At 71.5% G+C, this 57,483-nt stretch carries 45 protein-coding genes and 2 pseudogenes (1 of these 47 running past the window's edge); 18 read left to right on the forward strand and 29 right to left on the reverse strand.

Features of this window, described 5'->3' with window-relative positions:
- Together WMF46_RS27700 and WMF46_RS27705 are read right to left on the reverse strand one after the other, a co-directional pair.
- Window positions 1–196, reverse strand: partial view of a hypothetical protein gene (locus WMF46_RS27700; RefSeq protein ID WP_437979944.1) — the beginning only. Its footprint begins 923 nt before the window's first position; only the first 196 of its 1,119 coding nucleotides appear in the window; it begins with the start codon at window positions 194–196; its stop codon lies off the left edge, out of view.
- On the reverse strand, window positions 193–1,434 hold the full coding sequence (locus WMF46_RS27705; protein WP_437979945.1) for an enolase C-terminal domain-like protein: 1,242 nt from the start codon (window positions 1,432–1,434) through the stop codon (window positions 193–195). The genes WMF46_RS27700 and WMF46_RS27705 overlap by 4 nt, the downstream gene beginning before the upstream one ends.
- A gap of 712 nt (window positions 1,435–2,146) precedes the next feature.
- Between WMF46_RS27705 and WMF46_RS27710 the strand changes: the two genes are divergently transcribed.
- Window positions 2,147–3,007: a PAS domain-containing protein gene (locus tag WMF46_RS27710; RefSeq protein WP_437979946.1), complete on the forward strand. Its 861-nt coding sequence runs from the start codon at window positions 2,147–2,149 to the stop codon at window positions 3,005–3,007.
- A 69-nt stretch (window positions 3,008–3,076) separates the two neighbouring features.
- Here the strand turns inward: WMF46_RS27710 and WMF46_RS27715 are convergent, their stop codons facing one another.
- Both WMF46_RS27715 and WMF46_RS27720 read right to left on the reverse strand, forming a co-directional pair.
- Entirely contained in the window at window positions 3,077–3,688 is a 612-nt protein-coding gene (locus tag WMF46_RS27715) for an antibiotic biosynthesis monooxygenase family protein (protein ID WP_437979947.1), read from the reverse strand.
- A gap of 55 nt (window positions 3,689–3,743) precedes the next feature.
- On the reverse strand, window positions 3,744–4,184 hold the full coding sequence (locus WMF46_RS27720; protein ID WP_437979948.1) for a hypothetical protein: 441 nt from the start codon (window positions 4,182–4,184) through the stop codon (window positions 3,744–3,746).
- Between the two features lie 243 nt (window positions 4,185–4,427).
- Here WMF46_RS27720 and WMF46_RS27725 point away from each other — a divergent pair, with 243 nt between their 5' ends.
- From WMF46_RS27725 to WMF46_RS27735, 3 genes are all read left to right on the forward strand, one after another.
- On the forward strand, window positions 4,428–4,964 hold the full coding sequence (locus tag WMF46_RS27725; RefSeq protein WP_437979949.1) for a GNAT family N-acetyltransferase: 537 nt from the start codon (window positions 4,428–4,430) through the stop codon (window positions 4,962–4,964).
- A 110-nt stretch (window positions 4,965–5,074) separates the two neighbouring features.
- Window positions 5,075–5,761, forward strand: coding sequence for a GNAT family N-acetyltransferase (locus WMF46_RS27730; protein ID WP_437979950.1), 687 nt, complete (start codon window positions 5,075–5,077; stop codon window positions 5,759–5,761).
- A gap of 131 nt (window positions 5,762–5,892) precedes the next feature.
- Window positions 5,893–8,592, forward strand: a complete 2,700-nt coding sequence (locus WMF46_RS27735; RefSeq protein WP_437979951.1) for a protein kinase domain-containing protein — start codon at window positions 5,893–5,895, stop codon at window positions 8,590–8,592.
- Window positions 8,593–8,616: 24 nt separating this feature from the next.
- Here WMF46_RS27735 and WMF46_RS27740 read toward each other — a convergent pair whose 3' ends face one another.
- The 4 genes from WMF46_RS27740 to WMF46_RS27755 are packed head-to-tail and all read right to left on the reverse strand — an operon-like array spanning window position 8,617 to window position 12,543.
- A complete protein-coding gene (locus WMF46_RS27740; protein WP_437979952.1) occupies window positions 8,617–9,369 on the reverse strand; it encodes a response regulator in 753 nt (250 codons plus the stop codon).
- Window positions 9,370–9,383: 14 nt separating this feature from the next.
- Window positions 9,384–10,919, reverse strand: coding sequence for a sensor histidine kinase (locus tag WMF46_RS27745; protein ID WP_437979953.1), 1,536 nt, complete (start codon window positions 10,917–10,919; stop codon window positions 9,384–9,386).
- Window positions 10,916–11,815: a hypothetical protein gene (locus tag WMF46_RS27750; RefSeq protein WP_437979954.1), complete on the reverse strand. Its 900-nt coding sequence runs from the start codon at window positions 11,813–11,815 to the stop codon at window positions 10,916–10,918. Before WMF46_RS27750 ends, WMF46_RS27745 begins: the two co-directional genes overlap by 4 nt.
- A complete protein-coding gene (locus WMF46_RS27755) occupies window positions 11,812–12,543 on the reverse strand; it encodes a sensor histidine kinase (protein ID WP_437979955.1) in 732 nt (243 codons plus the stop codon). The genes WMF46_RS27750 and WMF46_RS27755 overlap by 4 nt, the downstream gene beginning before the upstream one ends.
- 954 nt (window positions 12,544–13,497) lie before the next feature.
- Here WMF46_RS27755 and WMF46_RS27760 point away from each other — a divergent pair.
- Window positions 13,498–14,577, forward strand: a complete 1,080-nt coding sequence (locus WMF46_RS27760) for a GDSL-type esterase/lipase family protein (RefSeq protein WP_437979956.1) — start codon at window positions 13,498–13,500, stop codon at window positions 14,575–14,577.
- Between the two features lie 112 nt (window positions 14,578–14,689).
- Here WMF46_RS27760 and WMF46_RS27765 read toward each other — a convergent pair.
- Window positions 14,690–14,986 (reverse strand): annotated as a pseudogene (locus WMF46_RS27765) (transposase); the annotation flags it as partial.
- 48 nt (window positions 14,987–15,034) lie between these two features.
- Window positions 15,035–16,573 (reverse strand): group II intron reverse transcriptase/maturase, encoded by a 1,539-nt coding sequence (ltrA, locus tag WMF46_RS27770; RefSeq protein ID WP_437979957.1) that lies wholly within the window; start codon window positions 16,571–16,573, stop codon window positions 15,035–15,037.
- Window positions 16,574–17,037: 464 nt separating this feature from the next.
- On the opposite strand from ltrA, the gene WMF46_RS27775 reads away from it, so the two are divergent.
- Entirely contained in the window at window positions 17,038–17,424 is a 387-nt protein-coding gene (locus WMF46_RS27775) for a GxxExxY protein (RefSeq protein ID WP_437979958.1), read from the forward strand.
- 366 nt (window positions 17,425–17,790) lie between these two features.
- Here WMF46_RS27775 and WMF46_RS27780 read toward each other — a convergent pair whose 3' ends face one another.
- Window positions 17,791–17,994, reverse strand: a complete 204-nt coding sequence (locus tag WMF46_RS27780) for a hypothetical protein (RefSeq protein ID WP_437988034.1) — start codon at window positions 17,992–17,994, stop codon at window positions 17,791–17,793.
- Between the two features lie 18 nt (window positions 17,995–18,012).
- Here WMF46_RS27780 and WMF46_RS27785 point away from each other — a divergent pair.
- Window positions 18,013–18,175 (forward strand): annotated as a pseudogene (locus WMF46_RS27785) (IS66 family transposase); the annotation flags it as partial.
- Window positions 18,176–18,335: 160 nt separating this feature from the next.
- Window positions 18,336–19,223 (forward strand): hypothetical protein, encoded by an 888-nt coding sequence (locus WMF46_RS27790; RefSeq protein WP_437979959.1) that lies wholly within the window; start codon window positions 18,336–18,338, stop codon window positions 19,221–19,223.
- A gap of 230 nt (window positions 19,224–19,453) precedes the next feature.
- On the opposite strand, the gene WMF46_RS27795 is transcribed toward WMF46_RS27790, so the two are convergent.
- A complete protein-coding gene (locus WMF46_RS27795) occupies window positions 19,454–20,122 on the reverse strand; it encodes a helix-turn-helix transcriptional regulator (protein WP_437979960.1) in 669 nt (222 codons plus the stop codon).
- 373 nt (window positions 20,123–20,495) lie between these two features.
- Between WMF46_RS27795 and WMF46_RS27800 the strand changes: the two genes are divergently transcribed.
- Entirely contained in the window at window positions 20,496–22,067 is a 1,572-nt protein-coding gene (locus WMF46_RS27800) for a CHAT domain-containing protein (RefSeq protein WP_437979961.1), read from the forward strand.
- A 2-nt stretch (window positions 22,068–22,069) separates the two neighbouring features.
- Window positions 22,070–24,151, forward strand: coding sequence for a caspase family protein (locus WMF46_RS27805; protein WP_437979962.1), 2,082 nt, complete (start codon window positions 22,070–22,072; stop codon window positions 24,149–24,151).
- 73 nt (window positions 24,152–24,224) lie between these two features.
- Here WMF46_RS27805 and WMF46_RS27810 read toward each other — a convergent pair whose 3' ends face one another.
- The 3 genes from WMF46_RS27810 to WMF46_RS27820 form a co-directional block, all read right to left on the reverse strand.
- Complete coding sequence (locus WMF46_RS27810) at window positions 24,225–24,452, reverse strand: hypothetical protein (RefSeq protein WP_437979963.1); 228 nt, start codon at window positions 24,450–24,452, stop codon at window positions 24,225–24,227.
- Between the two features lie 92 nt (window positions 24,453–24,544).
- Entirely contained in the window at window positions 24,545–24,823 is a 279-nt protein-coding gene (locus tag WMF46_RS27815) for an STAS domain-containing protein (RefSeq protein ID WP_437979964.1), read from the reverse strand.
- A gap of 125 nt (window positions 24,824–24,948) precedes the next feature.
- The gene (locus WMF46_RS27820; protein WP_437979965.1) at window positions 24,949–25,812 is read right to left on the reverse strand and encodes a hypothetical protein; all 864 of its coding nucleotides are present in this window, start codon (window positions 25,810–25,812) and stop codon (window positions 24,949–24,951) included.
- A gap of 572 nt (window positions 25,813–26,384) precedes the next feature.
- On the opposite strand from WMF46_RS27820, the gene WMF46_RS27825 reads away from it, so the two are divergent.
- Window positions 26,385–30,614, forward strand: a complete 4,230-nt coding sequence (locus WMF46_RS27825; RefSeq protein WP_437979966.1) for a TOMM system kinase/cyclase fusion protein — start codon at window positions 26,385–26,387, stop codon at window positions 30,612–30,614.
- A 172-nt stretch (window positions 30,615–30,786) separates the two neighbouring features.
- Window positions 30,787–31,200: a BMA_0021/BMA_0022 family TOMM bacteriocin gene (locus WMF46_RS27830; RefSeq protein ID WP_437979967.1), complete on the forward strand. Its 414-nt coding sequence runs from the start codon at window positions 30,787–30,789 to the stop codon at window positions 31,198–31,200.
- A gap of 1 nt (window position 31,201) precedes the next feature.
- Here WMF46_RS27830 and WMF46_RS27835 read toward each other — a convergent pair whose 3' ends face one another.
- Window positions 31,202–32,374 (reverse strand): amidohydrolase family protein, encoded by a 1,173-nt coding sequence (locus tag WMF46_RS27835; protein ID WP_437979968.1) that lies wholly within the window; start codon window positions 32,372–32,374, stop codon window positions 31,202–31,204.
- 184 nt (window positions 32,375–32,558) lie between these two features.
- Complete coding sequence (locus tag WMF46_RS27840; RefSeq protein WP_437979969.1) at window positions 32,559–33,008, reverse strand: YcaO-like family protein; 450 nt, start codon at window positions 33,006–33,008, stop codon at window positions 32,559–32,561.
- A 251-nt stretch (window positions 33,009–33,259) separates the two neighbouring features.
- Here WMF46_RS27840 and WMF46_RS27845 point away from each other — a divergent pair, with 251 nt between their 5' ends.
- The gene (locus WMF46_RS27845; protein ID WP_437979970.1) at window positions 33,260–35,119 is read left to right on the forward strand and encodes a sigma 54-interacting transcriptional regulator; all 1,860 of its coding nucleotides are present in this window, start codon (window positions 33,260–33,262) and stop codon (window positions 35,117–35,119) included.
- An 18-nt stretch (window positions 35,120–35,137) separates the two neighbouring features.
- Here WMF46_RS27845 and WMF46_RS27850 read toward each other — a convergent pair whose 3' ends face one another.
- The 3 genes from WMF46_RS27850 to WMF46_RS27860 form a co-directional block, all read right to left on the reverse strand.
- The gene (locus WMF46_RS27850) at window positions 35,138–36,631 is read right to left on the reverse strand and encodes a flavin monoamine oxidase family protein (RefSeq protein ID WP_437979971.1); all 1,494 of its coding nucleotides are present in this window, start codon (window positions 36,629–36,631) and stop codon (window positions 35,138–35,140) included.
- Between the two features lie 65 nt (window positions 36,632–36,696).
- A complete protein-coding gene (locus WMF46_RS27855; RefSeq protein WP_437979972.1) occupies window positions 36,697–38,145 on the reverse strand; it encodes a hypothetical protein in 1,449 nt (482 codons plus the stop codon).
- A gap of 506 nt (window positions 38,146–38,651) precedes the next feature.
- Window positions 38,652–39,449, reverse strand: coding sequence for a sensor histidine kinase (locus tag WMF46_RS27860; protein WP_437979973.1), 798 nt, complete (start codon window positions 39,447–39,449; stop codon window positions 38,652–38,654).
- Window positions 39,450–40,251: 802 nt separating this feature from the next.
- Between WMF46_RS27860 and WMF46_RS27865 the strand changes: the two genes are divergently transcribed.
- Window positions 40,252–41,427 (forward strand): lactonase family protein, encoded by a 1,176-nt coding sequence (locus WMF46_RS27865; RefSeq protein ID WP_437979974.1) that lies wholly within the window; start codon window positions 40,252–40,254, stop codon window positions 41,425–41,427.
- A gap of 63 nt (window positions 41,428–41,490) precedes the next feature.
- On the opposite strand, the gene WMF46_RS27870 is transcribed toward WMF46_RS27865, so the two are convergent.
- Window positions 41,491–42,711: an Acg family FMN-binding oxidoreductase gene (locus WMF46_RS27870; RefSeq protein WP_437979975.1), complete on the reverse strand. Its 1,221-nt coding sequence runs from the start codon at window positions 42,709–42,711 to the stop codon at window positions 41,491–41,493.
- 124 nt (window positions 42,712–42,835) lie between these two features.
- Here WMF46_RS27870 and WMF46_RS27875 point away from each other — a divergent pair, with 124 nt between their 5' ends.
- Together WMF46_RS27875 and WMF46_RS27880 are read left to right on the forward strand one after the other, a co-directional pair.
- The gene (locus tag WMF46_RS27875) at window positions 42,836–43,843 is read left to right on the forward strand and encodes a LysR family transcriptional regulator (protein WP_437979976.1); all 1,008 of its coding nucleotides are present in this window, start codon (window positions 42,836–42,838) and stop codon (window positions 43,841–43,843) included.
- Between the two features lie 112 nt (window positions 43,844–43,955).
- Window positions 43,956–44,876, forward strand: coding sequence for a transposase (locus WMF46_RS27880; RefSeq protein WP_437541832.1), 921 nt, complete (start codon window positions 43,956–43,958; stop codon window positions 44,874–44,876).
- 60 nt (window positions 44,877–44,936) lie between these two features.
- Here the strand turns inward: WMF46_RS27880 and WMF46_RS27885 are convergent, their stop codons facing one another.
- From WMF46_RS27885 to WMF46_RS27895, 3 genes are read right to left on the reverse strand one after another with little or no spacing between them, the layout of a single operon-like run.
- Window positions 44,937–46,724: a hypothetical protein gene (locus WMF46_RS27885; RefSeq protein WP_437979977.1), complete on the reverse strand. Its 1,788-nt coding sequence runs from the start codon at window positions 46,722–46,724 to the stop codon at window positions 44,937–44,939.
- Window positions 46,711–47,550, reverse strand: a complete 840-nt coding sequence (locus WMF46_RS27890) for a S8 family peptidase (protein ID WP_437979978.1) — start codon at window positions 47,548–47,550, stop codon at window positions 46,711–46,713. The genes WMF46_RS27885 and WMF46_RS27890 overlap by 14 nt, the downstream gene beginning before the upstream one ends.
- Window positions 47,547–48,497 (reverse strand): hypothetical protein, encoded by a 951-nt coding sequence (locus tag WMF46_RS27895; protein WP_437979979.1) that lies wholly within the window; start codon window positions 48,495–48,497, stop codon window positions 47,547–47,549. The genes WMF46_RS27890 and WMF46_RS27895 overlap by 4 nt, the downstream gene beginning before the upstream one ends.
- Window positions 48,498–48,703: 206 nt before the next feature.
- On the opposite strand from WMF46_RS27895, the gene WMF46_RS27900 reads away from it, so the two are divergent.
- Complete coding sequence (locus tag WMF46_RS27900) at window positions 48,704–49,309, forward strand: hypothetical protein (protein ID WP_437979980.1); 606 nt, start codon at window positions 48,704–48,706, stop codon at window positions 49,307–49,309.
- Between the two features lie 37 nt (window positions 49,310–49,346).
- Here WMF46_RS27900 and WMF46_RS27905 read toward each other — a convergent pair whose 3' ends face one another.
- The gene (locus WMF46_RS27905) at window positions 49,347–51,320 is read right to left on the reverse strand and encodes an ATP-binding cassette domain-containing protein (RefSeq protein ID WP_437979981.1); all 1,974 of its coding nucleotides are present in this window, start codon (window positions 51,318–51,320) and stop codon (window positions 49,347–49,349) included.
- 69 nt (window positions 51,321–51,389) lie between these two features.
- On the opposite strand from WMF46_RS27905, the gene WMF46_RS27910 reads away from it, so the two are divergent.
- A complete protein-coding gene (locus WMF46_RS27910; protein ID WP_437979982.1) occupies window positions 51,390–52,064 on the forward strand; it encodes a hypothetical protein in 675 nt (224 codons plus the stop codon).
- Between the two features lie 317 nt (window positions 52,065–52,381).
- On the opposite strand, the gene WMF46_RS27915 is transcribed toward WMF46_RS27910, so the two are convergent.
- From WMF46_RS27915 to WMF46_RS27930, 4 genes are all read right to left on the reverse strand, one after another.
- The gene (locus WMF46_RS27915) at window positions 52,382–53,884 is read right to left on the reverse strand and encodes a pyruvate kinase (RefSeq protein WP_437979983.1); all 1,503 of its coding nucleotides are present in this window, start codon (window positions 53,882–53,884) and stop codon (window positions 52,382–52,384) included.
- Window positions 53,885–54,104: 220 nt separating this feature from the next.
- Complete coding sequence (locus tag WMF46_RS27920) at window positions 54,105–56,573, reverse strand: SpoIIE family protein phosphatase (RefSeq protein ID WP_437979984.1); 2,469 nt, start codon at window positions 56,571–56,573, stop codon at window positions 54,105–54,107.
- 20 nt (window positions 56,574–56,593) lie between these two features.
- The gene (locus WMF46_RS27925) at window positions 56,594–56,971 is read right to left on the reverse strand and encodes a hypothetical protein (protein WP_437541851.1); all 378 of its coding nucleotides are present in this window, start codon (window positions 56,969–56,971) and stop codon (window positions 56,594–56,596) included.
- A complete protein-coding gene (locus WMF46_RS27930; RefSeq protein WP_437979985.1) occupies window positions 56,952–57,365 on the reverse strand; it encodes a hypothetical protein in 414 nt (137 codons plus the stop codon). Before WMF46_RS27930 ends, WMF46_RS27925 begins: the two co-directional genes overlap by 20 nt.
- Window positions 57,366–57,483 lie beyond the last annotated feature (118 nt).

The raw sequence follows: 57,483 nt of genomic DNA on the forward strand, positions 1-57,483 counted from the left end.
TGTCGAGCGCGAAGAACGCCTCGGGGGTGACCTTCGGCTCGGCGCGCAGGGCCTCGGCGACGAGGTAATGGTACGTGAGGAGCTCGTCGACGCCCCAGAGGTTCAGCGCGGGGAACTGGGGCGCGAAGAGGTGGGTGTGAAGATCGATGATGGGCGCGGCGTCGACGGCCGCGGCCACGCGCTCGGCGAGGGTCATCTCGGCACCTCGGGGATTCGGTCGTCCTTCGGATCGGCCCAGCGGTCGTTCGGCACGGTCGCGCACCAGGCCGGCCGCAGCGGGTCCTTGTCGTACGGATAAGAGCCCAGCCGGCGGTACTCCTCGGCGTAGTGAGCGAGCTTCTCGCGATCGAGGCGGACGCCCAGGCCGGGACCGGCGGGGACGCGGATACGGCCGTTCCGGTACGGGAGCGGGCCTCCCTGGATCACGTCGTCGCGCAGGTGGTGATAGTGCGCGTCGGCGGCGAACGAGAGGTTCGGGATGACGGCGCCGAGGTGCAGCATCGTCGCGAGCTGCACGCCGAGCTCGCCCGAGGAGTGGACGGCGACGCCGAGGCCGAACGTCTCGCAGATCCCCGCCGCCTTCACGCACGGCCGGATGCCGCCCCAGAACGTCGTGTCGAGAAGGATGACGTCCACAGCCGTGTCGAGGACGTTCGCGGCGAGCTGCTCGAAGCCCACGACCACGGTGTTCGTCGCGAGCGGCATCCGCACCTTCTCGCGGGTGCGTCGCATCGCGTGGAGGCCGAAGACGGGGTCCTCGAGGTAGTCGTTGTTCAGGTCCTCGATCGCCTGCCCGAAGCGGATCCCCTGCTCCGTCGACCAGACGGCGTTCGGATCGAAGCGGACGCGATCCTTGCCCACGGCGGCGGCGACCGCGCGGTAACACTCGAGCTCGTAGTCCGGGTGGAACACGCCGCCCTTGAGCTTGTGCGAGGTGAACCCGTGCGTCTTCTTCAGCGCCTTCGCCAGCTCGACGAGCTGCGCTGGCGTCCGCACCTCACCTGACCCGTCGGCGTTCGGGTAGCGGAAGAAGAGATAGGACGCGAACGGCACCTCGTCCTGCAGCTTGCCGCCGAGGAGATCGTGGACCGGCACGCCGAAGGCCTGTCCGAGCAGGTCGAGGCACGCGAACTCCAGCGCGGCGAGGACCTGGGTGCGGTTGTTATAAAGAGAGGCCGTCGGGTTCGCGATCTTGAACCGCATCTCCTCGAGGCGGGCGGGGTCGTGGCCGACGAGGTAGCCCTTCATCGCCCGGAACACGGCCTCGGCCGACTCGCCGCCGCCGCCCATCTCACCGAGGCCGATCAGCCCGTTATCCGCCTCGATCTCGACGATCGTGCGCACGAAGCGGCCCCAGTGACAGCCGTTGGCGTGACGCAGGGGCGCTTCTAGCGGCACGGTGACGGTGGTGGCGCGGATATCGACGATTTTCATGCGGGACGGGACTCCAGGGGCCCCCAGCGGTCCAATGTGCCTCGACAAAGGCATCCCAGCGGGCAGGGACACCTGCCTCGGGGCGCCTCGCTCGATCTTCCTCGTGCAGGATGCGGGGAATGAATCGGCGAGGTGGTGAGTTCTATATGTGGAGGCCTCGCTTGCGCGGAGGCCTGCCGTACGGCCCCGATGAATTCCCGGACGGTGCCCGAGTGATCACGCCTCGCGGTCGAATCTGGACGGAGAGCTCGATCTCGTCGACGACGCCGCGGGGGACCTCCGGGAGGGCGCGCCGAGGTCGCTGCCGCGCCGCGCTGTCACGCCGGAGCCACGCCGGGGTTCTTCTCTCGGTTCTCGCCGGTGAAGCGCGGGAGGTGGGCGCGGAGGTCGCCGCCCCCTCCGGCTTGCTGCCGGCGAGGAGACCGCGCGAGAGGACGCCGGCAGAGTCGCCCCTCGGCCGCGCGACGAGCGCAGAAGCAGACGAGGCAGACGACGCAGACGAAGTAAAATCGAGTTCGCGCGCCTCCCGTCGAACCCTCGCGTCATCATGTAGCGGTAGTTAGCAAGGCGAGGCACACTCAGGCGCTCCCTGAAGCGGGGCACACGTCTCCGGGTCTCCGCGGTGATCCGCCGCATTTCTGCCCTTGCATGGCCATCCACGATGGCTGATAAAGGGAGACTGGTCGGGGTCGGGGGAGATGGGCTTGGCTGAATGGCGTTCACACTCCGCTGCATCGACGTCTCGGACTGGAAGACCTTCGGGCTGCTCCAGCTCGTGATCGACACCATCCCGGATCCCATCTTCGTCAAGGATCGGCAACATCGCTGGATCGCCTGCAACCCGGGCTTCTGCAGGTTGATCGGGCAGCGCTACGACGATCTGATCGGCCGCAGCGATCCGGACTACTGGCCGAAGGAGCAGGCCGAGGTCTTCTGGAGCTACGACGACGTCGTCTTCAACTCGGGTGAGCCGAGCGAGAACGAGGAGAGCGCCACGGGCTCGGACGGGGTGGCGCGCACGATCTGGACCCGCAAGTTCCCCATGAAGAACGCGCAGGGGGAGGTGATCGGCCTGTGCGGGCTCATCACGGACATCACCGACCTGAAGCAGCGGCACATGGAGGCCGAGCGGATGGCGGCCGAGAACCGGGAGCAGCGCGCCATCATCCAGATGCAGGCCGAGCTGCTCGATCGGGTGGCCATGCCGGTCATCCAGGTCTGGGAGGGGATCCTGCTCATCCCGCTGGTCGGCGAGATGAGCGATCGGCGCGCGGCCCAGGCGCTGGAGAGCCTGCTCGCGGCCATCGGGCAGCGGCGCGCGGAGTTCGTGATCCTCGACATCACCGGCGTGCCGGTGATCGACTCCGCCGTGGCGCGCCACCTGGTGCGCGCCGTGCAGGCGGCAGAGCTGCTCGGCTGCCGGAGCGTGATGGTGGGCATCGGCCCGGAGATCGCCAGGACGCTGGTCGGGCTGGGCATCGACTTCGGCCGGATCACCACGCAAGGCACGCTCCAGAGCGGGCTCGCCTACGCCATGAGCCGCCTCAGCACGCAGCGCGCGGCCGCCCGCTGAGTCCGGGGGCACGCCCCGCCGGCGCAGGCGTCGCCGGCGCACCCAGGGCGCGGCCGCCGCCGCGCCGGCTCATGGCGCCGGAGCCTCGATCTCCCGGATGCGACGGACCGAGTCGGCCAGCGTGATGCCATCTGCCTCGGCCGTCTCCCAGTGGGTGACGACATAGGTGGGCTCGAGCAGCTCGTTCGCGGCGTCGATCCCCGCGAGGTGGGCCGGGCTCATGACGAACTCGTACATCGCGTCGGTCGAGGCCCACACGGCCAGCGTGCGCCCGGAGCCGCAGGACGGCGACGTGCCCAGCTGGAGGGCCAGGAGGCCGGGCTGCGACGCGAGCTGCGCCTGGATCGCCCCGAAGATCGGCACGTATCGCTCCATCACGGCGTCGCCCGGCCGTGGGACCCCGTACGTCGCGCTGACCGTGTACGACGACCCCTCCGGAGGCGGCCGGAGCTTCCCGGTCTCCGGATCGACGCCGGGCCCGCTCAGCGGCTCTGCCTCCAGATCGGCTTCGAGCACGCCCCCCGTGCACTCGGGGAGGGGGGTGTCGGTCGTCTTCCCGCCGGAATCGGAGCTGCACCCCGACAGGATCGCGCCGAGCGCCGCGATGACGGCGGCAGCGAGCGCGCCCGAGGATCGCGCGATCGTCGCGCTCGGCATCTGGTCGAATCCACGTGTCGTCATGGTCATGGTCCTCTCTGCTCTGTCCGTTGCCGGAGGCTCTGTCCGTTGCCGGGGCTCAGTCAGCGCGCGAGACGATCCCGAAGACGAGGTCCGGGAACGTCCGCGCGAGGCGGCGTGAGTGGAAATTCGCCTTGCGACCCATGCTCCGCACCTGCACCGGGGTGCCGGGCGGCGGCGCATCGCCGACGGTGACAGCCCATGTGAGGCTCTCGCCGGTGCGCACGGCGACATAGGTGTACGAGCCGGCCGGGAGTCGCTCCTCGACAAGGCCGGCGATGGGCGCGCGGTCGGCGGCGTCGCGGGAGAGCTGGCCGAGCGGGTTCCCGGCCGCCGCGTCGAGCGGCCCGGCGGCCACAGAGGGCCTGTCGAGCCGCCACGCGAGCACGACGAAGAGCGCTGCGAAGACCGTGAGGCCGAGGAGCGGCTTCACGAGCCGGCGCCGGGCGGATCGCGGCGCGGAGCCCCGCGCCGCGCGGGCCGAGGAGACGAGCGTCATCTGTGGCTCCTTGTGAGCACGCCTCGGGCCTCCCTCCGCGGGGGCGCCGCTGCGTGACTGGATGGACCTCAGTTCCCGGACGCTCGCGGAACGTTCAATCGACGCCGCTCTTTCGTCCGCGGCGGCCCGAGCCGCCGCGGCGTGCGGCCCCGACGGCCCCCCCCCGGGGTCGCCTTCCCCCGGAGCCCCGTCGCGCCCCGAGGTTGCGGGGGCGCCCGTGGCTGCCTAGCCTGCGCAACCCCGATGACATCAACGTTCATTCGACCTGCCGTCGAGCCCGACCTGCCTCACCTGCCCGAGATCGAGCGCTCGGCGGGCCTCGCGTTCCGGAGGACGGACCTCGACCTCGAGGCCCTGGCGAACGTGACGCCGGCGGAGGGCTGGCGCGGCGCGCTCCAGGCCGGGACGCTCTGGGTGATCGACGACGGCGCCGGCGAGCCGATCGCGTTCCTGGGCGCCGAGACGGCCGGCGAGGAGCTCCACATCCGCGAGATCGCGGTCGTCCTCGACCGCCAGGGGCAAGGGCTGGGGCGACGCCTGCTCGCCCACGTCATCGCGTGGGCGCGGGCCGCGAGGCTGAAGGCGCTGACCCTGACCACCTTCCGGAACGTCCCGTGGAACGGGCCGTTCTACGCCTCCATGGGCTTCCGCGAGCTGTCGCCGGCCGAGGCGTCCCCGCGGCTCGCGGAGATCCTCGAGAACGAGGCGCGCCAGGGCCTCGACCCGGCGCAGCGCTGCGCCATGCGGCTCGAGCTCGATCGCGGCGACAGCGCTTCGTAACGGCTCCTGTCCAGCGCGGCCCACGCCGCGATCGGGCCTTTGAACGGACTGTGCGCCTCCGCGAACAGCCCTCTTGGGGTGGAGCGAGCCGCCATGATAGGGCTCGATCCATGAGCACCGCGTGGGACTGGGTCGTTCCGATTCGACAGAAGCACTTCGGCGAGCCGCTCGGAGGCCTCTACCCGCTCGAGCGCCTCGCCGACGGCGAGGCCTACTGGGCGCTGCACAGAGCCGAGCTGCTCCGCCATTTCCCGCCCGAGGTCTTCTTCAACCTCGGCGCGCTGTCCGGCGAGGAGGGGGAGCGCGCCCGCGCCCGCCTCACGGCGTCGGAGGGAGCCCACCGCCTCGCAGACTTCTGGGCGGTGCGCGACGGCGAGGCGGTCGTGGCCATGTTCTCGGGCCACCAGCGGGACGCGGAGACCTACCGCATGTGGCACTCGGTCATTCACCCCGACTACCGCCGGCGCGGCCTGTACCGGGAGTTCCTCCGCCGGGTCCTCGCCTACACGCGAGAGCTCGGCTTCGACTACGTGGTCAGCGAGCACGCCCCTGGCAACAACGCGGTGATCATCGCCAAGCTGAAAGCAGGGTTCCGCATCGTCGCCATGGATATCGACGCCGCCACGGGCGCCAGCCTGAACCTCAGGTACTTCCACAACGAGGCGCACCTCAGGGTCTATGAGTACCGCTGCGGCCTGGCCACGCTCGACGAGCGCCTCCTCGCGGCCGGCACCGGCGCGATGCCGCTCCTGCTGGAGCAGCTCCGGCGCGGATCGGGCGCCGACCCGACGACATAACGCATCGAGACAACGCAGCCTCCCGACAGGCCGGCCGAGCCCGCCATCGCGCCCCGCGCAGGTGCCACGGCACATTCGCACCGTTCGTCCGCCTTGCCTCACGCTCCAATGAGAGTGCATCCTTCACGCGCATGCTGCCTGGCAGGCTGCTGGACGGCCGCTTCGAGCTGGCGGAGATCGCCGGATCCGGAGGCATGGGCACGGTTTACCGGGCCTTCGATCGCTCGAGCGGGACGGTGGTCGCCGTCAAGCTGCTGCGCAAGGCGGCGGACGCGCGCGCGCAGGCGCGCTTTCTCCGCGAGGCAGAGACGCTCTCCCGGCTGGAGCACCCCCACATCGTGCGCTACGCGACGCACGGCATGGCGCCGACGGGGGAGCTGTACCTCGCGATGGAGTGGCTCTCCGGCGAGAGCCTCTCGGATCGGCTGGCGCGGCAGGAGCTGCGCATCGACGAGTCGATCGCCCTCGTGAGGACGGTGGCAGACGCGCTCGGCGCGGCGCACGCGCGCGGGATCGTGCACCGCGACATCAAGCCCAGCAACCTCTTCCTGGTCGAAGGCGCGCTCGATCGGGTCAAGCTCCTCGACTTCGGCATCGCGCAGCTGGCGGACGCCTCGAAGCGGCTGACGCGGACGGAGGCGGTGCTGGGCACGCTGGGCTACATGGCGCCGGAGCAGGCGCGGGGCGAGCGGGACAACCTGGACGCGCGCGCGGACATCTTCTCGCTCGGATGCGTGCTCTACGAGTGCCTCACCGGGAAGCCGGCGTTCCGCAAGCAACACCCGATGGCGCTCGTGTGGAAGCTGCTCCTGGAGGAGCCGCCGAGGGCGAGGGAGCTGCGGCCCGACGTGCCCCACGCGCTCGACGAGCTCGTCGCGCAGATGCTGGCCAAGGATCCCTCGGCGCGGCCCGAGGACGGCGCGGCCGTGGCGCGCACCCTGGACACGCTCGGCGCGTGGAACAGGAGCAAGGTGTCCTCGGCCCCCCTTCCCGGCGCGGTCATCACCACGGGCGAGAAGCGCCTGGTCTCGATGGTGGCGGTCCGGCCGGCGCAGGCCTCGTTCTTCGAGTCGACAGAGTCGCTCGATCTGCACGCGTCACCGCCGAACACGCTCGCCGTGGTGCGCCGCGCGGCCATGCCGCTGGGCGCGCAGGTGGAGGAGCTCGGCGACGGGATGGTGGTGACGCTCGTGGCGAGCGCGGGCAGCGCGACCGACCAGGCGGCGCTCGTGGCGCGCTGCGCGATCGAGATCTGCGCGCAGCTCCCCGGCGCGGCGGTCGTGCTGGTGACGGGGTGGGGCGAGCCGGCGGGTCGATCGCCGCTCAGCGAGGTGCTGGACAGGGCGGCCGCCCTGCTGGACGAGGCCGCCGCGCCCGGCCGCGCGGAGGGCCGGCGCGAGGGGGTCCACATCGACGCGGTGACGCGCGCCCTGCTCGACGTGCGCTTCGAGGTCGTGGAGCGGGGCGGGCTCTCCTGGCTCAAGGCCGAGCGCGAGATCGGCGAGGGGCCGCGCAAGCTCCTGGGCAAGCCGAGCCCCCACGTCGGGCGCGAGCGGGAGCTGCGCCACCTGCTCGACCTCGTCGACGAGAGCTTCGCCGAGCGGCGCGCCGCGGTGGCGCTGGTGACGGCCGCGGCGGGGATGGGCAAATCGCGCCTGCGCCACGAGGCCGTCGAGGTGCTGCGCCAGCGCCACCCCGACGTGAGCCTGAGCGTCGCCCGCGGCGACTCCATCGGCACGGGCGCCGCGTTCGCGATGCTCGCCGGATCGCTGCGGGCCGCGCTCGGGATCGCCGCGGGCGAGGGCGTCGACGCGCGGCGACGGAAGCTCGCGCAGGCCCTCGCGCCGCTCTTCTCGGGCGAGGAAGGGCTACGGGTGGGCGGGTTCCTGGGCGAGCTGCTCGGCGTCACCCCCCTCCCCGACGAGGACCTGCCGGCGCTGCGGGCCGCGCGGGACAATCCGGCGCTGATGGCCGAGGGGATCCAGCGCGCGTACCTCGACTACGCGCGCGCCGTGACGGCCGCGCGCCCCGTGCTCGTCGTGCTCGAGGATCTCCACTGGGGGGACGCGCCCTCGATGGGGATCTTCGACCGGGCGCTGCGGGAGCTCGGCGACCGGCCGTACGCGCTGCTCGCCTTCGCCCGGCCCGAGGTTCACGCGGTCTTCCCGAGGCTCTGGGCCGACCGGGGCCTCTCGGAGCTCCGGTTGCGCGAGCTGCCTGCCCGCGCGGCCGAGCAGCTCGTGCGGAGCGCGCTCGGCGGCGCGGGCAGGCAGCTCGCGCCCGAGGAGATCTCCGCGCTCATCCAGCGGGCCGGGGGCAATGCCTTCTATCTCGAAGAGCTCATCCGCGCCCTTTCGGAGGGGCGCGGCGGCGCGCTGCCGGAGACGGTGCTGGGCATGGCGGAGGCGCGCCTCGCGGCGCTCGGGCCCGAGGCGCGGCGGCAGCTGCGGGCGGCGAGCGTCTTCGGGGAGGTCGCCTGGGTGGGCGGCGTGCGCGCGTTGCTCGGCGCCGGGACGTCGGGGACGAGCGAGCGCGACGCGTGGGCCGAGCTGGTCGAGCGCGAGATCATCGAGCGCCGGCCGAGCTCCCGGTTCGCGGGCGAGGAGGAGATCGCCTTCTGCCACCCGCTCTTGCGGGAGGGGGCCTACGCGATGCTGACGGATCGCGACCGGGCGCTCGGCCACCGGCTCGCCGGCGAGTGGCTGCTCGAGGCCGGCGAGCAGGATCCGAGGGTGCTGGCCGACCACTTCGCGCGGGGCGACGACCCCGCGCGCGCCGCGGAGCAGCACCTGCGCGCGGCAGAGCTGGCCAGCTGGCCGAGCGCTACCTGAGCCGACGCCAGCGCGACGTCGCCGTCATCCATGCGCCGCGTCCCCGCGCGCGCGGGCGATCGTGTGGATGAGCTCGCGCGCGTCGAACGGCTTGTGCAGGCACGCGTACCCGCCCTTGGTCATGATCGCGCTGACCATCTCCGGGACCGCGTGGCCGGTCATGGCGATCACCGTGACGCGCTTCTTCAGCCCCCGCATCTGCGCGCACGTCGTCACGCCGTCCTGATCGGGCATGACGAGATCGAGCACGCAGACGTCGATGCCCCGCTCGACGACGTACTGGACGGCGGCCCGCCCATCGTGGACGGCGTGGGCCGACAGCCCCGCGGCCCGGAGCACCGCCACGATCGAGTCGGCGACCTTCGGGATGTCGTCCACCACGAGGACGGCCGGCGAGTCCACCGCGCGAGCGACGATGCGCGCGAGGTGGTCCATCGAGAACGGCTTGTGGATCACCGTGTACACGCCCTCGGCGATCGCCTCCTCGATGAGCCGCTCGAGCGCGAACGCGGTCATCAGCACGACGGTGAGCTCCGGCTGGATCCTCTTGAGCTCCCGGAACGTCTCGACGCCGTTGAGCCCGGGCATGCGGATGTCGCTGATGACCAGCGTGAACGCCTGCTGCCGGACGAGCTCGAGCGCGTGGACGCCGTCCCTCGCCTCCACCACCTCGTAGCCCTCGAGCTCGAGGCTGGCGGCGAGCGTGATGCGCATGCCCTCCTCGTCGTCGATCACGAGCACCCGCTTGCCCCGCTGCGCGGCCTCCTGCACCTGCATGGCTTGCCCCCCCGTCATACGCCCTGAGTCCCGGTCGGCGTCAGCGCTGGCTCGGCGGCCTCGAGCTCCTCGCGCACCGGCAGCCGCACGACGAAGGTCGTGCCGTTGCCGAGCGCGCTCGTCGCCTCGATCGTGCCGCCGTGCCGCTCCACGATCCCGGCGCTGATCGCCAGGCCGAGGCCCGTCCCCTTCAGCTTGGTGCTGAACAGCGGCTCGAAGATCCGCGCGAGCGTCTCCTCGGAGATGCCCGTCCCGTCGTCGACGACCGAGAGCGTCACCCCGTCGCCCGTCCGCTCCGCGGCGATGCGCACGCGCCCCTCGCGCTCGGCCGGGATCGCCTCGGCCGCGTTCTGGATCAGGTTCACGAGCACCTGCCGGAGCTGGTCCTTGTCGATCTCCACGACAGGGAGCGTGTCCGGTACGTCGTTGTCGACGCGCACGCGCGGCGGGATCTCGACGACCGAGATGGCGTCGTCCACGAGGGGCCTCAGCGCGCACGCCGCGAAGCGCGGCCGCCGCTCGCGCGCGAAGTCGAGCAGGTTGCCGATGATCTTGGCGCACGCCGCGAGCTCTTTCTCGATGATCGAGAGGAACTGCGCCACGCGGGGCTCCGCGCCGAGCTCGGTCCCGGCGAGGCGCTTCTTGAGGTAGTGGTTCGCGTTCCGGACGGCGCCCAGCGGGTTCCTCAGGTCGTGCCCGACGCTCGCCGCGAGCTGCCCCACCGCGGCGAGCTTCTCCATGCGCATCCTGGCCTCCTGGGCGTCGCGGAGGCTGGAGGCCATCTCGTTGAACGCCGCGCTCATGCGACCGAACTCGTGCTCATCGAGCACCGAGAGGCGCAGCCCGAGATCCCCCTGGGCGATCCGCCGGGAGCCGTCGAGCAGCGAGTTGAAGCCGCGGTCCACCGAGCGGAGGAGCCGCCCGAGCAGCACGACGAGGACGAGCAGCGCGCCGCCGGTCGCCACCGCGCCGAGCAACGCCACCCGCGCCCGGAGGCGGCGCTCGTCGTCGAGGATCCTGGCCACGTCGCGCTCCGCGTCGTGCACGGCCGCGCTGATGTGCGGGAGGAACTCCGACTTGTACTCGCGGTCGGAGAGCTGCACGAGCATCTCGTGCCGCTCGTTCGTGCGCTCGCGCTCGACATGGGTCGCGGCCGCCACGCCTTCGACGATCCGCGCAAAGCTCGCTCGCATGAAGCCGATGTGCTCGATCTCCTCCGTCGACTCCTCGTCGCTCTCCCTGATCTCCTCGTCGGCGATCATCGCCCTCTTGCGCGCCTCGATGGCGTCCAGATCGCGCGCCGTGGCCTCGGCCGCGCTCGAGAGCTCCGCGTTGAGGCTGCCGTGGAGCACCGACTTGACCGCCTCGTTCATGTAGCGGCTGGCGTCGCTGGCGAGGGTGACGTGCAGCTTCAGGTCGTCGTAGGACGCCTCGGCGCGCCGCTGAAAGACGAGCATCTCCGCGATGGCGAAGTAGAAGGCGCCGCCGGCGACGAGGACCGCCGCCAGCGCGACGCCGAAGATGGCGGCCAGTGTGGCTCGAATGCTCATGGGGAGCGGCTCCTGCTTGCGTGCTTCACGTGGTCGTCGCCGTCGCCCGCGAGCTCGATCTCCCTCGTGACGAGGAGCATGAGCCCGGCGTCGGGCGCCTCCCCCGCGAGGCCGAGCTCGAGCGCGGCGCCGAGCTCCAGGCCGGGCGCCGGGTGCCAGAGCACGCCGGGCGCGAGGAGCAGCGACGTCGTGTCTTCGACCTCGGCGGCGAGCTCGAGGGTCGGCACCACGTCGCCGAGCGGCAGGATCACAGCCAGCGAGGCGCCGGGGCTGAGCTCCGCGGCGTCGCTCCCGGCGGCCGGGAGCCGGATCTCGGCCGACGCGGAGATGCCCACGTGCACGCGCCCGATCGCCTTGTCGAGGCTCACGAACGGCTCCAGCGCGTAACCCGGCGCGCCGAGCTGGCGCGCGCCGGCGGGGAACACGGCCCCGAGCCCCGCGGACAGCGCGAGCCCGAGCCCTCGCTCGTTGACGAGGTTGTACAGGGCCTCCAGCTCGACAGAGCCGAGCCCGGCCACGACGCCGCTGTCCTGGCGCGCGAGCTCCAGGGGGAGCTCTCCCCCGAGCTGCAGGCGATCGGTGATCCCGAGCTCCAGCAGCAGCGGGATGCGGAAGCCGACCTGGCGCCCGTCGCGTTCCCACCTCGGCGCGCTCGTGATCTGCAGCTCGAGCGCCTCCTGCGGAAAGGCCGTCTCGCCGAGGAACAGCTCCTCGATCGGCGGCCGCGCCGCCTCGTCCTCTGCCTCCGTCCGCTCCAGCTCCGCGGGCGCGGCCGCCGTCGACGCGACAAGGAGCGAGACCAGCGAGGCCCGGGGGCGCGCCCGCCGCGCGGAGGGCCCGGCCGCTGGCTCCCGGGCCGCCGGCGCGCGCCCTGCGGGCGGACCGCCCACGCTCACGGCGCCGGCTCCGATCCGCCGTCGCGGAGCACCGGCGCGGCGGCGAGCGGCAGCGCGATGACGACCGACGAGCCGTGCGCCCGAGGCTCGACGGCGAGCGACCCGCTGTAGCGACGGGCGACCCGCCTCGCGATGTTCAGCCCCAGGCCGGAGTGACCCGGCTTGGTCGTGTAGAACGGCCGCAGGATCGCCTCGCTGTCCGCCTCGCAGGGGACAATCGCCGCGTCCGTGACCTCGATGCAGTACCGCGCGGCGCTCGAGGTGCCCCGAACCGTGACCACGCCGTCCCCGGGCGTCGACTCCACGGCGCTCTCGATCAGGCACCGCACCGCGACGGCGAGCTCGATCGGGTCCGCCTCGACGTCGCCGTCCTGAGCCGAGAGGACGATGCGCGCCCCGGACGCGCCGATGCGCGCGCACGCCGCCGCGCGGCGCACGCAGCCCGCCGCGCTCACGCACACGCTCCTGCGGTTGAAGAGCCTCGCGGCGTCGACCGACTCCTCGAGCCGCGCGCTCGCCGCGACCACCTCCTCGTCGATGATCCCGAAGAACTCCTCGATCCTCGGATCCGCCGTGTAGGCCGCGTCGCGCGCGACCTTCCGCTTGATGTAGAACGACGCATTCCGGACGATCGCAAAGCGGTTGCGCAGGTCGTGACGCAGCACGGACAGGATCTCGTCCGCGACCGCGGCCTGCTCCGCCGCACCCAGGGGATCCCAGCTGTTCATGCTGTTCCTCGCTCCTCGGCCCTCGCGCGCAGCGCGGCTCTCCCGTCGCCGCGAGCGAGGAGCACTCGAACCCTTCTCTGCGCCATCGCGCCGACGCCGCCGCCGCCTCGACCGTGGGAGAGCTTGAAATGAGTTCTTAAAGACACTGACACAAGCGCCGTCTCCCTGGGGCCATCGCGCGCCCGAGCCTCGCGCCGCTGCCTCGCGGGCGCACAGGAGCGCGCCTGGCTGATCCGTGCCATCGGTCACGTCTACACGTCTACACGTCTGGTGCGACGCCACCCCTCAATCAGCGTCACCCTTGATAAACATACGTGACAAAGTTTGTGTCAGTCAACGGCATAGTAATGCCCTCCACAGCACATCTCCGTTCAACGGATTTCCGTCCACCTTCCGCCCTCATGCTCCTTGCGCTCCGCTGCGCTGCCCTGCCCTGCCCTGCCCTGCCCTGCATCACCGTGATTGCCTCGGTCGCCAAGCCAGCTGGCCAATCCGTCGCCGGACATCGCCGTGTGTCGTGAACGAACCGCCGCGCGTCTCCTCTCCACGAGCGTGGCGTCGGTGCGCTGGGTGGACAGGCGAGCGCGCTCGCGCCGGTGCTCGCGTCGACCTCGATTCTGCCACCGCTTCAGATTTGCGATGAGTGTGCACCGGAGCGCACCCCGGCACGCAGATCCGAAAAAAAACTCCTGTCCGTGATTGGTTGGGAGCCGTTCCCGACACAGTGACGCGAGCCGTGCTCGCCCCCCGTCGTTCCCGCCGCTCGCCTCGCCGGCGTTGCCTTGCCGCTCGCGGCGCGCCCTGCGCCCGCAGCGGCGCGCGCCCGTCGTGCCGCCGGCCTGGCACCTCGACCGAGCGTGCCCTGGCGGCCTGCGGGACCGGGAGGCGAAGGGCCAGCGCCATCCGGCGTGGATGGGCTGATGCTCGTGTCGTGACTGGAGGAAAGGCATGTTCATGGACTCGAACGTTCGATCGGCCGTGCGCGCGCGCGGCCGGATGCTTGCCCGGGTGTGCTGTCTCGCGCTGCTCACCGCCGCCTGCTCCCCTGATCCGGAGGCGGCCGCGGGCGGCGCCGGCGGAAGCGGGGGGACGGGCGGCGCGGGCGGGAGCTCGCAACCGGAAGGGAGCAGCTCGAGCGCGAGCGCGAGCGCAAGCAGCACCGCGATCTCGGCCGGCTCCACGGGCGGCGCGGGGGCCGGGGGCGAGGCGCCCGCCGGCTCGGGAGGCTCGGCGGGATCTTCAGGTGGGCCGAGCGGCAGCGGCGGCGCGGGCGACGGCGGCGCGGGCGGCGCGGGGCCGCTGCAGGACATCACGATCTGGATCGCGGGGGACTCGACGGTCGCCAACGGGCAGACCCCCTGCCCGGCGGGCTGGGGCGGCCAGCTCGCGGCGCTCTTCGACGACCGGGTCACCGTGGTGAACAGCGCCGTCGGCGGCCGCAGCGTGCGGACGTGGCTCTACAACGTGCAGACCACCATGGATAGCGCCGGGGAGTGTGAGCTCGCGCGCGACTCGAGCGGCGAGCCCGTGCTGCAGGCCAGGTGGGTCCAGATGCTCGACGGCATGAAGCGGGGCGATTATCTGTTCATCCAGTTCGGCATCAACGACGGCTCGCGCACGTGCGATCGGCACGTGGGGCTCGACGCCTTCAAGTCGAGCTACGGGATGATGGCCCGCGCCGCGGAGGAGCGAGGCGCCCAGCCCGTGTTCGTGACCCCCGTGAGCGCGATCTCCTGCAACGGGAGCACGGCCCGGGGGACGCGCGGCGGCTACGTGACCGCGACCCACGAGGCGGGCAAGGAGTACGGCGTGCCGGTCATCGACCTGCACGAGCTCAGCATTGCGCTTTACAACACCCTGGGCTTCTGCCCTGTCCCCGGGGGCGACGTGAGCGCGACGACCAGCGGCCCCGTAGGCGAGTTCTTCTGCGATGACCACACGCACTTCTCGCGCTCCGGCGCGGAGCAGATCGCGAAGGTCATGGCCGGCGCCGTCCGCGATCAGAAGCTCGGCCTGGCCGCGTACCTCGAGTGATCCGCGCCGGCGCACGCCGGCCAGAGCCGCGCCGCCCTCGCGGCGCGGGCCCCTCGGAACCTGACAGATCCCCTCATCTTGTTCGCACTTCAGCGAAAAAGGAATTGTCTCCTCAGAAAAATTTGTGGGTGAGCCATTCGGGCTCCGGCAGGTTCCCGAGCGCGTGGTAGAGGGCGATCTCCGCGTGTTCGTAGGTCCGAAACCCATACGCTTTTCTGGTCGTAATCCTCGCTTTATTGTTGAATCCCTCGGTGGCGCCATGGGCGAAGGCGCTCCGTGCGCGGAGCCAGTTGAGCAGGAGCTCTCGATGGCCACGGAGGGTCCGTGCGAACTTCTGGAACGGCGGAATCCTGGAACCCATGGCCAGACGTGTCCAATCGTCCAGGAACCATCCAGCCCACGCGGGTGCCTCATCGTGCCTGCCGCTGACGTCGTCGAGGATCTCGGATTTTAACGGTCACGGTAGGGACGGCCCTTTCGGGCCGCCCCCCGTACAGAACCCGGCGTGCGGTTTTCCCGCACCGGGCTCCCACCTCCGGTCTACGGATGAGAAGCGCACGGTGGGATAGGGGTGTGTGATGCGCGGCGGAGGAAGCGGGAAACGCTCGTCGAAACGGGTCCGTTGGTCGTTCGTCCAACGAGCCCGCTGGCTGCGACGTTGCATGCCCCTGTGCCACGCCTCGCGCACTTGGTGGCGAAACGAGCCCAGGGCTCGCGCGTTTCCAGGTACCCCGTAGTAGTTGTAGTGCCCTCGGAGCACGGCGCTCAGCCATCGGTGTTGCTCCCTGGCTGGGTCGTGCGCCTTGCGCCTCATTTTCCTACGGAGATCCCGCAGCTTTGCTGCCCTCTTCTTCCGGGAGGTCCGGCGCACGAGCGCGAAACGTCCATCCACGCGCTTCGCGCTGATGTGCGTAAAGCCGAGGAAATCAAACGTCTCTGGCCGCTCGTGTCCTTCCTTGCCGCAGTGCTCCGATGCGTACCGCCCAAACCGGAGCACCCGCGTCTTCTCAGAATGCAACTCCAGTCCGAACTGAGCGAGGCGCTCCGCAAGCGCTTCCTGCATCGCCCGTGCGTCCCGCTCGTACTGGAAGGTCATCACGACATCGTCGGCGTAGCGCACGATGTACATCTCCCCGCGCGCGTGCCGCTTCCGCCATCGATGCGCCCACAGATCGAGCACGAAGTGGAGGTAGATGTTTGCCAGCAGGGGGCTGATGATCCCCCCCTGCGGCGTTCCCTCCTCCACGTCGTGGAGCTGGCCGTCCTCCATGACGCCCGCGTGCAGCCACTTCATCAGCAGCCGCACCATGCGTCGATCCACGATCCGGTGCTCGACGAACTTCTGCATCCACCCGTGATCGATGGTGTCGAAGAACGCCCGGATGTCTGCGTCGAGCACCCAGTTCGTCTTTCTGCTGACGATCGCTACGCTCAGCGCGTCCAGAGCCCCGTGCGCCGACCGGCCTGGCCGATAGCCGTACGAGAACCCCAGGAACTCGCTTCGCTCGTAGATCGGTTCCAGGAGCATCCGCGCCGCCAGCTGGACGATCTTGTCTTCCAGCGCGGGGATCCCGAGCGGCCTCGTGCGGCCATCGCCTTTCGGGATGTGCACGCGCCGTACCGGTTGCGGATGGTAGCTTCCGCGTTGTACGCGGTCCTGAAGGTCGAGCAGCCGTGCGTCCAGCCTCTCGCCGTAGCTGCTCCACGTCTCACCGTCGACGCCAGGTGCCGCGTCTTTCCGCAGGCGCTCGTACGCCTCCTTCAGCAGCGGCGCCTTGATGTAGCTCAGCAGGTTATCGAACCGCGTCCCTTTCTCCTTCGTCGCTCGCTTTCCGACTCGATCCAGGTGCGTGAGCGCGTCTTGCCGATCCTGAGCCCGGGACGCGTTTCGCTGGTCGAGATTCCCGTTGGCCTCGCCCCTTCCCTCCATCGACTCCTCGGGCGTTACCCGCGAGTTCGCCGACTTCTTCGGTACTATGGGCTCGTCCGACTCCATCGGGGCATGCGGCTCCGGGGCTTTCGCCCTTGCGGCTTGCGGCTTGTCGCCTTCCCGCGCCTGCCTCCCGCCCACCACTGGCGAAGAGGCGCCTCCGAGGCCTCCCGGTTCCCGTTCATCAGGCAAGTGCTGACGTGCCGAACTCTCCGACCCCGAGGGGAGTGCAGTGCCATCGCCCACCGCTGTCTTTGCGGCCGCTGCACCGTGGCCTTCCGCGGTCTTGGAACGCGTCGGCTCCCACTGACTGACTTGTTTTCGAGGCTCCATCGCCCGGCCCGTCCGCTCGTCTTCCTACGCTTCGCCGTCGTGGTCGCCCACGCCGCCGCAAGGTTGACTTCCCGGGGGTGGGCACCTCCCGGGGTAGGACTTGCTTCTGTACTGCTGCATGCTCACCTACTTCCTGATGCCGGTTTTACCGGCGCACCCAAGGCGCCAAGGCGCCAAGGCGCAAAAAGGCGGAGTGAATGACCGAGAACGAGATAGCCAAGGTCATCGTCGACGCAGCGATCGAGGTGCATCGTACCCTTGGAGGCCCAGGGCTGCTCGAGACGGTCTACGAAGAGGCGCTTGCCTTCGAGCTCGAGTCGGGAGGGCTCACCGTGGTGCGCCAGAAGGCCGTACCGCTCGTGTACAAGGGCAAGCGTCTTGCGTCGGACCTTCGTCTCGACTTGCTCGTGGGCGATCGAGTCATCGTCGAGCGCGAGGCGGCGGCCGCGTACAACAGAGTGTTCGAGGCGCAGGCCCTCACCTACCTGCAGCTGTCCGATCTCAAGCTCGCGATTGTTATCAACTTCGGCGAAGTGAAGGTGAGGCAGGGCATCCATCGCGTCGTCCATGGATTGCAAGAATGACCTTCCTCTCTCTTGCTTTTTTGCGCCTTTGCGCCTTTGCGCCTTTGCGCCTTTGCGTTTAATTCTCCGGTCTCCCGCTACGAGTGGACACGCCCATGCACCGCCTCTGCGACCACGGTCTGCGAGCAGGCGACGCATCCCACAGATCCCGCAGCGCGTCGCCCAGCCATGCGATGCGGCAGGGCGCCCCGCGGATGCCCACAAGTCGTTCTGCCCTTGCTCGGCTCGTGCGCCCACAGATCCTGCGGAGGAGCCAAGAAATTGAACAGGGAGGTGAACAGGGAGGCGGGGAGATGGGGAGATTCATGGGATTTTTCTCCCCGCCTCCCTGTGAATTTTCCCGAAAATCCGAGGGATGGTTCAGCCTCAGAACCCGATGTCCTCGCGGACGGCGACCACCATCTTGCAGTGGTTCACGAGATCGTCCGTCGTCTTGACCTCGGTCGTGTGGTTGAGGCCATACGGCCAGGAGTGCTGCGTGTCCGCGTGCACGACGTCGCTCTCGTTGCCCGTGATGGCCCTGAGCTTCCGCATCGCCGCTTCGCCCGTGAAGACGCCGTCTCGTTCCACGCCACGCCCCGACCATCCAGCGGGGTAAAGAGAGGTCAACGCTGGGCCTTCGTCGGGGCTGAGCTCGGGGCGTTCCTGTACGCACCGGACTGGAAGGGCGAAGCATCCGGCGGCGCTGCTGCAGGGCTTCACCGGCTACCTGCAGGGAGATGGCGACGCCGGCTGGCCGCCGTTGGCAAGGGAACCACTCAGCCGGCGAACGGACGCGTCGCTGCGTAGCGGCCCACGACGCCCGGCCATGACGGCGCCGCGCGGCGGCCGCCTCCGGCTACGCGCCCGCTGAAACGACGAGCGCGCGGCATTCGGGCGACCAGCTACCGGTCCGGCCGCGGATCGAGTACTTGATCTCGGTGACGCGCCATCTGCTCGGCCTCTCCGCGCTGATCTCCGGTCTTGTCCTCGCCGGATGCAATGCGATCTCGGGTATCGGCAGCCTGACCTTCGACGGCGTGGGCGCGAGCGGAGGAGGCGGCGCCCCGCCTGGCGACGGGGGTGGCGGGTCGGGCGGGGACGGCGGTGAGGCGGGCGGCGGCGGTGAGGCGGGTGGCGCGGGCGGCGGCGGTGAGGCGGGCGGCGGCGGTGAGGCGGGCGGCGGCGGTGAGGCGGGCGGCGGCGGTGAGGCGGGCGCGGGCGGCGGCGAGTGCGACGGGGAGCCGTGCCCGGCGCCGACAGGCGTCGACGTCGTGGAGCAGACCTACACCGAGCTGCGCGGCAGCCCCGGTACGGCCACCCCTGCCATGGACCGGTGCCCGGAGAGCCAGGTACTCCTCGGGTTTCGAGGGTCCCTGGGACCGCTGGGGGAGTCGCTCATCCATGCCAAGATCCAGGCGCAGTGCGGCCACCTGGAGCTCACGGGAGACGGGCCGTACACCATCACCACGATGCCCGGCGACGTGACCCCTTTCCAGGGCAGCGAGGGCACCGAGCCCTGGGAGATGGTGTGCCCGGAGAACGAGGTGGTGGTGGGCTTCAGCGGTTGGTCTGGCAGGTACCTCGATCTGCTCTTCATCGCTTGTGCACCGCTCCTCGTGACGGGACCTCCCGGCGATCTCCGCGTCGAGCTCGGCCCCGTCACGTGGCCGGACGGCGTGGGCGGCGACGGCGGCAGCGAGTTCCCGGACACCTTCTGCGGTGCAGACCAGGTCGCGAACCTCGTTCAGACCGTCGTCGAGGGCGGAGCCATCGGCGCCTTCGGCCTGGGCTGCACGACGCCCTCGCTCACGTACTGAACCGCCCGCGCTTGCGCCGGGGGCGCGCTCGCCAAGGCCACCGGTGCTCCGGCGGGCTCTCGGCGGTTGGTTTCGAGGACTCGAGGCGGGGAGCCAGCGCCCGGGCACGGTGAACGCGCCCGAGCATTGCGGGCTCCTCGCCGGCGGTCGCACCCGAGAGCCGGCGCCACCCTTCCTGACAATCCGTGGGAGCAGCGCGCGCGGCGCGATCGCGCCACGCCTTCACGGCCTCACGCCGGCGCGTTGCCGCCGCACTCCCAGTCGTCTCGCCACTCCTTCGTCAGCGTCCGGCGCGGCTTGCCGTAGAGCTGCGCGGTGAGCGCGAGGAGCTCGATGCGATAGGCGCGGAAGTGCCGGAACGACGCGCGCTGGCAGCACCACGCCGCGATCAGCTGCTTGCCCTCGTAGTGCGCGATCTGCACGGGCCAGACGTCGCGCTCGGTGCTGCTCCCCGACTCGCTCTGGTAGCGCATCGCGAGCGCGCGCTCCGTTCGCATCGCCTGCCGCACGAGGCCGAGCACGGGCTGCAGCGCGGCGCCGGACCCGCCGAGCACGACGGGCCCGAGCCCCGTGTCGTCGATACGACCGCGGAGATCGCCGGGCGAGGCGGCCGCGCTCTTGGCGACCACGTTCTTCGCGGCGCCCGCGAGGCCCTCGTCGGCCTGCGCGCCAACCCAGCGCGCGCCGAGGACGAGCGCCTCGAGCTCGTCCGCGGTGAACATCAGCGGGGGCAGGAAGAACCCGGGCCGCAGCGCGTAGCCGACCCCGCACCGCCGTCGATCGGCGCGCCGAGCCCCGGCGCGAAGGCGGCACGCCGCGGCGCGCGCTGCTCGGCGCTCGGCCCGCACCGCCGCCAGCTCCTCGGCGGCCTGCTGGCCGCCCGGCAAGCGCGGCGGCACCGTCGATCTGCGAAACGGCAGCTCGAGCTCCTCCGGACGGAGTCGAGCCCGCGTCCCTGCGAAGTCCCTGGGCGCGAGCTACGCGAGCTCGGGGACGCGCGAGGTGGGAGAGTGCGGCCTGGTACCGCGCAAACCCGGCGACCTGAAGAGGGCTCCAGGCAAGGAGGCGCTCGCTGCTTGAGAGGAGCCGAGATCTGCTGGAATTTCGTTCGGCAATTGGCCTGCTAGGCACGCCATGTGCATTGTTGCCCCGTGTAGGCCAGTGGGACCGGAGGTGCCAACGAACATCTGGGCTGCCATCCAAGCTTCGGCCCGGCGGGCAGGCCGTCACGCGCGGGAGCGCGACGGGCAGGGAGCGTGGCGCGCCCAGGGCATGTCACTTCTCGGCTCTCTTCTCCAGCATGACCGAGTATCTCATGACGATAGCGCCTTTATGCCTGCCACCGTCCACTTCATCAGCGCGAACCCCGCGGACACCGCTCGTCTCGACACCGACGAGGAGGCGCGTGCAATCCAGCAGGTCCTCCGCGCGGCCAGGCTGCGCGACGAGTTCCGCTTCGTGTACTCGCCGGCCGCGCGCGCGCGCGATTTCCAGAGCGGGCTCCTCGCGCACGCGCCCGCGATCGTGCACTTCGGCGGACACGGGCAGCGCGGCAGCGAGACGGGCGCGCGGGGCTCGCTGGCCAAGTTCGAGAGGGCGAGCTCGCCGGCGCCGGATGCGCTCCTGGTCCGCGGCGAGGACGGCCTCGCGGTGTCGGTCTCGACGGCGACCCTGACGCGGCTCTTCGAGCTGCTCCGCGGGACCCGCTGTGTGGTGCTGAACGCCTGCTTCAGCGAAGCACAGGCGCGCGCGCTCGCCGAGCACGTGCCCTATGTGATAGGCACCACGAGGGCGATCACGGATTCGGACGCGATAGAGTTCGCGAGAGCGTTCTACGAGGCGCTCGGGGCTGGCGAGGCCCCCAAGAAGGCCTTCGAGCTCGGCAAAAACGCCGTCCATGACGCCGGTGCGATGATTGACTTCTGGCGCGAGGGGATGGCGCCAGAAGAGATCCGCATCGTAGAGCTCCCGGTATCCTGGGAGCCGGGCCAAGTGATCCGCAGAGCATGGGAGATACTCAAGGTTCAGCGGCTGCTCTTGATCATGGCGTGTATCGTTTACATTCTACCATTCCCTCTGGTGTATTTCGTGCTCCCGAAAGGGACGTCAGGAGAGCTGGGCCCGCTGAGCGCGAATTTGTTCAGAGGAATTTGGCAGATCGGTGGTGCTTACTTCCTGTCCGGCTTGACGCGTCTGTACATCGCTGCAGCGCGCCAGGAGGCTCCTCGCTTCGGCGATCTGCTCCGATGTAGAACGTGGCTATTCCCCGTGCTCAGCGCCGACATCCTATTGAATCTCGTCGCGCTGTGGCCTCTATTTCGAGTTCTCGAACTGGCAACTGAAGGGGGAGATAATTTCTTCGGAAAGCTCGCGGAGCTCACCGGGCTAGTGCAGCTTGCCCGCGACCCGTTCTCGCCTTCCGGCTGGGGCCACCTCATGATCCCGATCCTTTTCCTGTTCGTGAGACTACGATTATTTTACGCCCCGCACTGCATTGTCGACAGCGGCCGCGGTCTGGTCGATTCGCTCGTCGCGAGCTGGAGGATGACACGTCACCAGGTAGGCAAACTGATCGTGCTCACGCTATTCCAAATACTCCTCCTGACGTGCTTTTCAGTGTTCTACATCGTAGCGTTCTACATCATCTTGATATCAGTGATATTATTACAAATCCCCTTCCCGGCGTGGCTTCCAATTCTCTTTATCGGCATCGGCTTGATACTATGGCTATCCATCTCTTGGCTCGCCGATGCGATCGTCTACACGCGCCTCTCCGGGCGCACAGGCGCGTGTCGCACGAGCGCCGCGCCGAGATCGGCAAAGACGGTCGGGCGGGAGGCGTGACCATGACGCTCACGTTCGCAACCTCTCGCGCCCTCGTCATCGGTGTCGATCACTACCCCGGCGTCCACGCCGACCTCTCCGGCTGCGTCAACGACGCTCTCGCCGTCCGGAGCTTCCTCGTCGACAGGGTCCACGTCTCCGAGACGAACCTGCTCCTCCTCCTCTCCGCCGTCGCGCCCCATCCGACGGCGTGCGCTCCCCCCGCCGACGCCGCTCACATACGAGCCGCGTTCGCCGAGCTCGTCACGTCTGCCCGCCCCGGTGACCACGTCGTGGTCTACCTCGCCGGCCACGGCGTTCGCATCCGCAACCAGGCCACCGGCGAACGCGCCTACGGCTTCGTCCCCACCGACACCGCATTTGACGTCACCGGCTTCGCCAACCTCGTCCTTGACCGCGAGATCAACGCCTGCCTCCGCCGCATCGGCGCTGCCGGCGCCACGATCACCGTCCTTGCCGACACGTGCCACTCGGGCGGAGCCACGCGCGAGCTGGCGCGTGTCCGCCATCTCCCTTCGGTCTCGCTCTCGCCGGCCGACTGGTGCACCTTCGTGGCCGCCCATCCGATCCTTGAGCCCCCCTTGCCGGCGCGTACCGCAAACCGCGGCCCGAGCGAGGAGCGCGGCTGGCTCGGCGTGGGGGACGACAGCGACGACTGGGTCACCCTCTCGGCGTGCCGGGACACAGAGGCAGCGAAGGAGGTGAGGGTGCCCGCGCCGCACGGGGCGTTTACGTTCTCCCTCCTCGAAGCGCTGCGGCGCGTGCCGCCCGACGCCGTCCTCGGGCTACGCTGGATGGACCTCATGCCGGCCGTGCGCAGCGCGATGAGGCGGCTCGTGAGCGACCAGACAGCCCTGCTCGAAGGACGTCCAGAAAAGGCGGTGTTCGGCGGCGGGTGGGCGCCGTTCGAGCCCGGCTTCACGGCGTGCCCCGGACCATCGGTGGGCGAGCTCTCGCTCGACGGAGGCTCTCTCCACGGCCTCGACGTGGGCGCCATCGTAGCGCTTTACCCTCCGGGCACAGCCAGCTTCGAGCAGGCCGAGGGGGCCGGCGCGGTCGTGCACGCGACGATCGTCGCCGCGGCGCCCGCAACGAGCACGGCGCGCCTGCTCGACCCGACCGCCGCGGTCGCGGAGGGAGCGCGCGCACGCCTCTCGCATCCCAGCCCGGAGATCATGCCGCTCGGCGTCCTCCTCACGGAGGTGCCGGCGGACGTTGTCCGGGCGATCGCGCGCGTTCGCGGCGCCACAGAGCGCCTGGAGCTGACCTCGGATAACGACCGCGCGGGCGTCGAGGTGCGGCCTTGGACCGGCGCGACCCCGGCGTGGTCCGACGTCGATCCGCCCGCGTGGGTCGGCGCGCGCGGCGGGTGGGTGATCGTGCCGTATGCGCCGGACCGCGTCACGTCCGCGCCGGACGAGGTCATCGCTTATCTGCCGCCGCTCGGCGCGCCAGGCGCCGGAGACGCCGGCCGGCTCGGCGAAGCGCTGGGCCGCGGCCTCCTGCACTGGGCGCGCTACCTCGACGTTCTCCATCGAACGCACGCCGACCCGATGCTCGCGGGCATGATTGAGGTGGCGCTGCGCGTGGGCGAGGACAAGGAAACCGCCGCTCGGCGGTCGCCGGGCGCGTCCGGCGTCTACGAGGTCACCGACAGCGAGCCGCTGTGGATTGAGATCCGCGCGCGCACGACGCAGCGCCGGCGACTCTTCGCCGGCGTGCTCGCGTGCTCGAACGACGGCAACGTGATCGTGACGTGGCCCGAGGACGGCGCAGACCCGGCGCTTGCGGCACAATCCGTGCTCGTCGGGCGTAGCCGCTTCGAGCCCGCGTACCCTCAGGTGCGGCGCGACCAAACCAGCAGCCTTTACACGTTCAAGGTCGTCGCGACTACGAGGTCCCACGGCAGCGAACCACCGAGGCTGGGGAGCCTGGGCCAGGCTGCCACGGTGCAAGAGGTGATCGAGGAGACGTTCACGCGCGGTGCGCTCAGCGCGGGCGGTGGGCCTGGTGAGATGGCCCCCGCACGGCATCTGTGGTGCACTTGGGACCTTCCTGTGCGGGCCCGGCGAGCAGTCACATGAGCCGATATTTTCGGCGCAGTCTCGCGGGAATTCGTCGCCGCCTCATGGGCACGTGAAGAAGGGGGAGGGAGGATCACTGGGTCATTTGAAGGCAATGGAACCGGTGCTCCGGGTCCTTCATGACCAACTTCCGGACCCATGGCTCGAAGCCTCCCGGGAGCGTGGCGTGCGGCGTGAACGCGGGAGGCGGATCGAACTGGTGCGCCGTCATCATCTGGTGGATCGATCTCGACCTCCCGAACGGCGGCTCGCCGCAGACGAGCTCCACGGCGAGGGTTTCGCTGCCAAAACCAAGAACCACGCCTCATCGGTGAGCTGTCCGCGTTCGCTCGCGCTCGTGCGCTGGTCGCAGCTCGCGGGAGCGCGCTCTCGCCGATGTTGGCTTCGGCGGGCCTACACGGGGCGCATCTGCTGCAATGCGTAGCGGATGCCGCTCTGGAGCGTACCAGACGTCATGATCGATCCCAGGTCGACGCCGAGAGCCACGAGGGTCTGCGCCACCGACGGCTTGATCCCCGCCAGCACGACCTGCGCGCCGACGAGCCCGAACGCCCAAGCGGCGCGGACGAGGGAGTCTGCCACGCCCGAGTCGACGTCGCGGACGCCGCGCCACATCGTCAAGGTCGACTGGTGCACGCTGCTCGCCGCGCTTACGGAGGTCGACCTGTCCATCTGTCCTCGCTGCGTATTCGTTTTGGGTCCATACCTTCCGAGCGAATGCGATCCGTCGTCACGCTCGCCTCAAATCCCGGAGAATCCGACGGATCGCAACCTTTCGCCCCCGCGGAATCGTTCCGTCAGAACCCGATGTCCTCGCGGATGGCGACCACGATCTTGCAGTGGTTCACGAGATCGTCCGTCGTCTTGACCTCGGTCGTGTAGTTGAGACCGTACGGCCAGAAGTGCTGCGTGTCCGCGTGCACGACGTCGCTCTCGTTGCCCGTGATGGCCCTGATCTGGCGCGTCGCCGCCTCGCCCGTGAAGACGCCGTCCACCACCAGCGCGCCGAACTCGCGGCTGCCGACCCCCAGGGTGTGACCGATCTCGTGCATCGCGGTGATGTAGTTCATGGAGCTCGTCGCGCCGAACCGGATGGACCCATTGACGTTGCCGTCGGCCGTCGCGACCGACGGCACGTAGGACACCGACAGGCGCTTCTCGATGCTCGTTTGACAGTTGTAGTGCGACAGCGCCTCATCCATCGCGCTCGTGATCTTGTCGTACGCAGACTGCTGCTCCGCCGTCGGCGAGGCGACCTTCGCGAGCGTGTAGGTGATCCCCCCCGTCCCCGGGCAGCCCGTGCCCGCGCCGCCCGCGCCGCCCGTATCTGCGCCACCCGCGCCGCCGTCTCCCGCGCCGCCCGTGCCCGCTTCGCCCGCGCCCGCGCCGCCGTCACCCGCGCCGCCCGCGCCCGCGCCGCCGGTGCCCGCTTCGCCCGCGCCCGCGCCGCCGCTCCCCGAGGCGCTGCCGCCCGTTCCACCGTCTCCGCCTCCGCCGGTCGCGCCGCTCCCCGAGGTCTGTCCGCCGGAAGCCGCCGCGCCGCCGCTCCCGCTGGCGACGCTGCCGGCGTCCGCGGGGCTGTCACCCGAGCCCGCGCACGCGACCGGACCAGCCGCCGCGAGCGCGAGCAGAACGATGTGGGTCGCCAGTTGCCTCAGCATGTTTCGTGCTCCTTCCACAAAGGATTGAAAAGCATTGAATCGTCGCTCACCGCCCAAGGAACGCTCCCGGCTCGCCGCGCGCGTCGAGCGCCGGCGAAGTCCGCGTCACCGCCCTCTCACCGGCCGTGCCAGAGGTCAACTCGCTGCGGTTCACCGCGACTTGCTCGGTCGCCGCGACAGCAGCCACGATAAAAGATTGTAGCTCGATCGAACACTCAGGCGGAGCTCGGCCGCCGCCCCGCGAGAGTCGAGCCCGCGCACGCCTGCCCGGCTCCCTGAAGCCGATCCCCACGGAGCCGGCACGGAGCCGGCCGGGCGCGAGCGTCTTCCGGGGTTTCTTCGCCGAATGCGCCGGAACCCGGTCGGCATCGACGGACGTCGAACGAGGTCCACCCTATATGAACCAACGTGAGCAGCGAGGTCGGCCGTGGACAAGGTGTGCTGACGAGATCGACAGCCGCTCTGTCCAGACGCTTCATCGATGAGGCGGGACGACTGGCGCAGCGCGCCGCCCTTTCCGGATCACGCCCGCTCCCCCGGTCGCGCCGGGCCGCCCGGCGGAGGGAGATGGGATGAGCCACAGCGCCATCGCCACGGGCGCCGTGTTCCAGCAGCGCTACGAGATCGTCTCCGCGCTGCGCGAGAGCGGCTTCGCCGACGTCTACAAGGGGCGTCAGCTCGCCACCGGACAGCCGGTGGCCATCAAGGTCATGCACCCGATCCGGGGCAGCAAGTCCGCCGACGCCGCGCGGCGCTGCGCCCGCTTCCACCAGGAGGCGCGGTTCTGCGCGCAGCTCCACCACCCCAACATCGTCCGGCTCATCGACGCCGGACAGACGGACGACGGCACCCTCTACACGATCTTCGAGTTCGTGCCCGGGCAGAACCTGGCGGAGGTGCTGGCCAAGGAGATCGCCCTCGATCCGCGCGAGGCGCGGTACCTGATGCTCCAGGTCCTCGACGCCCTCGGCTGCGCCCACGGGCAGAACGTCGTCCACCGCGACCTCAAGCCCAGCAACATCATGATCGTCTCGACCGGCGCGCGGCGAAACGCGCTGGTGCTCGACTTCGGAATCGGCGCGGTCATCGCCGGGGCCATGGAGGGCGTCGACCCCAGGCTCACCCCGAGCAACGAGATCCTCTGCACGCCCGCCTACGCAGCGCCGGAGCAGCTCCTCGGACAGCCGGTGAGCGTGCGTTCGGACCTGTACGCCTGGGGGCTCGTCTTCCTCGAGTGCCTCACCGGCAGGCCGTCGATCACCGGCAGGTCGCTGCAAGAGGTGCTCTTCCGGCAGGCCAGCCCCGAGCCGATCCCGATCCCCCCGGCGCTGCTCGGGCACCCGCTCGGCGCCCTCCTCCGGCGCGCGACCCTCAAGGACATGGCCGCGCGCGTCGTCACGGCCTCGAGCCTGCTGCGCGAGCTCGAGGCCTGCGACGTGGACGCGCTGAGCCGCGAGGACCTCGTCGAGGCCGCGCGAGCGCCGCGCTCGCCGCCGGCCCCGACCCGAGACGCGGAGGACGCGAGCCCGTGGCGCCGCGTCGCGAGCGAGACGGCGCCGCTCGACGCGCCCTCGCGGGAGCCCCGGGCGCTGCCGAGCGACCACGCGGCGGCCGAGACGATGCCGTCTCCTGCCACGCCCCGGCGCGTGGACACGCCGGCCCCGCCGGAGCCAGAGGGACAGGCGCTGGAGCGACCCGACGGCGAGCGGCGGCCCCTCACCGTCGTCTGCTGCACCTTCACGGCTTCGGGCCCGGGGCTGAAGACCACCGACGTCGAGGAGATCGACGATCTGCTCGACGAGCAACAGGACGCCTGCGCCGAGATCGCCCGCCGCCACCGGGGGCGCTTCGCCGGCGCGCTGGGGGATCAGGTCCTGCTGCACTTCGGCTATCCCTCCGCGCAGGAGGACGACGCCCGGCGCGCCGCCCGCGCGGCGCTGGAGGTCGTGGACGACGTGAAGGCGCGCAGCGCGCAGCTCACGGCGGCGCGGGGCGTGGCGCTCGAGGTCCGGATCGGGCTCCACACCGGCCTCGTGGTCGCCGGCCAGCTCGATCGGTACACGCAGCACCTCGGGACGACACCGCAGATCGCGGCCCGGCTGAGCGCGGTCGCGGCGCCGGGCACTGTCGTGGTCAGCGGCGAGACCTTCAGGCTCCTCCGGAGCCGGTTCGCGCTCGAGCCGATGGCGCCGCCCGAGCTCTCGCCCGCCACGCGCCCGCTCGCGATCTACCGCATGGGGCAGGAGATCCCTCCCCCGGCCCAGGACCAGGACATCGCCGGCCGCGACACCGAGCCGCTGATCGGGAGGAGCCAGGAGCTCGATCTCTTGCTCCAGCGCTGGGGCCAGGTCCGGCAGGGCATCGGGCAGAGCATCCTCGTCACCGGCGGCCCCGGGATCGGCAAGTCGCGCCTCACCGGGGAGCTCGCCCGGCGGCTCCGCGGCGAGCGGCACAGCTGCCTGGAGTGCCGCTGCGTGCCCGATCAGCGGAGCAGCGCGCTCTACCCGTTGATCGAGCTCCTGGAGCGGTTGATCGAGACGGGCCGGGACGACGCGCCGGGGCGCCGGCTCGCCCGGCTCGAGGCGCTCCTCTCGCGCCGCGGCTTCGACCTTCCGGAGATGGTGCCGTTGCTGGCGGCGCTGCTGTCGATCCCCCTGGACGGGCGCTACGCCGCCCCGCTGGACCCGCCGCCGCGGCAGAAGGAGCGGACGCTCAACGTGCTCGTGACGATGCTCTTCGACATGGCCGAGGAGCAGCCCGTCCTGTTCATGGTCGAGGACCTGCAGTGGGCCGATCCGACGACCCTCGAGTGGCTGGCCGTGATGATCGCCGACGTGCCCTCGGCGCGGCTGATGGCGGTCTTCACCGCGCGGCCCGAGTTCTCGCCGCCCTGGTCGATGTCGAGCATGCTCCAGATCCAGCTGAGCCGCCTGGATCGGTCGGACGTCGAGCACCTGGTGGCGCGCCTCGCCGGCGGCCGCGACCTGCCTGGGCCCGTGCTCGCGCAGGTGGTCGACCGGACCGACGGCGTCCCGCTGTACGTCGAGGAGCTGACGCGGATGGTGCTCGAGTCCGGGGCGCTCGTGGAGGAGGGGGACCACTACCGCCTCGCCGAGCCGCTCTCGGCGCTCGCGATCCCCACGACGCTGCGAGGCCTTTTGGTGGCGCGCCTCGACAGGCTCGGCAGGGCCAAGGAGACGGCCCGCATCGCCGCGGCGCTCGGCCGGGAGTTCTGCCAGGACGTGCTCTGCGCCGTGTCCGCGCTCGACGGGGAGCAGGTCCAGGAGGACCTCGAGCGGCTGATGGCCGCGGATCTCATCCACAGGAAGCGGCGGCTGAACAACCCGACTTACCAGTTCAAGCACGTGCTCATCCGGGACGCGGCCTACGAGTCGCTCTCGAAGCGGAGCCGGCGGAAGGTGCACGCGATCATCGCCCGGACGCTCGAGGCGCGCTTCCCCGACATCGTCGCGGCGCGGCCCAACCTGCTCGCGCACCACCACGCGGCGGCCGAGCAGCTGGAGCGGGCGATCGCGTACGCGGAGATCGCGGCTGAGCGCGCGCTGAAGCGGCCCGCGAACGCCGACGACACCGAGGCGATCGTCCACGTGACGCAGGCGCTCGGCTGGCTGTCGGCCATCGCGGACGCGCGGGAGCGCGCGCTGGCGGAGCTGCGCCTGAACAGCTTGCTGATCCTGGCGCTCATCGGCCGGCGCGGGTACATGCCAAAGGAGCTCGAGGCGGCGGTCCATCGCTGCGAGGAGCTGAGCGACGAGCTCGGGGAGAGCTCGATGAGCCCGCCGACGCTGTGGGCGATGTTCTGGTATCACCACATGCGGAGCCATCGCCCCGAGGCGCGGGCAATAGCAGAGCGGTGGCTCGATCTGGCCAGGCGGTCGCAGGACGCCGCGCAGCTGGTCTCGTCGATGGTGCTGCTGGGACAGTGCTCGTTCTTTGAAGGAAAGCTCGCAGAGGCCCGCGAGGAACTCGATGGCGGCATCGCGCTCTACGACCCTCAGGCACATCGGGAGCAGGCTTTCTTCTATGGCGTCGATGTCAAGGTCTGGGGCCAGTACACGCTCGCGGTGGTGCTCTATCTGATGGGCTATCCAGCCCAGGCGCTCGCCCACGGGCAGGCCGCGGTGGCGTGGGCGCGCGAGCTCGATCACCTGAGCAGCCTCGGGATGGCGCTGCTCCACCTGGCCGGCGTCTATCACTATGGCCGCGACAGGGCGCAGGTCGCGGCGCTGACCGACTCCGTCCTCCAGCTGACGGAGCATCATCCGCTGTGGTTCAAGGTGCACTGCTGGGCCCTGCGCTGCTGGACGCGGCGCGATCTCGAGCAGCTGAGGCAGCACGTCGAGGTGATCCGGGACGCCGGCCAGAAGACAGGCCTGCCGTACTGGCTCTCCCTCGTGGCGGAGCTCGAGGCCGAGCGCGGACAGCACGAGGCCGCAATCGAGCAGCTCGCGAGCTGCGTTCTGCTCGCCGAGGAGTCGGGGGACGTGTACTACCTCCCGGAGCTCTACCGCCTGAAGGCGCTGTCTCTCCGCGCCTCCGGCGCCGACCCGGAGCAGGAGAGCGAGCGGTGCTTGCGGCGATCGATCGCCATCGCGCGCGAGCAGGGCGCGCGAATGTTCGAGCTGCGCTCGACGCTGGCGCTCTGCCGGATGCTCGCGCAGCAGGGCCGGCGCGACGAGGCGCGCCGGCTGCTCAGGGAGATCACCGACTGGCCTGTGGAGTGTACAGATCTGCCCGATTTTACAGAGGCGCGAGCGCTGCTCCAGGAGATGACCGATTGACCTTCCTCGGCGCCACCCCGGGCGCCTTCATCGCGTTTGCGTCGCGTTGCATTGGATGCGGGAAGGGCTCGACGGCGCGCGGCGCTGGTTCAATGAGCTCCATATCCCATGCCAGGGGCTGCGGCACCGGCGATTGGAGGTGGCCATGTTTTCCCATCAATCATCCAAGTACATGTCCAGAATGCCGAACATCGACAGCCATCCCGCGCATCTCGACGAGGAGGCGCGCCCCCCGCGCGAGCGAGGCGTGACGGAGGAAGGGCTCTTGGAGCTGGAAGGAGCGTGGCTCTGCGCCGTCGCGATCTGCTGGGAAGACCCGACGCAGCTCGATCGGTTGAAGAGCGATCCGCGGGGCTTCTTGATGGCTCGTTGCGGCTATGGGCTGCCGCCGGGGATCCACCTCACCATCCGCGAGCCAGGCTCGCCGGGCAGCGACGCGCTGCGCTTCTGCGAGCAGCAGAGAGGCTGGGACCCGTCGGCGGGCGCCATCACGCTCTATGTCCCACCGCCGCCAGAGCTGGAGGATCAGCCCGTCGCGCTGGCCGAGCTCGCGAGCGACCCCGGGTCGTCCGGCGTCATCTGCTGAGTCATTCATCAACGTCGTAGAAGCTGGCGGCGTTGTCCCAAAGGATCTTGCGGAGGCTCTCTCCGGGGAGCTTGCGGCGGAGCGCGAGCGCCCGCTCCACCATGCCTGCGTCGTGATCGATGTGGGGGAAGTCCGTCCCGAAGATCGCCCTGTCCTCGCCGAGCCATGGGATCGCCTGCTCCAGGCACGGCTCGTCCGGCTCGATCTCGATGAAGCACTGGCGGCGGAAGTACGCGGACGGCTCGCGGCGGACGTGCGGCGCGACCTCCTCGGCCAGGCCCCGATACTCGATCTCGTCGAGGCGCCAGAGCCAGTAAGGCAGCCACCCGCAGCCGGCCTCGAGGAAGGCCACCCGCAGGCCGGGGTGGCGCTCGAGCACGCCGCCCTCGATCAGCGCGAGCAAGGCCATCATCTGCTCCATCGGGTGCGAGCAGGCGTGCAGGGCGAAGCGGCTGCGGAAGCGATCGGCGCCGGCCGCCGGCAAGGAGGCGTGTGTGCCCTCGTGGATCGCGACAGCGATCGAGCGCCGCTCGCACTCGGCCCAGAACGCCTCATAAGCAGGGTCGCCCAGCGTCCGCCCCGCGACGGGGTTCGGTCGCAGTACGACGGCGCGGAAGCCGAGCGCGGCCGCGCGCGCGAGCTCGGGCACCATCTGCGCCGGATCGTGCGGGCTCATCAGGGCCACGCCCCGGAGGCGCGAGGGGTCGTGATCGCAGAAGCCCCGTAGCCAGGTATTGTACGCCCTGGCGAGCGCGCTCGCCAGCGCCGGATCCAGCGGGGTCATGCCGAGGAGCGCCAGCGCGAGCGTCGGGTAGAGAAACGCCACGTCGATGCCCTCGCGATCCATGTCGTCGAGCTGCGCTCGCGGTTGTTCGAGCGGCCCGAGTGACGCGAGCGCCCCGAGCCGCCGGCGGCCGGCAGCGGCAATCGCGCGCCAGGTCCGCGCGCTCATCCGGTGATGGACCGGCCGGCCATCCACCATCGGCTGCGGGGGGAGCCGGAGCAACCCCTCCGGCCCGAGGTGCGCCACGCGGTCGGCCAGCGGCTCGCCGTCGCCGGCGTACGCGAGGTACGGGGCGTGAGCGCGGAGCTCCGGCTCGAGGTGGGCCTTCCACAGATCGAGCGGTTCGATCACGTGACGATCCGCGTCGAGGATGCGATAGCCGTCGCGCACGGGACATCTCCTCTTCTGCCGGTGCCGGATCCCCCGGACCTGGCCTGGTGCCGCGGGTCAGAAATCCTGCCAGGGAGCCGGAGGGAGAGTTCAACGCAAAGGCGCAAAGACGCAAAGGCGCAAAAATACAAAACATTAATTCTTCTCTTGCGCCTTTGCGCCTTTGCGCCTTTGCGCCTTTGCGTTAAATTCTCTCTCTCCGGATCTCTGGCCAATGAAACGGAATTAGATGACCAGCGGCACGGGGCGCCGGCCGCCCTCGCGCCGAGCTGAAGTGGTGCTGGGCGTCCGGAGGGATGCCGTCGCCGCCGAGCTCGGCCAGGCGCGCGCGGCGCAGGGGCTCGTCGCCCTGGTAGGTCGCGCTGTAGCGCTCGATCGCCTCACACAGCGCGCTCGCCCTGGCCTGGGCGGGGGAGCGGCCCTTGCCGCCGCTCGCCCGGTGGAAGTCGCCGAACGCAGGGGCGTCCCCCGCCGGGCAGACGCGGTGGACGGCCCCGTAGACGGGGCGGAGCGGGTGATCGCGCCCCTCCACGGGGCCCAGGCTCGCGACGAGCCCGGTCGACGGGCTCACGTGGCGGAGGACGGTCTCCTTGTCACCAGCGAGCTCGACACCCAGGTGGTGCTTGAATTGCAAGGTGCGCCGGGTGCATTGGACCCGTTGGAGGCGCGGGGTGCGTGGGATGCGCTTCATGAACACCGAACCCTGATGGACAAGCTGGTGCGTCGCCGCCCGCCGGAGACGCCCGTGCTGGTGCGCAATTCAGCGTCAGCGAGCGCCTGCCTGGAGCGCGGGCGAGCGGGCTCGCCGGCGCACGCCGCGGGAGCGCGCGCGACGCGCCGCCCGCGAGCCCGGGGGCGAGGTCGTGTGAGAAGGGGGTGAGCAGCGTGGCAGGCATTCGCGAGACGGACATCGGCCCGGAGACAACGCCGCTGTCGAGCAGCTTCATCGATGCGATCCAGGGTGTCAGGCAGGACGATCGACGCGTCGCCCTGCTCGTCTACCACCGCGACGGCGCCGAGCGCGCCGTGCTGAGCCCGGGCGTGCCGGTCGTGATCGGCCGGGCGCCGCCGTCGCAGGTCCAGATCGGCGACGTCAGCCTCTCGCGCGAGCACGCCCGCTTCACCCAGTCCGGCGACAAGGTCGTCATCGAGGATCTGCGCTCGACCAACGGCACCTGGCTCGGCGGTGAGCGCATCACGCGAGGCGAGGTGAAGCCGGGCGAGGAGGTGATCCTCGGCAAGGTCGTGGTCGCCGTCCGCTCGATCACGGCGGCCGAGGACGAGCTGCCAGGGCTGATGAGCCACGAGCAGCTCCGCGTCGCCCTCGAGGAGGAGGTGAAGCGCGCGCGGTACTTCGGGCGGAGCTTCGCCGTCGTGATGGCCCGGGTCGCCCGCCAGCCCAGCGCCCACGTGAGCCACCTGTTCCCGCGCGTGCGGGCGCTGCTGCGCCCCGTGGACCGGATCGCGCTCTACAGCTCGGACGTGGTGGCGGCGCTGCTGCTCGAGGCCGGGGCCGAGGTGGCGCTCGACGTGGCGCGCGCGCTCGCCGCGCCGCCCGGGGGCGGGTCGCCCGTCGTGCTCGCGGGGTTCGCGACGTTCCCCGACGCGGGGACCGTGGTAGAGGAGCTGCTCGATCGGTGCTGGAGCGCCGTGCGCAGCGCGACGGTGGAGCAGCCGGTGCGCTCGGCGCCGGGCGGGACCTGGAAGAGCAGCCCGGGCGCCTGCAATTTCGAGCCGGTCGTCGTGAGCTCCGCGATGCGCCGCGTCTTCGAGATCGTCAAGCGGGTCTCGCGCTCGTCGATCCCGGTCCTCTTGCTGGGCGAGACGGGGACGGGCAAGGAGGTCGTGGCGCGGGCGATCCACGACAGCGGCCCACGGAGCGGCAAGCCGATGGTGTGCGTCAACTGCGGGGCGATCCCGCAGCAGCTCGTCGAGAGCACGCTCTTCGGCCACGAGCGCGGCTCGTTCACCGGGGCGTGGCAGCAGCAGCGAGGGGTGTTCGAGGCGGCGGACGGCGGGACGGTCTTCCTCGATGAGATCGGCGAGCTGCCGGCCGCGGTGCAGGCCGCGCTCCTGCGCGTCCTCGAGACGCGGCAGGTGACCCGCGTCGGCTCGAACAAGCCGATCGACGTCGACGCGCGCGTCGTCGCGGCGACCCACCGCGACGTCGAGGCGATGTGCGCGTCCGGCGCGTTCCGCAGCGATCTGTTCTACCGCCTGAACACGATGACGATGACGATCCCGCCGCTCCGGGCGCGGCCGGAGGACATCGAGCCGCTCGCGCTGCGCTTCCTCGACCAGGCGAACCAGGCGAACGGCCGGTCGATCCGCGGCTTCGACGCCGAGTCGCTCGCGCGGCTCCGGGCGTACTCCTGGCCGGGGAACGCGCGGGAGCTGCGGAACGCGATCGAGCGGGCCGTGGTCATCGCCGAGGGCGAGTGGATCGCCGAGGAGGATCTGCCGGAGCGCGCCCGGGCGGCGCCCTCCTCCGAGCCGGCGGCGGAGGCGGAGAAGGAGCTGCCGTACCAGGTCGGAGAGCTCACCGCCGCGCCCCCGGGCGGGGACTACCTGAAGACGCGGCTGCAGCGCTGCGAGGCCGAGCTGATCGTCGAGGCGCTCCGCAAGGCGAGCGGGAACCAGACGGAGGCGGCGCGCGCGCTGGGCATGCCGCTGCGCACGCTCGTGTACAAGCTCAAGGCGCACGGCATCAAGCGGCTCGGGTACGCGCCCCCCCGGGAGCCGTAGCGCGCGCCGCATCGACGATCAGGGCACGGTCTGGAGCGCGCTCTCGGCCGAGCGGAGCGCGCCCTCGATCCCTTGATAATCGCAGTAGGCCTCGCCACAGACATGGACGCCGCCGACAGGCGCGTTGCTGCCGGGGAGGTCGAACGCCCTCAGCCTCTCGAGGACCTCCCACGACCTGACGCCTGGCCGCCAGGTATGGGCCCCCGCCCCGTAGGGCTCCCGGCTCCAGTCCCGGATGGCCCAGGTCGTCACGGCGCCGGCGGCGCGCTGCCGCCCGGCCGGGTCCTGGAGATCCACGCCGAGGTATTTCAGGAGCTGCCGCTTCAGCGCCTCGCTGCCGTCGATCTCCGCGCGATCGTGGGCCTCGCCCTGGACATAGACCTTCCAGAACTCCGTGGCCGGTCGATCGGTGTAGAGCATGATCATGCCCTTCCCGTCGCTCTCGCGGTAGGTGGTGTGGACCTCCCTGGCGGGCATCAGCGACGCGTTCCTGTGGGGCGGCGTGCGCGCCGTCCACCACGGCGCGTCCGTGACCAGGAAGCACTTGAGGAGCGGAAACCCGAAGACCGCGTCGAGATCCCGCTGGATCTCCCGGGAGAAGCAGCCGGCGAGCCGCATCAGGGGGCTGCGGGGCAAGGCGAGGATCACGTGCTTCGCGACGGCCTCCACGGTCTCCGCGCCGCGGGCGAACTGCAGGCGGATCTTCCCTCCTTCCGCTGCCGCGAGCGACGTGAGCGCGTGGCGAAGGTGGATGGCGACCTGTTCGGGGCGCCGCTCGAGCTCCCGCACCAGGGCGAGGGGCAGCGCCCGGGAGCCGCCTTCGATGCTGACGAGCGAGGCGTCCCCCTCCCCCTCGCTGGACAGCGCGCGAAGCCAGAAGACGATCCAGTCCATGGCGTTGGGGTTCTCCGGGATCAGGTGGAAGAACGTGCCCTGATCCCGGATCGCGAGCACGGCCCCGTGGCTGAGGACGTCGCTCAGCGCGTTCCAGAACCCCTGTTCGTAGAGGAAGTCGCCTCCCAGCCTGGCGCCGCGGCGCATGCTGGCATAGTCGTCCTCCGCCAGGCCCCTCAGCCATTCCCGGTGCTTCTCGTCCCTGGGGTCGTCCGGGTTACCGGGGCTCGCCCACGGGGTGTCCTTCAAGATCCTCAGGATACCGAGCTTCATCAGCTCGAGCGTCGTGTGGGGGCGATGAGCGGGTCCGGCCTCGTCGGGGGCGAGGGAGAACCGCGGCCCCTGGACAGGCTCGGCCGCATACGGGGTGAACGGCCTGGTCTTCAGGCCGAGCTCGTCGAGCAGCCCCATCAGCAGGCGCTGCCGGCGCTTCTCGAAGCGCATGGGGCCGCACTCGGCGAGGAAACCATCGAGGTCGACCGTCTCGATCCGGCCCCCGAAGCGCTCCGACGCTTCGAAGAGCCCGACGGTGCGGCCAGGGTCCCGCCGGGCGAGGCGAAGGCTGCAGTAGAGGCCGGTGATGCCGGCGCCGACCACGATCGTATCGAACTCTTGCACGAGCGTCCTCCTCGGTTCCTGGACAGGGGGTGAGGCCGGCGCCCCCGCCGGCCTCCGCGGCGCTGTCACGCGGCTGCCCGCTCGGCACAGGCGCCGCCCATCTCCACGCCTTCCTGCGTCGTTTCATAGAACAGGAAGCGCCCGGTGGTCGCCTCGCAGACGGCCTGCCAGCCGCGCATCCGCCCGACGACATCGAACGAGAGCCCCCAGCGAGGCGTCTCGTCGATCACGCGCACGCCGAGGGCGTGCATCGGCAAGAGGGCGACCGGCGCCAGGGCATGGAAGACACTGAGGGCGGGCCGCGGACAGCCGGGCTTGGCGTGGACGCTCGCGCGGAGATAGCTGGCGCTCGAGAAGCCGAGCCCGTCGACCACCCGCTCGATCAGGCCGAGGCCCCGGATGCCATGATGGTTGATGGCCATGTAGAGGGGCGTCACCTCGTCCGTCGCCGCCTGGAAGGCCCTGGCCTGGGCGGCGAGCCCGGTGGGGATCCCGTCCGGGTGGCCGGCCACGGCGGCATAGAACAGCACCGCTTCGTCCTCGTCGGAGAGGCCGCAGTCCTTGATGAACATCAGCGATCTCGACTGGGCGGCGGCCGCCTCCCTCACCGCTTCATCCTCCGCGATCGAGGCGACAACCTCCGCGGCGCTGCGCTCGACGACGCTGCCCCAGTCCGCGGGCAGGTACGCGAGGGTATCGGCGACGATCACCTCGTCACGGACGCCGAGGCGGGGTAGATCGCGCCAGAGCTGCTCGAGGTGGCTCCGGACCTCGTCCGCGCAGAAGCCCATGTCGCGGGTGTGAAGGCACGTGTCCGGCACGACGACCACGTGGGCGCCGCCAGGGTGGAACTCGCGCAGGACGCGCGCCAGCGCCGCTCGCATCTTGATGCCGAGGAACTCGGCGAAATCGGGCCCCCGGCCGAACCTGCCTGTCTTGAGCGGCACTGGCACCTTGCCGCCGCCCTCCGGCATGGCCAGCACGATGGGCTCACCCGCCCGCACGATCCGCTCGAGCCTGGCGTCGAACTCGGCCATGTCCCGGGGGCACTCGAACCGGGTCTTGCTGGTCTGGATCGAGGCCTTCTTGATGATGGCCTTGAGCTGGGCGGCCCTGTCGCTGTGTCGGGCCCCTGCCTTTCGCAAGCAGTCCTCGAAAGGACGGATCGCCAGATCGAGCTCGCCGAGGAAGACGTCGATCTCGGCAGGCCCGGCGAAGCGGACCGAGGCCGCAGGTAGCCTGCTGCCGGACAGCACGCGCTGCTTCGCGGCGAGGAGCTCCGGCGCCTTCGCGAGGCCGGCGGCCGGCTGGGTCACGGCGCTCTGGTAGCGAGGGGCGGCGGTGCGGCCGGAAGGCGCCCTCTCCCCGTCGAGCTCCGCGAGGTGGGCGGGTCGCGCGCTCGTGGGATGACGGGCGCCGTGAGCCTCGGTGTTCTTCGTAGCCTCCGAGACGATGGTGGGGTGACCTTTGCCGAGCACAATGCTGATGAGGTCGCTGGTCGCTTCGATCTTCATGGTTCTCCCTGCGACGCGGGCGCCACGAGGACGCCCCATCGATCGATCGGCTCCGCTTCGCTCGAGCATTCGTCGAACGCGGATTGCCTATCTGGCCCTAGCTCTCACGTGAGCCAGAGCACACCTCGTGCCGGCGGAGCTCACGCAGATTCACGGGGATATCGGCGCGCTGGCCGCGCGATCGGGGAGGAGCGCACGGACCGCTACACGATCGAGCAATGGATTGCGCGCCAGGGAGGGCGCGCCCCGTTGTCGACGGGTGATGGCGTCCTCTGCGAGGCGGGAGATCACGAGATCTCGCGGCGAGCGGACAGGTCGCGCGGGCGCGTGCCTGCGCTGCCTCGCGCGGCGGACCTCGCGTGGCGCGGGCTTCGGGCGCGCCGCGCGCGACCGGTGGGCTCACGTGGATGGCGGGGGTGCGCGGCGTCTCGCTGTGTGGGCGGGCGCTCGACGAGGGGATGGGGAGGATGACGGCGAGTGGGCGGGCGTCGCAGGGAGCGACGGTGTCAGGGAGCGAGCGAGATGGCGGCCCGACTGGCGGGCTCGGGCTCGAGGGGGAGCTCGACAAGGAACGTCGAGCCGCAGCCCGGCGAGCTCTCCACGCCGATGGTTCCGCCGTGAGCGCGCACGATCTCGCGCGCGATGTAGAGCCCGAGCCCGAGGCCGCCGAAGTGCACAACGCCGCCCGCGCGCTCGAAGCACCTGAAGATGCGGGCCTGGTCCTCCTCCGCGATGCCCGCGCCTCGATCGCGGACGAGGAGCTCCGCTCCGCCGGGACAGGCCTTCACCTCGATGGATATCGGCCGGCCCGCGCCGAACTGGATGGCGTTCTTGACGAGATGGAACACGAGGCGTCCCATCTGCCCGCGGTCCCAGCGGCCGACGATGCCCTCCGGCGCGTCGATGGAGATCGTGGAGGACGGGGAGCGGAGCTCCACCGGGAGCCCGGCGATCACCTCCTGGACGAGCGCCCCGAGATCGACGGTCTCGCGCTCGGGATCGAGCGGGCCCGATCGGAGCCGGATCGCCTGGAGCATGTCATCGCAGAGGCGGGTGAGCCGGTTGACCTGCCGGCCGACGACCTCGAGCGAGGCGACCCACGTTGACCCGTCCTCCGCCCGCTGCTCGCTCAGCCGCTTCATCCGCTGCACCTGCAAGTTGAGCGAGGTCAGCGGCGTCAGGAGCTCGTGCGACGCGAGCGTGAGGAACTCGTCCCGAACACTGGCGCCTGCATCGGGCTCGCAGCCGCGGGCGGGCCGGCGAGCTTCGGGGGTTCCAGTGAGAGGGGCGTTCGAGACGGACATGGTTCAACTCCCGTTGGAGAGTGGATGGACTTTCGCGATCGCGTCCGAAGCATCGGCGATGCCACGCGTCATCGCCCTGGGAGAAGCGCGGTTTCCGCGGCACCTCGCGCTGGATCCGGGCCGCCGAGGGCGGGGGTGCCGTGGCGCCCGGCGAACGGTTGCTCAGGTACGCAAGAAGCAGGGCCGGTGCCTGCGAGCGGCAATGCGAGGCTCGGCGACCCGACCCAGGTTGGAGCGACCCGACCCAGGTTCGGCGATCCGATCCGACCCCGACCCAGGTTCGGCGATCATCCGACCCGGACGACCGTGACCCGACCCAGATTGGGGATCCGGCAGGCAACCCGACCCAGGTTGGGCGATCCGACTCAGGTTGGGCGATCCGACCCAGGTTGGGCGATCCGACCCAGGTTGGCACGGCAAGCGGCAGGCGACCCCGGGGTCGACCCCGACCCAGGTTGGGGTGGCTTGGGGACCCGACCCAGGTTGGGCGATCCGACCCAGGTTGGGCGATCCGTCACGCGAGGCAGGGCCACGCACGCGCGCCGACCAGACTGCCGCAGGCGGATCGACGCCCGGGTGAAGGGCTGAGGCGCGCCGGAGCGGACCGGTCGACGGCAGCGAAACCGCGGAGGGGCTTCCGCGTAGCAGCGGATGAACCCGCCCGACGGAGCGCGCAGAGCCGCGCGCCCGCGAGCTCGGGGCGCGCCGTGCCCGTCGTCACGACGGAGATGCGCCTCGACGATCGACGCACCGACAAGCCCGCGCCGCTGGGTTCGTGGCGCCATTCCCCAGGAGCTTCCTCATGTTTCGCAGCACGATGAGCATCACGGCCCTGAGCTTCGCTCTCGTCGCGTCGGGCGCGCCCGGCGACGCCATGGCGCACGGCAGCGGCGTCCACCGGCACGGCCAGATCTTCGTCATGACCAACGTCGGAGACGGCAACTCCGTGATGGCGTATGACCGGGCGGCGGACGGCTCGCTCTCGTACGCCGGCACGTACGCGACCGGAGGGCTCGGCGCGCCGACCCGGCCGATCAACGCGCTCGGCTCCCAGGGTTCGCTCGTCCTCAGCGAGGACGGGAAGCTCCTGTTCGCCGTGAACGCGGGCAGCAGCGAGGTGTCGATGTTCCGCGTCGGCCCGCACGGCCTGACGCTGCTCGACGTTGTCGACTCGGGCGGCGACTTCCCGGTGAGCGTCGCCTCGCACGGCGACCTTCTCTATGTCCTCAACGTGGGTGGCGAAGGCAACATCGCCGGCTTTGAAGTGAACCCGTGCGGCGAGCTCGTCCCGCTCGACGGATCGAACCGCGGCCTCGGCCTCGGCGGCACGACGCCGCCGTCGCTCGGCGCGACGCCGGGTCAGATCGGCTTCTCTCCGGACGGCGAGGCGCTGGTCGTGGCGGGCAAGGGGTCCAATCAGCTCCACGTGTTCCCCATGAGCGGCCGCGGGCTGCCCAGCGACGCGCCGGCCACGACCATCTCCAGGGGCCTTGTCCCGTTCGATTTCGCCTTCGATCGTCGCGGCCACCTCATCGTTGCGGAGGTCGGCGGCGACGGCGTGCCCGCGACCGGCGACACCAGCGTGGTGTCCTCGTACAAAATCGGGCCCGACGGGAGCCTCGCTGTCATCAGCGACACGGTCGACACCTTCCAGCGGGCGACCTGCTGGATCGCCGGTGCCCCTGGGAGCCGCTATGTCTTCACGGCCAACACGGGCAGCAACACGCTCTCCGGGCTCCAGGTCGACGCCCGGGGCGCGCTGACGCTGCTCGACGACGGCGTGTCCGCCTCGTTCCCCCCCGGAACGGCGCCAATCGACCTCACGATGACGCGCGACGGGCGGTTTCTGTACACCCTCAACGCCGGCACCGGGTCGATCGCCGCATTCCAGGTGAGCCGCGACGGCGGCCTGATCCCACGCGGGGAGGCGGGTGGATTGACGCCCGGCGGCGGCGCCCAGGGCATCGCCGTGCGGTGACGGTCGTTCCTCGGCGTCCAGGGTTCGCCGGCCTCGGTCAGCACGCCAGCCGGGGCGCGGCGCTCACGCGGCGCGGATCACCTCCTCCGCGGCGCGGCGCGGGCCGCACACGCCCTCTCGCTCCGGAAAGCCCAGCCGGAACGCGAAGGTGGGCTGCCGGTCGCCTAGACCCAGCGCCTCGGTGAACGAGCGCTCCATCGCCGGCGCTCGTCCGAGCATGCGCTCCCGGTCGATGACCTCTGGCACCTGGTTCAGCGGGTGCATCGCGATGCCGCGCGCGGTCGCCCAGAGATGCATCCGTTGCCACAGGCGCCCGGCGCGGAGCGTCGCGCCCAGGTCGTGGCGGTCGCGGACCGCGATGACGCCGACGGCGGGATCGCCGGCGAGGTGGACCTCGCGGGTGACGCGGAGCCAGTCGTCGTGCATCTGTTCCGCAGACGGACGCGGCAGCAGCTTGACCGCCGCGGTGAGCAGCGGACCGAGCCCCATCACATCGAAGGTCAGCCCGTCCCGATGGCTCGGTACCGCCTCCGGCGCCAGCCGGAACCACGCGTCGCTGTCCCGCACCATCGCCGCGTCGCGGACGATGGTCTCGGTGGCGCGCAGCGTGTGAGCGGCGAAGCCCTCGCGCTGATCGGGGTGCTCCAGCCAGACGACCTCACCATCGGAGCCCGCTTCGCTCAGGCGCGAGAGCTCCTGGAGCGCCGAACCAGGCACGCGCTGCGCCTGGTACGGGCCGCGGTTCGTGTGTCGCCGTGCGATGACCTCCGCGAGCGGGGACGCCGCTGCGCCTGGCTCGATCCAGACGCGCGCCACCCGGATCGCCCGCGGCGCCGCGCGCTCGAGAGCGCGAGATCCCTCCGGGTCGGAGCCCGGCAGAGGGCCGGCTTCGAGCTCGACGCGGGGCGCCCATCCCATCGAACCCGCCGCGAGCGCCAGGTTCTCTATCGCGCAACCGAGCCCGATGTGCATCTCGCGCAGGAACGGATCCATGGTGCCGAGCGATCGAGACCTGTCCGAGAACACGTCGATGTGATCCGGGTGGACCTCGAACAGCCAGGGTTGCGTGTTGTGCGGGCTCGCGGCGAGCACCGCCGCGCGCACGAGCTCGGCGAGCTCGCCGCCGCGCTGCCCGCGGAACGCGGTCCAAGGGGCGAACGGCTCGCCCGTCCGATCGTCGAACACACCCCGGCCCGCAGCGTACCAGCCCGCTCCCGCGGCCACGGCGAGCGTCGCGACGCCTTCCAGCAGGCGCCGCCGCGAGACCTTGAGTTTCCTCTCCATGATGCGCTCCATCCTCCAGAGGACGTCTGACCGGGCTCCGCGAGCGACGGCCATGCGCAGAGATTGAGGCGGTTCTGACGATTAGTACAGGACATTGCTCTAATACTATATATTAGTACGGCTAATGATCGAGGCTCTCCCCGACGACTTGAATCTCCTGCTCGCGCTTGACGTGCTGCTGCGCGAGCGGCACGTGACGCGCGCGGCGAAGCGGCTCGGCATCACGCAGTCGGCTGCGAGCCAGCGGCTCGGGCGGCTGCGCGAGTTCTTCGGCGATGCGCTGCTCGCTCCGGGGCGGCCGCTGCTCGCCCTCACGCCGCGCGCCGAGGCGCTCGCCGATCCGCTGGCTCAGGCGCTCGCGAGCTTGCGAGCGGCGGTCCAGGCCGGCGCGCCGTTCGACCCAGCGACGTCCGAGCGCCGCTTCGTGCTGCTCGGCAACGACCTGCTGGAGGCGGTTGCCCTGCCGCGGCTCTTGCCCCTGCTGGCGCGCGAGGCGCCGCACATCACGGTGCAGGTCGACCGCGCCGAAGCGGACTTCGTGAGGCGGCTCGAGCGGGGAACGGCGGATCTCGCGTTCGTCCCGGAGCTCCTCGTGCCCCCGTCGTCACGACAGCTGCGCTTGCCGGAGGAGGAATTCGTGACGCTGATGCGCAGGGACCACCCCGCAGCGTCGCGGCGGCTGACCCTGGAGCGCTACTTGGAGCTCGGGCACGTGCTGATCGCTCCGCACGGCATGCCGGGCAGCCTGGTCGATCGCGCGCTGGAAGCTCGTGGGCGGCGGCGGCGGATCGTCGCGCAGGTCCAGCACTTCGTGACGGTGCCTTTCCTGATCGCGGCCTCGGACCTCGTGGTGACGTGTCCAGCGACGGTCGCGGCGGTGTCGACGCCCTTCGGCCTGCGCGCGGTCCGGCCCCCCGTCGAGCTCGGCCTGGACCGATCTTCGGCTGTCTGGCACGAGCGCGTGCACGACGATCCAGGCCATCGCTGGCTGCGCTCCTGGCTCAGCAAGGCGATCCGCGCGGGCGAGGACCCGACCCAACCAGGTAGGACCCGACCCAACCAGGTTGACCCCACCCAGGTTGACCGGAAGGGCAAACCCGACCCACCCAGGTTGACCCGACCCGCCGGGTGACCGAGCACGGTCCGCCATGGCGCCGCCACCTGCAGGCATGGGTAGGTACTTGGTAAGTACTTGAGATCGTTCACCACGATCGCCGGCACGGCTCTTGGAATTCTGCCCGACCATGAGCCAGCCCCGCCAGATCGCGCCCGGCGCAACCTACCTGATCACCCGTCGCGTCCTGCGCCGGCATCTCCTCTTCCGCCCCGACGCAGCCATCACTCAGCTCTTGGTCTACGCCCTCGCGGTCTCGACCCGCCGCTACGGCATTGATGTCCATGCGCATTGCGCGATGTCGACGCACCTGCACCTCGTCGTGACCGACGTGAACGGCGTTCTGCCGCGCTTCCTGCAGTTCTTCCATCGCATCGTCGCGCTCGGCACGAAGGTGCTCCGTGCGTGGGAAGGGCCGGTATGGGATCATGAGGCCACGAGCGTGGTGCGGCTGCTGACACGCGCGGCGGTCGTAGAGAAGATCGCCTATGTCCTCGCAAACCCTGTGGCCGCTGGACTCGTCCCGCATGCGCATGAGTGGCCGGGCGCCAAAGTGAAGGTGGGCGAGATCGGCCTGGGCGTGTTGTGCGCGGCGCGTCCCGCCGCATACTTCGACCCCAAAAATCCACAGTGGCCGGAGGAAGCAACGCTGTCACTCACGCTGCCGCCGACCATCGAGCATGACAGCGCGGAGGACTTTCGCCATGCCATCGCCGCCGAGCTCGAGAGGCAAGAATTGCAGGCGCAAGCGGAGGTGAAGCAGCGAGGGCGCCGCTTCCTCGGCGCCGAACAAGCCGGCAAGGTCTCGCCCCATGAGCGCATCACGAGCCTCGAGGCGCCGCGCGCTGGTAATCCGACGTTTGCTGTCGGCCGCAAGCAGGGTGACGCTTGGCGCTCGGCTCGTGCCGCTGTACGCGGGTTTCGCGCCTTGTACCGGGCGGCGCTCGAGCGGTGGCGTGCCGGCGTGCGCAGCGTGGTATTCCCGGCAGGGACGTGGTGGATGTGCACGTTTCACGGCGCCAACATGGCCGATGTTGTGCTCACGATGTAGGTGTTTAGAGGGTAAAAGGGCAGGGACAACCTGGGTGAGGTAGCGCGCGCGGCTCGCGGGTCAACCTGGGTGGCACGGGTTGTTCGTGACGACGAATCCCAGTGCCTCCACGCTCGCGCGAGCGTCGCCGTCCCAGCCGAGCTGCGGATCTAGGCGAAGCTCGCCCGGCGCGAGCATGGCGGGCAGCGCTATCAGACCAGCGAGCTCGACCGCATCGAGCTCCGCGCCAGTGTCGCCCGCGAACGGCGGACACAGCACGCGCCCTGCCGGCGCGAACGCCAGCGCTGCGCGCAGCGGCCCGCCCAGCGTCGCGCGCAGCACGGCTAGATCGTTGCCGATGGTGGCTGGCGTGGTAGCCGCCGGCCAGATCCACACAGTGAGGCCGGGCAGGTCGGCCACGCAGACCGCCATCGCGCGCTCGGGGGGGAGCGCGCGGCCACGGGCACCGAGGGGCGCTGCCACGATCGCGGCGACGATGAGCCCCGGCCGGGCGAGCGTCAACGCCGCGAGCCGACCGAGGTTGCGCTGAGCCGCCGTCCGGCGAGCGGCGATCGCGGCAAGGTGGTCGGGACGATCGTAAACGAGCTCGACCTCGCGCTGCATCGCCACGTGAGGCGAGGTCTGCGCCGCCGCGGCAAGCGCCCGCTCGCGGGCCTCGCCGTCCGACGTTGGCCCTCCCTTCTCCGGGAGCGGCGCGGTTTCCTCGATTTCCAGACGCTCCCGGAGGAGCTGCGCCACCCGCGAGGATAGACCTAGGGAACCGAGCGACCAGGCGGCGGAGAACCAGTCCGCCGGCTCCGCCAGCGCGAGCGCTTCGGTCGAGGCGCGATCCCAGGCGGCGAGCGCCTCTCCGAGCGGAAGGCCGAGCGCGCGGAAGAGCGCGCCCGCCTCATCCAGCGCCGCCTCCGCGCCCGGATCGCCGAGATCCCGCCGCGCGCGCCCGATCGCCCTCGAAGCGTAAGCGACCCAGGTTCGGAGTGGCGGCGCGGCGTGCTCGGCAATCTCGCGGGCGGAGGTCGCGAGCGCCAGGGCGTCGTCGGCGCGGCCGAGCTCGAGCGCAAGCTCGGAGAGGAACGTGAGGGCGCGCGCGCGGCCGAACGCGTCGCCGAGGCGCGCGCACAGCCACTCCTGTCGCTGGAGCGGGGCTCGGGCGCGCTCCAGGGCGCCGAGGCCGAGCGCCGCCGCGCCGAGCTGGCCGCAGGCGATCGCCTCGCCCACGGAGTCGCCCCGGCGGCGGTGGAGCTCGGCCGCGTGCTCGAGCAGCGCCTCGGCCGCGCCGTGCGCGCCGAGGGTCACGTAGAGCGTGCCGAGCGAGTTCAGGATCTGCGCGCGCTCGCCGAGGAACGGCTCCGAGCGGCGCAGCGCCGACAGCAGCGTGCGCTGCGCAGCCGCCGCGTCGCCGAGGAGCCGCTCGGCCGTACCGCGGTAATGGAGGGCGACGACCGCGGCGCGGCGCCCGGGATCGCCTGCGGCCGCGATGGCGTCGAGCTCCTCGATGGCGGACGCGCAGGCCGCTCGGACGTCGCGGCGCAAGCGCGCGAGCGCCGCCTCGCACCGCGCGAGGTCCCGGGCCTCTGCGGCCCCTCCTCGGTCGAACGCGGCGACAGCGCCCTCGAGGTGCAGGACGGCCGCGTCCAGCGCCCCCTCACGCAACGCGAGCGCGCCGCGCCCGAAGCCGAGCGCCGCCGCGACGAGCGGCCCGCCCTCAAGCACCGCCGCCGCAGGATCGCGGCCGACACCGAGGAGCGCCTCGACGCGGTCGAGCTCGGCGCGGACCTCTGCGCCCGGCGCGCTCCGCAGCAGCCGCGACAGCGACGACACGCCGTCGATCGGATCAAGCGGGAGCACCGCGCTCCTCCATCCCCTCGCCGCGCGCCCCGCGCGCGAGCCCGTGCAGCGCCGCCTTCACCGCCTCGATCGAGAGCTCCGGCCACGCGGCGCGGATGCGCGCGACGTGCGCGGTCACGTGGGGCGCCGCGAACGACGTACCGGTCCAGCGCCGCTCGCCGCCGCCGGGCGCGGGCGCGAGCACGTCGTCACCGGGCGCGAGGATCTCGTGGTCGAGCGTGAGCTCGCTCCGGAGCGCCTCCGGGTCCTGAAAGGCCCCTCTGCCGACGCCGATCAGCGACTTGAAGCGCCCTGGATAGGTGCGGAACGCCGCCGCGTTCGGGCCGGCGGCCACGAGCACGACCTCCGCGGTGTAGGCGGCGTCCGCGACCTCGTAGAGCTCGACCAGCGAGCGGTAGTCGCCCGGGCGGAGCGGCGCGTTCTTCGGGATGTCGATGCCGAGGCTCAGGTTGACCACGGAGAATCGCTCGCGGACGCAGAAGCGCAGCGCGGCGACGAGCCCGTCACGCGAGCACCGCCCGTCATCGCCGAGCGCGCGGACGCTCGTGATCTCGGCCGCGGGCGCCATGCGGTGGACGATGCCCGCGCACGCCGTCCCGTGCCCGCTGAGATCTCCCGGAGCGCACGGCGCGACCCCGTACGCGCCACCGCCAGCGCCGCGCTGGACCAGGGCGACGTGCCGCAGCGCCGCTGCGCGCAGCGCGGGGTGCGAGGCATCGACGCCGGAGTCGATCAGCGCGACGCGCACGCCCGCGCCGCTCCGCGCGCCCGGGCGTGCCGCGCCGTGGAGCTCGCCGCCCGGTCCTGCCGGAGGAGCCGTGCTCACGCGGCGCTCCCCTCCCCCGCGGAGGCCGGCTCCCCTGCATCGCCGGCGCCGCTCGCGTAGGCGTCGATCCGCTCGAGGAGGTCGAGGGCCAGGCGGGCCTCCGCCTCGCCGCGCTCTGCGAGCCTGCCCACCACCGCGGCGAGCTCCAGGCGGCGGCGGTACTCGGGCGTGAGGCGCAGCGCGTGGATGTGCCGCTCCAGCGCGGCGCGGAGCGAGGTCGGCGGCGGGGCCGCCCCTTCCGGGATGGGAGGTTCCGCGCCCGAGGCGGCGCGCCCGCCCGGCCCCGCCGCCGGCTGGCCTGGCGCCTGCGCGAGCAGGTCCGGCATCGCGCGCGCGAAGAGCTCGAAGACGACTCGCTCGGTGCGGAACGACTCCACGGTGAGCGCGAGGACCTCGGCCAGCCGCTCGGCCAGGTCGAGCTCCCGCCCGCCGAGGGGCGCGTCGTGCGAGAACAGCGCGGCGCCGCCCACGGTCGCTGCGCCGACGCGGATCGGCACGAAGATCGCGGACGCCGGCGCGGCGGCCAGGAGCGGCCGGAGCGGCGCGATCATCGGATCGCCGTCGGACAGCTCCACCGCGTGCCCGCCGCCGCCACCGAGCAGGTACGCGAACGGGGTACCGCTCGGCGGCAGCTCCGCGCACGGCGCGCGGAAGCCGACCGCGTCAGCGACGACGGGGACCGTGAGCCGCCCGAGCGTTTCCATCTCGAGCGCGACGAGCGCCTCCGAGCACGGCATCGCGAGGCACGCGAAGCGCAGGTGCTCCCCGAGCCCGCGCACCCGCGCCTCCACCGCGCCGAGGAGCGCCGCCGACTCGACCGTCGAGAGCAGGTCGCGCAGGCGCGCCGTGAAGGGCGCAAGCGGCGAGCGCAGCGCGTGCGGGTGGGGCGGGAGGGCCCGCGCCGGGGCGGGCGGGACACCCGGCGCGGAGCGGTCGGCGAGCGGCATGGGCCGCCGATGCTACCGCCGGACCGCGCCGGAGCGAACCGCCATGACACCCGTGGGATCCGGTTGACGTGCCCAGCTCCTCTCCTAGCATGCAGCGACATGCGGCGATTCGGCTGTCCGGCGCACCGTCCGAAGCGTTCGTCCGCGCGCGCGGCCGTTCGAGCGCGATCCACGGCCGCGAGGCCCCTCGATCCGGCGCGGGCGCGATGAGCCCGCCCGTCCGCGAGGGGCGGCGTCGCCTTGCCGTCGTCCTGTGGGGTGTCCTTGGTGTCGTGGCCGTCCTTGTCGAGGCCATCTGTCGTCTCGGCGCGACGGCGGCGCGCCTCCTGACGGGGCACACGCTCACGACGGGTCAGCTGGTCCTGCTCGCGGCCTGGACGGTCACGATCGCCTACTTCGAGGGGTACCGCGGCTTTCAGCAGCGCTTCTCGCCGCGGGTCGTCGCGCGCGCGCTCCACCTCGCCGAGCACGGGCGGCCCCTCCACGTGGCGCTGGCGCCGCTCTACTGCATGGCGCTCCTCCACGCGACGCGCCGCCGGCTGATCGCGACGTGGGCGCTCGTCGCAGGCATCGTGGCGCTCATCCTGCTCGTGCGGCAGATGCCCCCGCCCTACCGCGCGATCGTCGACGCAGGCGTCGCCTTCGCGCTCGCCTGGGGGGCCGTATCCATCCTCGTCTGGCTCGCGCGGGGGCTCGCGGGCCGCCCGCTGGGAATCTCGGCGGACGTGCCCGAGGAGGCGCGCGGCGCTGCCGTCGACGCCGAGCACCTCGCCCGCCAGGCCGCGCGGGCAGGCGGTCCCTGCGATCCGTGACCTCCGCGCGAGCGGGGTAACCGCGCGCACGTCTTCGTCAGCCCGCCGCCGACCTCGCGGATCGCTGCAGCGCCTCGGCCAGAAGCGACCGATAGAGCGGCGAGCTCTCGCGGAGGGATTCGTGCGTGCCCATCGCCGCGACCCGACCGCCGTCGAGCAGCACGTTGAACGTCGACCTGAGGAGGTGCGGCGCGTGGGTCACGACGATGGCCGTGCGCCCGGCGGCGACCTCGCACGCCGTGCGGAGGACCGCCTCGGCGGTGGCGCCCGGCAGGCCCGCCTCCGGCTCGTCCAGCACGAAGACCCGCGGCTCGCGCAGCAGCACCCGCGCGAGCAGCAGCCGCCGCGCCTCACCGCCCGACAGGCTCGGAGGTGAGGCGCGCACCTCCGTCGCGAGGCCGCGCGCGGGCCGCGCCTCGCCCTCCGCCGGCGGCGCGCCTGCGAGCTCGTCGAGCTCCACCCGGAGGAGCGCCTCGCGCATGCGCTCCTCCGTGGGCGCGGGCTCGAGGCCGAGCGCCAGGTTGTCCGCGATGCTCCGCTCGAACAGCCGCGCCGATTGCCCCACCACCCCGAACAGCCGCGGGAGCTCCTCGGGCGGGATCTGCCGCAGATCCACGCCCCCCACGGCGATCGCGCCCGACGACGGCTCGTCGAGGCGCAGGAGCAGGCGCAGGAGCATCGACTTGCCGCTGCCGGAGCGACCGCAGACGCCGACCACCGCTCCGGCGGGGATCGAGAGCGACACCCCATCGAGGACGGGGCGGCTCGCGCCCGGCGGCGTGAACGTGACCCCCTCGAAGGCGATCGACAGGGGGCGCCTCGCCTCACCGTCCAGCTGCACGGCGAGGCCGCCGGAGGGGCGCGGAGGGTGCTCGGGCAGGCGCAGCAGCGCGAGCGTCGCGCGCAGCAGGGGGGCGCGCTCGATGAAGCCGGCGCGGAGGGCGTCGAGCGCCTCGAGGCGCGCCATCAGCAGCGGCACCACGAGCAGGAGCTCTCCGACCTCGCCCGCGCCGGCGACGCCGCGAGAGGCCGCGAGCGCGGCGACGATGACGAGCGGCGAGAGCGCCGCGAGCGTGCCCTTGATCTGGCCGGAGACGGCGAGCGCCTGGCCGAAGCGGCGGCGCGCGTCCGCGACCCGGCGCGCGGCCACAGCGAGCTCTCTCTCGGCCTGGGCGCGCGCGCCGAGCAGGCGGAGGTCCTCCGCTCCCGAAAGCGCCTCGCCCACCGCGCCGAAGACGGCCGTGTCGGCGTGCTGCATCTCCCGCATCGCGCGCGCCACGCGGCCCGAGGCCCGGTCCGCCGCGAGGCGCGAGGCCGCGAACAGCGCCGCGCCGCCCGCGAGGACGAGCGCCATGCCGCTCGAGACCAGCGACCCGGCCAGGACCGCGAGCGTCGCGAGCGCCTGGGGCAAGCCGGTCGCGACGGCGATCGCGAAATCGGCGACGAGGCCGGCGTCCCGCGCGATCGCGAGCCGCACGACCTCCGCGCCCCGGACGGGCGGCGCGGGCCCGGCGCTCGGCGGCCGCGGCGCGGGCCCCGCCGCCTGCGCCGCGATGAGCGCGCGCCCGGCGGCGTCCACGTCGCGGGGCGAGGCGGAGAGCGCCGCCCGGAAGAGCGCGACGCGGAACGCGGCGGTGAGGTCGCCGCCGAGCTCCGAGCTCTTCCGGCCCGAGAGCACCGCCAGGGAGGCGGACACGAGCGTGGCGCCGAGCGCTGCGAGGACCACGGCCGCGGGCGGTGCGCCGGCGAGCAGCCGGGCGAGCGCGCCGCCGATGCCGCCCGAGGGCGGCGCCTCGCGCCCGGAGACGGCGCCGATGGCCACGCCGGCGATCGCCGGGAGCAGGCCGGACAGCGCGCCCGCGAGCGACGACAGGGCCACGACGAGGGCGAGGCGCGCGGCGGCGCTGGAAGAGCCGCCGCGCAGGCCTCCCGATGACGACGACATGGGGGACACGCTCCCCTCGCGCAGCGAGCGAAGACCGATCCGCAGGATCGCGAGGAGCGCGCGCATCGACGTGCGATGCCACGGTACACTGCCGACGCCGTTGCGCGCGACGCGCATTCGATCGACCCTTTCCCCGTGCGCACCGCGTTCGTGGCCCTGCTCCCGCTGCTCGCGGCCTGCGAGCGCCCGCCGCCCGCGCCGCCGGCGGGGGCCGACGCCGGGGCGCTCACCCCCTGGGCGCGCGGCGCCGCCGCGTCGCTGGACGACCGCGGCGCCCGCCTCCGGACGGACAGCGCGCCGGCGGTGGGGTCCGTCGAGCCGGATGCGCTCGAGGAGATCCTCGCCGCCGGGCGGGAGGCCGCCTCCAGGCCGGCCGACGGCGTGAGCGTCGCGAAGATCGGCACGAGCACCGGCCTCCCGGCGCCTTCCGCGCTCCCGCCGGAGCCGGCGCCCGCCCCCACCCCTGCCCCCCGCTCGCGCGTCGAGATCGGCGCGCCCCTGGTGCAGGCCAACATGTCGAGCCCGGCGATCGAGAAGGCGGCGCGGGCGCAGCTCTACTGGGACCTCGTGCAGCGCTGCCGCGGCCCGGGCGGGAGCCTGCTGCCGCCTGACGCCATCCGGGTGGAGTTCAACGTCGACGCCGAGGGCTATATCGTGGTGCCGACGATCATCGGGAGTGCGTCCGACCCCCGCTACGACGAGGCGGCCACCTGCATGCGGCGGGAGCTGTCGGGCGCAGCGTTCCGCGCGCCGGCAGGCGCGCGCGGGCTCCCAACCCGGGTCGACGCCACCGTGCCTTCGGTCGACTGAGCGGGGCAACCCACCCGGGTTGGGTCATCCGCACTGGGGACAACCCACCAGGGTTGGGTCATCCGGGCCGCCCATCCGGGCCGCCCACCCAGGTTGGGTCGACCGCCGGACCGCCGGGCTGCGCACCGGGGGCAACCCACCCAGGTTGAGTCATCCGTCCGGGCTGCCCACCCAGGTTGGGTCGGCCGCCGACCGCTGAAAGCGGAAAGCGAACCCGGGTCGGGGCGCCCAACCTGGCCGCCCAACCCGGGTCGGGTTGGGGTCGGGTCGACCGGGGTTGGGTCGACGGTCGACGACGCCTGGTTCGGGTCGACGCCTCAGTCGAGGCGTGAGACCCCGAGCGAACGCATGAGCGCCCGCTTCTTGTCCTGGTGCTCGTGCATCCGGCGGAGGACGTCGACCACGAACGCGACCGTCGCGACGATGTTCTCGCCCTGGTTGAGCATCACGCACTCCGCGCGCGAGCTCATCGCCGCGTCCGTCACCTCCCCGCGGGTCGGCACGCCTGTCTTGTTCAGGCTCTCGAGCACCTGCGTCGCCCAGATCGCGGGGACCAGCCCCGCCTCGCAGAGCCACAGGAGCTCCTCCTGGACCTCCGCCAGCCGCATGAACCCCATCTCGACGGCCATATCGCCGCGCGCGAGCATCACCCCCACCTGCTCGCTGCGCATCGCCGTGAGCAGGAGCCTCGGGAACCGCGCGAACGCGGGCGTCGTCTCGATCTTAAGGACGATCCCGAGGTGAGCCGCCCCGCGCGCGGCGAGCTCCGCCTGGAGGCGCTCCACATCGGAAGGAGACCGAACGAACGAGAGCCCCACCATGTCCGCGTGGCGCGCGATGAAGTCGAGATCCTCGAGGTCCTTCGGCGTGAGCGACGGGATCCCGAGCTCGGTGTCCGGAAAGTTCAGGCCCTTTCCAGGCTTCAGCTTCACGGAGCCCTGGCGCGCGAAATCCACCTCCACGAGCGCGGCGCCTCCGGTCACGAGCTTGACCGTGCCGCCGAGCCGCCCGTCGTCGTAGAACACCCGGTGCCCGGGCCGGAGGTCGTCGACGATCTCCGGGATGGTGCACCCGAGCGCGAGCGCCTCCCCCGCGCCGGTGCTGCCCGCCGAGGGGCGCGCCCGCTTCACGTCCTTGCAGAGCCAGAGCCAGGGCCGCTCACCCCGCTCGGGCAGCGTGACGCGCGCCGGATCCCCGTCGATCTTGCTCACGCGCGGGTTGGGCCCCGCGATGTCGCAGAGCACCTTGCACCGCACCCCGGTCTCCCGTCCCGCCTCCCGGAGCCGCTCGATGAGCCCGGCCCACGCGCCTGCGTCCTCCTTCGCGCAGTTGATCCGCGCGACGTCCATCCCTCCCTCGAGCAGCCGCTTCAGCTCCCCCTTCCGCGCGTCCCCGGGCAGCGTCACCATCACCCGCGTCGTTCGCCCCTGGCGCCCCTCCCCGAGCAGCGCCCGCGCGTGCTCCTCGAGCAGCGCGCCCCCCGACGCGAACGTGGTGGGCGACTCGCCGGGCGGCCGCACCTCGGGGCGCCGCGCGAGCGCGTCGAGCGCCCCGCGCACGGCGTCGAGGGAGGCCAGCGCGCAGCGCTCCAGGCGCCCCAGCGAGCTCAGCCCGAGCGAGGCGAGCTGCCGTTGCAGGTCGCGGATGTCCTGCTGCCGGACAGCGAGGTAATGCAGCAGGTTCGTCGCTCCCGCCCGGTGCTTCGGGTGCACCACATCGACGAGGTGCCGGTTTCGCAGCTCATGCTCGATGGCGCTCGCCCGCAGCGCCTCGACGGCGGCGAGGGCGCGCTCGACAACCTGCAGGTCGGGATAAACCATGGCGCGATCTCCTCCGGGCTCCGGCGCGCGGACCCTCGCGTCCGCTGCGGCGCACCGCGCGCCGCGCGCCGACGAGTCGAGTCCAGCACCGCGCGCCAGGCCAGTCCAGCGCCCCACGCCGTAAGAGCCCCGCCGACGGCAGGACGTCTCCGTTCCTCCACAGCGGCGTCATCGAGCGCCGCATGCCGAGGCGGCGCGACGGCAAGGTCAGCCGCGAGCGCTACGCCGGCGCGCGGTACCGCGCCACGACGACCGTGATGTCGTCGTCCGGGCTCGGGCACCACCCCTCGACCTCCCTCAGGATCCTGTCGCGGATCGCCTCGACCGGCGCGGTCTGCACGGCCTCGATGGCGGTGCAGAGCCGCTCCAGCCCGAACTGCTCGCGGTGCGCGTTGCGCGACTCCGTCACCCCGTCGCTGTAGAGCACGAGCACGTCCCCGTCCTCCAGGACGAACTGGGCGTCCCGCGTCACCTCGTCGATGACGGGCAACACGCCGATCCAGACGCCCGAGCTCGGGATGCACACGCACCGCCGCGTGCGCGCCGAGCACACGATGATGTCGTCGTGCGCCCCGGCGAACGTCACCCGCCCGCCCCGCTCGTACCGGAGCAGGAGCAGCGTCGCGTGCTCGTCCCGCTTCAGGCGGCTGCGCACGTTCTTGTAGAGCGCCTTGTTGAGCGCCGCGAGCAGCTCGCTCGGGCTCGCGCCCGGGTCCCTGCTCGTCAGCGCCGACACCATGCTCTGGATCATCAGCATCACGAGCCCCGCAGCGAGCCCGTGCCCCGCCACGTCGCCGATCCCGAGCCACCCCCCCTCGGGCGTCGCGATGACGTCGTAGTAGTCGCCGCCCACCTCGGCCGCCGGCGTCATGGCCGCGGAGAGCTCCAGCCCCTCGATGTGCAGCTGCTCCGGCACCAGCGTCGTCTGGAGGCGCGCCGCGAGCGCCGTCTCCTGCCGCTCGCTCTCCTGCTCCAGCCGCTCGCGCAGCTCCACCTGACGCACCATCTCCCGGTGCAGCGCCACCGTCTTCACCGCGGAGCCGATCTGGAGCCGCAGCGCGTCGTAGACCATCTCGTTCATGCCGCTGTTCAGCGCCATCACCCCGAAATACTCCGTGTCACCGAACGTGAGCGGCATCACGACGACGCTCGTGCGCTCGCTCGAGCTCAGGAACCCGGGAGGGGCCAGGGAGCGCGACGGGAAGCTCTCGGTCGGCGGCGTCACCGCGTGGCCGTCCTCCATCAGGAACAGCGTCTTCAGGGTGGCTCGCTGGGCGTCGTCGTAGAGCGAGACGGCGGCGCGCGTGAAGTGCAGCCTGGGCATCTCCGAGGCCAGCATGCGCTGGAAGAGGGGCAAGCTCAGGCACGTCGAGAACCACCGCCCGCTCCAGCTCAGGTCGATCGAGGCGACCTCGACGTCGAGGCGCTGCCGCCCCTCGACGCGCACGGACGCGCTCCCGATGAGGACGCGGCACGCATGCCACAGCCGCTCCAGGGCCTCGTTCACGGCGGCGTCGCCCCCCTCCTCGACCGGCCGCCGGAGCCGCGCGCGCAGGAGCGTCACCACGCCCTGGAACAGATCGAGGAACACCCCCTCGCGCCCGGCCGTGTCGAGGACGCGCTCCAGCACGTGCAGGAAGCACCCCTCGTGGCCCTCCAGCTCCTCTTCGAGCGCCGACAGGAGCCCGCCGGCCCAGCCGTCGAGCGACGCGGCCGGGATCCCCACGGCCTGCTCGAGCGCGCGCTCCAGCTCGTCGCGCCGGCCGCCGAGCGACATCGCCCCGAGGCGCGGCGGGTTCGTGCGCGGCCGCATCGCGACCGCCTGGTACGCGCAGCCGCAGGACTCGCGCCGCGTGAGCTCGATCTGCTGCATGTTCCGATCGGGGACGGCCTCGCCGTCGAGCATGCGCACGACCGTCTCGAGCGCGATCTCCCCGAGCCGCTTGATCGGCTGGCGAACCGTGGTCAAGGACGGCTTCGCGTAGCGCGCCACGCCCACGTCGTCGAAGCCGCACACAAGGATGTCCCTCGGCACGTGGAGGCCCCGCGCCTTCAAGAGCTCGATCGCCCCGAGGGCCATGTTGTCGTTCGCCGCGACCACGGCGTCGATCTCGACCCCGCGGTCCAGGATCTCGGCCATCGCGGCGCGGCCCGTGTCGATCGTGAACTGGCCGCTCGCGACGAGGCGCTCGTCGTACGGGATCGCGCGCGCGGCGAGCGCCTTGCGGAACGCGTCGGCGCGGATCCTCGCCTCCTCGTTGTTGACCGGCCCACCGATGTACGCGACGCACCGGCACGCGTGATCGTCGAGCAGGTGGCCGGCCGCCATCTCGATCCCGAGGCCGTTGTCCACGAGGATGCTCGGGATGCCCTCGAGCGGGATCCCGATGCTGCACAGGGGCATCGGCGCGTAATCCTGGCAGAAGCGCTGCACCCCCTCGGCGCCGACGAAATTGCAGAGCGTCGCCGACGCGACCACGATGCCGTCGACCGCCTCCGCGCTGACGAGGCGGTAGATGCTGTTCTGGGCGGCCTCGGAGGGACCGTGGGCGGAGAGCGTCTCCCCGACGGCGATCACGAGGTTGACGTCGTGCGCCTCGGCGGCGCGCTCGACCCCGATCCGCAGCGCGGATTGGTACTCGCCGCGCACATAGTCCATCACGAGGGCGATCGTCCGGCGCTTCTTCATCTTGTCCTGCGGCTCTCCGGTCAGGTGTCCTCGATCGAGACCAGCTCCGGAGACATGCGCTCGAGCGCCACCAGGCTCCGTCTCTGCCATCCTAGCCGCGCGTCCGTGCGGAACTGCACCTTGCACTTCAGCCCCTGGCCCGCGAGCCCGCAGATGAAGCTGATGAACGCTTTCAGGCAGCTCGAGTTGAGAAAGTAAAGAGCCCTTATATCGAACTGCACCGCGCTGATGGAGAGGCGCATGACCTCTCCCTGGAGGGCCTTGAGGCAAAGGCCGAGCGGCGCCGCCGCCGCCATGTCGCCCGTGCCGGTGAGCTTGACGCCGAGGGTGTCGTCCCTCAGGGTCGGCTCGATCCCGAAGCTGTCCGTGACGACAGGCTCAACCCGTAAACCGCTCATCTCCCCTCCATCCCGCAACCGGCGCCTGCGCGATGATCGTCAGCCTGCTCCCCTCGATCGTGTAGTCCACGTCGAGCCCGCCCTCCGCGCGCACCCGCGCGAGGCCGAGCCCGGATACCCCTTCTACCATCGCCGTCTCACAGATGAGTTCGTCATAGTGCTTCACAGGATCGCTCGCCGACCTCAGCGCGGAGAGCCGCCGCTCCACCTCGCGCAGCCGCTCCGGCGACGCCTCGTTCCGCGCGCGGATCACGAGGACCCGCGCGCCCTCGCCCCCCTCCAGCGCCAGCTCGATGCTGACCTCCGGGCCGGACGAGTACTTGATGAGGTTCTCGACGAGCTCGTGCGCGGCCATGTAGAACCGCGAGCTCTCACTCTCATCGTCCAGCACCATCCCACAGAAGCTGGACACCAGCCGTAACACCGCGCTAGCCATCCGTTCACTAGGGAAAAACGTGATGCACAAGAACGGTGAAGCGTCCTGGCTCAGTCCGGAAGCTAACACGGTTCAC

Source organism: Sorangium sp. So ce117 (assembly GCF_051524395.1).
Lineage (GTDB): Bacteria > Myxococcota_A > Polyangia > Polyangiales > Polyangiaceae > Sorangium > Sorangium cellulosum_B.

Coding starts and splice junctions, on each gene's coding strand:
- WMF46_RS27705 (WP_437979945.1), bottom strand. CDS start 1,434: ATGAAAATCGTCGATATCCGCGCCACCACCGTCACCGTGCCGCTAGAA.
- WMF46_RS27710 (WP_437979946.1), top strand. CDS start 2,147: ATGGCGTTCACACTCCGCTGCATCGACGTCTCGGACTGGAAGACCTTC.
- WMF46_RS27715 (WP_437979947.1), bottom strand. CDS start 3,688: ATGACGACACGTGGATTCGACCAGATGCCGAGCGCGACGATCGCGCGA.
- WMF46_RS27720 (WP_437979948.1), bottom strand. CDS start 4,184: ATGACGCTCGTCTCCTCGGCCCGCGCGGCGCGGGGCTCCGCGCCGCGA.
- WMF46_RS27725 (WP_437979949.1), top strand. CDS start 4,428: ATGACATCAACGTTCATTCGACCTGCCGTCGAGCCCGACCTGCCTCAC.
- WMF46_RS27730 (WP_437979950.1), top strand. CDS start 5,075: ATGAGCACCGCGTGGGACTGGGTCGTTCCGATTCGACAGAAGCACTTC.
- WMF46_RS27735 (WP_437979951.1), top strand. CDS start 5,893: ATGCTGCCTGGCAGGCTGCTGGACGGCCGCTTCGAGCTGGCGGAGATC.
- WMF46_RS27740 (WP_437979952.1), bottom strand. CDS start 9,369: ATGCAGGTGCAGGAGGCCGCGCAGCGGGGCAAGCGGGTGCTCGTGATC.
- WMF46_RS27745 (WP_437979953.1), bottom strand. CDS start 10,919: ATGAGCATTCGAGCCACACTGGCCGCCATCTTCGGCGTCGCGCTGGCG.
- WMF46_RS27755 (WP_437979955.1), bottom strand. CDS start 12,543: ATGAACAGCTGGGATCCCCTGGGTGCGGCGGAGCAGGCCGCGGTCGCG.
- WMF46_RS27760 (WP_437979956.1), top strand. CDS start 13,498: ATGGACTCGAACGTTCGATCGGCCGTGCGCGCGCGCGGCCGGATGCTT.
- ltrA (WP_437979957.1), bottom strand. CDS start 16,573: ATGGAGTCGGACGAGCCCATAGTACCGAAGAAGTCGGCGAACTCGCGG.
- WMF46_RS27775 (WP_437979958.1), top strand. CDS start 17,038: ATGACCGAGAACGAGATAGCCAAGGTCATCGTCGACGCAGCGATCGAG.
- WMF46_RS27800 (WP_437979961.1), top strand. CDS start 20,496: ATGTCACTTCTCGGCTCTCTTCTCCAGCATGACCGAGTATCTCATGAC.
- WMF46_RS27805 (WP_437979962.1), top strand. CDS start 22,070: ATGACGCTCACGTTCGCAACCTCTCGCGCCCTCGTCATCGGTGTCGAT.
- WMF46_RS27815 (WP_437979964.1), bottom strand. CDS start 24,823: ATGGACAGGTCGACCTCCGTAAGCGCGGCGAGCAGCGTGCACCAGTCG.
- WMF46_RS27820 (WP_437979965.1), bottom strand. CDS start 25,812: ATGCTGAGGCAACTGGCGACCCACATCGTTCTGCTCGCGCTCGCGGCG.
- WMF46_RS27825 (WP_437979966.1), top strand. CDS start 26,385: ATGAGCCACAGCGCCATCGCCACGGGCGCCGTGTTCCAGCAGCGCTAC.
- WMF46_RS27830 (WP_437979967.1), top strand. CDS start 30,787: ATGTCCAGAATGCCGAACATCGACAGCCATCCCGCGCATCTCGACGAG.
- WMF46_RS27855 (WP_437979972.1), bottom strand. CDS start 38,145: ATGAAGATCGAAGCGACCAGCGACCTCATCAGCATTGTGCTCGGCAAA.
- WMF46_RS27860 (WP_437979973.1), bottom strand. CDS start 39,449: ATGTCCGTCTCGAACGCCCCTCTCACTGGAACCCCCGAAGCTCGCCGG.
- WMF46_RS27865 (WP_437979974.1), top strand. CDS start 40,252: ATGTTTCGCAGCACGATGAGCATCACGGCCCTGAGCTTCGCTCTCGTC.
- WMF46_RS27870 (WP_437979975.1), bottom strand. CDS start 42,711: ATGGAGAGGAAACTCAAGGTCTCGCGGCGGCGCCTGCTGGAAGGCGTC.
- WMF46_RS27875 (WP_437979976.1), top strand. CDS start 42,836: ATGATCGAGGCTCTCCCCGACGACTTGAATCTCCTGCTCGCGCTTGAC.
- WMF46_RS27880 (WP_437541832.1), top strand. CDS start 43,956: ATGAGCCAGCCCCGCCAGATCGCGCCCGGCGCAACCTACCTGATCACC.
- WMF46_RS27895 (WP_437979979.1), bottom strand. CDS start 48,497: ATGCCGCTCGCCGACCGCTCCGCGCCGGGTGTCCCGCCCGCCCCGGCG.
- WMF46_RS27900 (WP_437979980.1), top strand. CDS start 48,704: ATGAGCCCGCCCGTCCGCGAGGGGCGGCGTCGCCTTGCCGTCGTCCTG.
- WMF46_RS27905 (WP_437979981.1), bottom strand. CDS start 51,320: ATGCGCGCGCTCCTCGCGATCCTGCGGATCGGTCTTCGCTCGCTGCGC.
- WMF46_RS27915 (WP_437979983.1), bottom strand. CDS start 53,884: ATGGTTTATCCCGACCTGCAGGTTGTCGAGCGCGCCCTCGCCGCCGTC.
- WMF46_RS27920 (WP_437979984.1), bottom strand. CDS start 56,573: ATGAAGAAGCGCCGGACGATCGCCCTCGTGATGGACTATGTGCGCGGC.
- WMF46_RS27925 (WP_437541851.1), bottom strand. CDS start 56,971: ATGAGCGGTTTACGGGTTGAGCCTGTCGTCACGGACAGCTTCGGGATC.
- WMF46_RS27930 (WP_437979985.1), bottom strand. CDS start 57,365: ATGGTGCTGGACGATGAGAGTGAGAGCTCGCGGTTCTACATGGCCGCG.